The organism is Pseudomonas sp. FG98, from assembly GCF_057808595.1.
This window is the reverse complement of the sequence record NZ_JBMDIJ010000051.1, coordinates 1-46733: the sequence shown is the minus strand read 5'-3', so window position 1 is coordinate 46733 and position 46733 is coordinate 1. Positions and strand designations below refer to the sequence as shown.

Sequence of the window (46733 nt, the reverse complement as noted above, 5' to 3'; positions counted from 1 at the left end):
AGGCAGATGGCCTGACCTCACACATTGAGGTGTCCGGAAAAAGTTGACCGCCACAACCAACGCAATCGCGGGTGAACCCGCTCCCACAACGGCCTGGTCAAGCCTTCGGGATCAGCGCAACTGGATCCAGGTGGTCTTCAACTGGGTGTACTTGTCGAAGGCATGCAGCGACAGGTCGCGGCCAAAGCCCGATTGCTTGTAGCCACCGAACGGCGTTGCCACATCCAATGCATCGACGGTGTTCACCGAGACAGTACCCACCTTGAGCTGCCGGGCAACCCGGTACACGCGGTTGAGGTCGTCGCTCCAGATCGATGCCGCCAGCCCGTAGGGGCTGTCGTTGGCCAGGCGCACTGCCTCGTCCTCAGTGTCGAAGGCAGTCACCGCCAGCACCGGGCCGAAGATTTCTTCACGGGACAACGATGACCCAGGGCTGACATTGGTGAAGATGGTCGGCTCGATGAAGTTGCTGGAGCCATTCAACGTCAGTTGTCGGCCGCCGGTCACCAGCAAGGCGCCCTCTTCCCGGCCACGGGCAATTGCAGCGATAATCCGCGCAGTCTGCTGCGCATCGACGATGGCACCGGCACGACTGGCCGGGTCCAGCGGATCACGCGGCTGCCAGTCCCTGGCCTTGGCGATCAGGCGCTCGACGAACTCATCGTGGATCGAGCGCTGCACATACAACCGCGAGTTGGCCGAACAGACTTCACCCTGGTTGAAGAAAATCCCGAACGCCGCCTTTTCCGCAGCCAGCTCGAGGTCCTGGCAGTCGTCGAACACCAGGTTCGGGCTCTTGCCACCGCACTCCAGCCAGACCTGCTTGAGGTTCGATTGCGCCGAGTACTGCATGAAGTACTTGCCGACCTGGGTGGAGCCGGTGAATACCAGGCAATCGACATCAGGATGCAGCCCCAGCGCCTTGCCGGCGATTTCGCCGAGGCCGGGCACGACGTTGAACACGCCGGGCGGGATCCCGGCCTCAAGGGCCAGCTCGGCCAGGCGCAGGGCCGACAGCGGCGATTGCTCGGCTGGCTTGAGCACCACGCTGTTGCCCGCCGCCAGCGCCGGGGCCAGCTTCCAGGCGGCCATGTCGAGGGGGAAGTTCCACGGCACCACGGCGGCGACCACGCCGATCGGCTCGCGGGTGATGGTTGCCACGGCATTGCGCGCGGTAGGCGCGACCTCGTCGTAGAGCTTGTCGAGGGCTTCGCCGTACCAGGCGAACACATGGGCTGCGCCGGGCACGTCGATATTGAAGGCGTCCATGACCGGCTTGCCCATGTTCAGGGATTCCAGCAATGCCAGCTCCTCCCGGTGCGCCAGCATCAGCTCGGACAGGCGCAGCATCACCCGCTTGCGCTCCACTGGCGCCATGCGCGCCCAAGGGCCCTGCTCGAAAGCCTGGCGGGCGCTGGCCACGGCGCGCTGGATATCTTCGTCGGCGCAGGCGGCAACCTGCGCCAGCACCTGGTTGGTGGCCGGGTTGAGGGTTTCGAAGGTGGCACCGCCGACGGCGGCGACCCATTGGCCGTCGATCATGGCCTTGTCGAGAAAGGTCTGCGTCGCAGCTTTCTGCCGCCAGAAGTTTGAGTCGTACATGGAGGCTCCAGACGACCGCCGTGCGGTCGTCGTTGGTTGAAGGTCGGTGCCGGGTTCAGAGCTTGCCAAGGGCGCGGGCGGTGCGGTCCACGGCCTTGCGGGTCTTGTCCACCAGTTCGTCCAGCTCGGCGCGATTGGCCACCAGTGCCGGGGCCATGATCATCCGCCCCAGAGTCGAGCGGATGATCACGCCCTCCTCGAAACCGTAGGTGCGGCATTGCCAGGCCAGGTCGTTTTCATTGGCGTAGCGCTTGCGCGTGGCCTTGTCCTCGGCGAACTGCAAGGCCGCCACCAGGCCGGTGCCCTGGACCTGGCCGATCAGCGGGTGGTCGGTGAACACCTCGCGCAGGATGCGTTGCAGGTAGGGGCCGGTGTCGTCCTTGACCTGGCGCACGATGCCTTCGTCGCGCAGGGCCTTGAGGTTGGCGATGGCCACCGCCGCCGCCACCGGGTGCCCGGAGTAGGTCAGGCCGTGGGCGAACACGCCGCCGCGCTCGACCAGCGCCTCGGCGATGCGCTTGCTCAGCACCAGGCCGCCCATGGGCACGTAGCCGGAGGTCAGGCCCTTGGCGATCGACAGGGTGTCAGGCTGGAAGCCAAAGTATTCGTGGGCGAACCATTCACCAGTGCGGCCAAAGCCGCCGATCACTTCGTCGGCGCACAGCAGCACGTCGTACTGGCGACAGATGCGCTGGATTTCCGGCCAGTAGCTTTCCGGCGGGAAGATCATCCCGCCCGCGCCCTGGAACGGTTCGGCGATAAAGCCGGCGACGTTCTCGGCGCCCAGTTCGAGGATCTTCTCTTCCAGTTGCAGGGCGCAGCGGCGGCCGAATTCGGCCGGGCTCAGCTCGCCACCAGCGGCGTACCAGTAGGGCTCATCGATATGCGCCACGTCCGGGATCATCCCGCCCATCTCGTGCATGAACTGCATGCCACCCAACGCCGTGGCCGCCAGGGTCGAGCCGTGGTAGCCGTTCCAGCGGCCGATCATGATCTTCTTGCTCGGCTGGCCGACCACCTGCCAGTAGCGACGCACGGTGCGGATCAGCACCTCGTTGGCCTCGGAGCCGGAGTTGGTGTAGATGGCGTGGCTGTAGTGGCCCGGCAGCAGGCTAAACAGCAGCTCGGAGAGCTCGATCACCGCCGGGTGGGTGGTGTGGAAGAACATGTTGTAGTAGGCCAACTGGTCCATCTGCGCGGCGGCGGCAACGGTCAGGTCCTTGCGCCCGTAACCGAGCTGGGTGCACCACAGGCCGGACATGCCGTCCAGGTAGCGCTTGCCTTCGCTGTCCCACAGATGCAGCCGCTCGCCGCCGACGATCACCCGCGGGCCTTCGGCGTTGAGCGCCTTCTGGTCGAGGAAGGCATGGATATGGTGGGCGGCATCGGCGGCCTGGTAATCACGGGTCTGGCGTTGCGGGGCGAAAGGCGCGTTCATCGGGATTTTCCTTGTTGGTGTAAAGACGCCCAATGAGCTTGACGCAGTGCAGCCCTTGCCGAAATCACCCTTCGGGGTGATGCCCGGGGCTCACCCCAAGGGGTGATTTCGAACGCCGATCGGGCTGTGGGAGCATCCGTACAGGCCCGCAACGGGGCCTTGTCCTTCGTGCCCGATCAATAACGAGAACAACGTCATGAAGCAGTCGTCCTTGCGTTCCCCTTAGCGCCTCGATCCAGCGCCCTCCTCCATAAAGAACCTTCACAGGGACCGGGGTAAACCCGCTCCCACAGGGTCCGTGTCGCGCCTTGAAACTGTTTCCAGGAGTCAGCAATGCATACAACAACTACAGCCGCTGCGCATTCCACCTCACGTTTCCGCAAATCCATGGGCATGACCGCCCTGGTGCTCTTCGGCCTCGCCTACATGGTTCCGCTGGCAGTGTTCTCCGCCTACGGCCTGGTCGCCCAGACCACCAAGGGCCACCTGCCCACCGCCTATCTGCTGACCCTGTGCGCCATGCTGTTCACCGCCTACAGCTACGGGCGCATGGTCCAGGCCCACCCCTACTCCGGCTCGGTGTACACCTACACGCGCAAGGCCTTCGGCGCCAATGCCGGGTTCATGGCCGGCTGGACACTGCTGCTCGACTACATCTTCCTGCCACTGCTCAGCTACCTGCTGATCGGCATCTATATGTCCGAGTACTTTCCGGACATCCACGCCTGGGTCTGGGTGCTCGGTTCCATCGCCATCGTGACCTTCCTCAACCTGATCGGCATCGAGTCGGTGACCCGGGTCAACTGGATCCTGGTGGTCGCGCAACTGGTGTTCATCGTGGTGTTCGTCGCTTTGTCGATCAAAGCCGTAGCCGCCCAGGCGCAGCCGGTATCGCTGACGTCACCCTTCTACCATGAGGGCTTCAGCGCCTCGGCGATCATGGCCGGGGCTGCGGTGCTGTGCCTGTCGTTCGTCGGCTTCGACGCGGTATCGACCATGGCCGAGGAAACCAACGACCCGACCCGGCGCATCCCGCGGGCGATCATGGCGGTATCGCTGAGCGGCGGCCTGCTGTTCCTGCTGGTGTCCTACTTCGCCCAACTGGTGCACCCGGACTGGAGCAACTTCGCCGACCCGGATTCGGCCCCGGTCGACGTGATGAACAGCGCCGGCGGGCAGTTGCTGGCCAACGCCTTTATCGCCACCTATGTCGCCGGCTGCTTCGCCTCGGCCATGGTGTCCCAGGCCAGCGTGTCGCGGGTGCTGTTCGCCATGGGCCGCGATGGCGCCCTGCCCCGGGTGTTCGGCCAGCTGGTGACGAAAAAGCGCGTACCGGCCTTCGCCATCATGGTGGTTGGGCTGGTTTCGCTGAGCGCGCTGGTGATCAGCCTGGATACGGTCGCCAACATGATCAGCTTCGGCGCCCTGTTCGCCTTCTCGGCGGTCAATCTGGCGGTGGTCAAGCATTACCTGGCCGACCAGAAACTGCGCGGTACCGCCAATTGCCTGCGCTACGGGCTGGTGCCGGGGCTGGGCTTCCTCAGCACGCTGTGGTTGTGGACCAGCCTGTCGAGCATGTCCTTCACCATCGGCCTGTGCTGGATGGGATTGGGCGTGGTGTTTCTGCTGGGGTTGACCAAGGCGTTCCGGGTCAAGCTGCCCGAGTTGCAGATGGCCGACTGACTGCTCTTCTTCAGCGCGGCTTGCCCATGTAGCTTTCCAGCGGGTCGCGCTCCAGTACGCCCTGGGCATTGGCCAGGGCGTCGATAAACAGGGAGAACAGCTCGGACTGGGTGCCGATATCGAGTTTCGCGTAGACGTGTTTGCGGTGCGACTTGATGGTGTCTTCCGAAACCCCGAGGCGCTCGGCCAGGGAGCGGGTCGAATGGCCGCGCAGGATCAACTGGGCGATGCGGCACTCGCGCTCGGTCAGCAGGGACGAGCCGAAATTGCGCAAGGCCGCATGCACCCGCTGCTCCCAGACCTTCTCGACCCGCCCGCCGATGCCCTGGTAGCCATCGAAATGCTTGGCCAGCACGGCCAGGACCCAGGGGGCGATGCACTTGAAGCGCGACTTGGCGGCGGCGTCCAGCTCGTCGGTAAAGGCCAGGGACACCGAAAGGCTCAGGCCTTCATGCAACTGCAGGATGTAATTGATCTCGTCGGCGAGATGGGAGTGCCGGTAGAACGCCAGGTAATACTCGCTGCGCTTGAAATGATCGGGCGCCACATCGCCCAGGGCATAGCAGCCCGATTGCACGTTCTCGATGCAGGCCTCGTAGAACGGATCGAGCAGGTAGAAGCCCGACAGGTACTGGCGGACATTGCCGGCTGGCAGCCAGGGACCGGGGCCGTCGCACTCGGACCAGGCCGAGGGCAGCCCTTCGCGAGGGTAGAGATAGACCGTGGACGCCTTGACCGGACCGACCTGGCCAAGGGCATCGAACAGCGCCGTGGCGAACCCGGACGCGCCAATGGCCGTGGTGACCTTGGCCATGGTTTCGAACCACTGGGGTGAGGAGAGTTGGGCGATGTGCACGGGAGGACCTTCCGACCTGGGCGACTGGCGGGGGTGCCAGGGTTATTGTTCCACTCGGGGGATGGTGCCATGGGTGATGGGGGTGGGGAATCACCCGTTGGGGTGAGGTCGACAGCCGTTGCTGTTGCGTCGGCGCTCCACGGCGCGACGCAGACCGGGCACGGTTAATGGCATTTGGATGGCACGGCTGATACCCTCCCTTTCATCTGCGACACCCACGTTTCACTTGGCAGGGAGCCCCCATGCGCAAGCTCTTCCGAGGATTGACGTCGTACCTGAGCACAGCCTCGGACGATGCCTACTGGAATGAAAAAGCCACCGAAGTCACTTACTTCCAGGCCCTGCATCAGGGCAGTGCGCCTACCTTGACCGGTGCCGAGGCCCTGACGTTGTCCGAGCGGGCAGCCCGCGCTGTCGGCCGGGTATCCTTCGATGACCTGCTGGGCGAGCTCGATATCGATCCGTCCTACCCGGCGTTGAGCAAAACACAGATGGGCAGCGCGGTCGCCATGGGCATCATGGGCGTACTGCTGGCCCACTTCACCAACAGCAAGGGCGAGACGCTCGAAGCGTTTTTCAAGAAACTGCACGAGCGCTACAAGGTCGAAGCCGGCGCCAGTCCCATCGATTACCGAATCGGCGCAAAGCATCGCTATATCTTCGGTCATGACTTCAATCTCTGGCAGAAATTGCCCGACGACTACACGTTCGGCGGTAAAGCGGTGGGGGGCAGAACGCTCTACAGCCTGATACTGGAACAGATGCAGGGTAGCTTTCCCAATGCCGGCTTCATCGGCATCCACCTCAAGGCGATCCTGCATATCCTCACCCATTACCTGAGCGACCTGCCGACAACGGATGGCCTGCCCCTGCCCTTCAGTTCACTGTTCACCCAATGGGTGAAGGATGAAACCAAAGTATTCGGCTACCGCGCCGAAAACTCGCTGATGAATGCGCTGGGCAAGGAGTTCGGCACCATCAACGCAGCAGACATCGCCTCCTATGCCCTGATCAAGGTGCTGCTCACCGGGCACCACGGGGTCATCTTCTACAACTCCAGCGCGAGCAAGGACGAGAAGGCCCTGCACCTCGCGCAGATGAGCACCATCGCTTACGGCACGGCCGTGGTCATCCAGATGATGCTGCTGGTTTCCGGCACTGCGGGGCGTACCGGGAAACTCAATTACCTTATCGCCGGCCCCTTCCTGTGGAATGCCGGCAAGACCGTACTGATCTGCAACAGGCAGCACCGTCAGATCCTCCAGGAGTACGACCGGTCGCTTGCACTGCTTGAGAACGAATCGACAACCTTCGACGACTGGGTGAAATGCCAATGCGCCTGACCGACCATGCCGATGCCCCCGATGACGAGTATCACTTCGAGAGTTCCGACGAGTACTGCGCACCCGGGATTGTCGACCGGGCAGCTGCAGCCGTTGCGGCAAGCTTGACCCTCGACGATGCGGACCAGGCCCAGTTGCAGGCCATCGTCAGCCTGGAAAAGCTGCGTCACGCCTTCGCTACCAGTGAGCAAGACCTCAAAGCGCACGGCAAGCAGGTACAGGAGATCCGCAACGCTCTGATCCGGTCCCATGGACGAGAGCCGTTCGATAACGGGGATGTCGAAAAAGCGTTCTACAAGAGACTCAACCGGGAGTATGGCTATGTCGGCTGACAAGGTCGTCAAGGTCATCGCCCTGGCTGCCGGCGCCATCGCCGTGTCACTCGGTGGCACCTTCGCGGGCAAGTTCGCCTCCGACCGGCAGGAACGCAAACGACAAAAAAAGCTGGATGAGGAGCATGCAATGCTTGAGAAAAAACTTAAGGAATACAAAAAATAATGGCGATCGTGATTGGTTTTTTCGTTTTGCTCATCCTGTTTTTCGTGGGGTCGTTCAGCGTGTATGAAAGCCGACGCGCGGCCAGGCACCGAAAAATGCAGCAAGCCAAGGCCAAGATGTTCAAGAAGGGGCGCTGATCCAGGATTGGGTGTCGAAGCAGCTCAACCCACCGGCTTCGGATTGAGCACCTCGACCTTCACCCGCATTCCTGCCGGGTGCAGCTCCAGGAATCGCTTGAGAAAAAGCCCTCCGGCCGGCTTGCCATTGCGGGTCAACTGCACGGAAAGCCAGCCTACATGAGGATCGAAACCAGGCTGGCAGCGAATTACCAGTTGACCGTCCTGGTGGCTATCGATGTCGCCCACTATCCACCCCCTCACGGCCTCGCCTTCCCACTTTTTGTCATAGGAATGCGCTTGGCCAGGGGCCGGTTCGATATCCACCAGGGTTTCGTAGCTCATCACGATATCGTAAGAGAACCGCCGCTCCTGGGCGGCTTTCTGGCGCAGGCGCTGCATCAATTGCTGCGCTTGCCTTGCCGCCTCGGAATCATCCGGCATGCCCTGCACCACCAGGTCGTAGATGATCGGCAGGTGGTCGCTGACGTACTTGTGGTAGATGTAGAACGCCCGGTTCTTGGCTGGCAGGCTATCGAAGCCGTCCGGCGGCGCATGCTCCGGGCCAAGCTTGAAATCGCCGATGTTGGCCTCGATCCATGAAATGACATCGATGACCCCGGCATTGGCCGTCTGCTCGTGCAACGCCTTGCCCTTGAGGAACATGTTGTCGTAGGCGCTGCTGGTGAAGTTCGCCGTGTCGCCAGAGTTATAGGTTTTCCAGGCCTGCTTTTTGTCGAAGATGCTTTTCAGCGACGTGGCGGTGCCCTGGTCCACCAGCGGGACGAAGCCCTGGTCATTGAAGCGCTTGTACAGTTGCCTGGCCACGTCTTCCTTCTGGCCCTTGACCTTGGCGTCCTGCCAGTCCAGGTTGAAGTCCCCCATCACCAGCGCATGGTCGGTGTCCTGCAGGGCGAATCCGCTACCCATGTCGGCCTTCATCAACTCATCCATCGACGCCGCCCGGGCCTTCACCCCTTGAACCGAGTTGTCCCCGTAGGGACCGTGGAATGCAATCAGGGCCAGGCGGATCTTCTCCTGCCCGTCGTACAGCCACAGGTCCAGGGGCGCCTTGTACGGGCAGCGCCCATAGAACTTGGTGCTGCCCTGATAGCCCAGCAAGTGCCCGGTCTTGTTGGCGCCGGAATCCGCCTTCGAGGCCGGTGCGTACATCAGCAGGCCGGACTGGAACCAGGACATCTGCACGCGCTTGCCGTTCAGCCAGACGCCATCCTGGGAAGGCGCGGAAAGCGTCGTACTTTGACGCACGAGCAGCGAATAGCTTTCCTGGACGCAACCACGATAGAAGGTGATCTCGTTGATACAGCCGCGCAGATTGCCCAGGCTCGTGCTGAGGGCGCCCATGGCCTGGCAGGTCAGCGTGTCATGGATGACCTGGTCGCAGGCGCCGGTCCCCAGGCTTTTGTCGCAGCCCGGGCAGCGCCTGATCCGCAGTACATAGCGCCAGCTGTCCTGGGTCGGCAGTTGTTTCACATCGTCCCAATTGGCCAGCTGCGCTTCCTTGAAATCATCCTTGACGTAGAACGGCTCGTAGTAGAGACGCACCGGCAGGCACTCCGGCGAAAGCAGCACCTGTTTCCACAGATCGATCGGCCCCGTGGAATCCACGGCCCAGCGCTTGAGCCAGACCGGATGTCGCGAATAGGACTCGCAGAAGGTCTTTTCCGCCGCGCTGGCCGCCTTGACCGGGTCGAAGCGTGTGGGGTCTTCCCGGTACGCCGCATACAGGCGCAGCAACGCACCGGCGTTTTTCTCCGAGAATTTTTTTCGGCCCTTGTACTTGCCTTGATTGTCTTTCACGGAGTCGATGATGAGTTTCTTGCCTTCACGCCGCGTATCGGCCTTGGCCGCCCTCTTCAGCCAGATCTCGACCCTTTGTTCCGAGCGGCCGGTGACCTCGCGGAGCTTGTCCCTGAGCAGTTCGAAGGTGACCAACTGGCTGCCCAGCTTGGCCCGTTCGACCCAGTGCGGGTGATAGACGTAGAGGGTCGATGGCGGCACCCAGCGCTTGCCGGTCATTTCACTGACCATCTGCGCGTAGCGCAACGGATCGCCACCGTCCACCGCAGCCAGGTAGTCATCCGGGCTGGTGCAGGCGTCGTCCACGTCAGTGGAGTCAACCGAGTCGGACACCTCCATGTGGGTGTCGTCGCTCTGGTCGACGGCATCCTGGACGGTGTCGTCCATGTCCTCTTCTTCGAAATCCGACTCCCCCCGGACTCGTCATCGTCTTCCAGATCGGCCTCCTCGCTGACCGCTTTCCAGTTGCCCTGGCCGATCTCGCCGGTCTCGATGGCATTCATGTTGACGTAGGAGTCGGCGCGGGTTTCCAGCAGCACGCAGACATCCACCGCCAGGTCTTCGAGGATGCGGTTGATCACCAGGTTGGCGAAGGGGCTGGACAGGCTCTTGCCCGCCTCGAAGGTCTGCACGTTCCACGACACCACACTGAGGATGGCCGGCTCCGGGGGCGTGTTGACCGTCACCGTATGCGCGTCGTCGTCCGACATCGAGCCCTGCACCGAAGAGGATGCGTTACTGGCCTGCTTGAGCTTGATCGCCTCAAGCTTCTCCTTGCGCTTCTGCTGCAACTGCTCGACGGTCAACAGCCCTGCCATCAGGAACTCCCTTGGACCGGCTTGTCTTGTGCAGAAGCAGGCAACTGCCGGCCATCATGCACGATGCGGATTTTTTCGACGGTCGCCTCGTCGGCGTCGCCAGTGACCGGCAGTCCCCAGGACTGCTGGAAACGCCGGATCGCCTGCTGGTCGGCCGCCGACAGCGGCTGCTGGTCCTCGGCGTCACAGGCAAAGCCCAGGTTGAGCAGGCGCTGGCGCCATCCTCCGGCAGTGCCCCCGGGCAGCAACGCGCCAAGGCTGATGTCCAGTTCACGCAGGGCGCCATTGGACAGATAGGACAGCACCGCCGAGGACGCGCTGGCACCGATCCACGCTTGCACCACGCCCTCGGCATCGGTCTGGCCCTGCTGCGTGGCCTCGCCTGGCACGCGTAGTGTCCAATCGATGTTGGCCAGCGGCTTGAAGGAATCGAGCAGGCGCAGACGCAGGCGGGATGGCACACCGCGCCGCTTGATGACGTAGCGCAGCTTCGTTTGCACCGCGATGGTCTGCTGGCGGATCGCCGGGATGAACAGCAGATCATCCGGCGCCAGCACGTTGCGGCTGTGCCGGGTGCTGCGCAAGGTATCGTTGCGCGGGTGCTGCCAAAGGGTTTCGGGAAACAGGCCGTTGGCCAGGGCCAGTCGATCCACCGAGTCCTCTGCCGCTACCCTGTGCTCGACACCCTCGGGCGCAGCGGCCTGGTCCACGGCGGACCAATCGGCCTTGACCTGGCTGCCGGCCTGCTCGAGTGCTTCTTGTCCGGTCAAGGTCCAGGCCTCGGCATCGAGTTCAGTGGGGCACAACTGATATTCGGCGGCATCGAGCCCTTCGAATCGGGCAAGCCCTTGGGCGCTGGTGCGGGTGCGCAGGCAGTCACTACCCTTGCGCAACTCCAGGGCCACGCCCGCTACCGGCTGGCCATCCTCGCCCAGCACCAGGGCTTCCAGGGCGAATCTGTTCGGACAGGCAATTACCGGAGAGTCGATGGGGGGTTGTGCGGACGCCGCCGCCTCGGCAGCGTCGCTCATTGCAGCCATTCCGGCGGGGCCAGGCGTGCGTTGTGCGCTTGCACCCGGGCCTGATGCAGCCTCTGGGAAACCAGCAAGTCAAGACGCTGCGAGGGGCTGGAGACCGACGGGTCGAGGAGCATGGTGCGCATCCAGGCGTTCTGCGGCTTCAGGTCGAAGTCGATGCCTTCATCGGCACACAGGTTGACGAAACGGTGCAGGTCACGCTGGTTGTACAAGTCGTACGAGGCGGCCTTGGTCCGTGCCGCCGACACCAGGGTCGCAGACTCTTGCGCCGTCAAAGGGAAAAAGCGCTGCACATGGGCTTGCAGGGTCTGTTCCAGACCGGCACTCCAGACCTGCGTCAGCGCCTGCATCTGCGCATTGCTAATAGTCAGCATGGGACGTTTTCTTGCACGAGAAACGGCAGAGACTATCAGCCAATCATCGCACTTGGCCATTACCGTGCAGGCGCAACCGCAACGGCCTTTGCGACGCGTTCAGTTGGCCCGATCGAGGCCCTGCCAGGAGGCCAGGGTTTGCGTACGGCGCTGCGCGGGGGCCTTGTGCTTGACCGATTGCTGCCAGGCCAGTTTCGCCTGCACTTCCACCGCCGCATCCAGTACCTTCTGCGCCCAGCCCTTGTCCTTCGGACAGATCACCACCACGCGGAAGCCATGATCATCGCCTTCGATGCGCACGCCGTCGGAGTCGTCCACATGCAGGTCGATATCGAACGCCGGCGGAAACTTCGAGGGCATCTTCTCGAAGGCGTGCTCGGTCAGGGCATGGTTGTGCCGGTCACTGTTGACCACGCCATCGACGCGGATGCCGTAGAGCATCAGCCAGCGGCGGATATAGGACGGGGTACGACCGGACGAGGTGTAGATCCAGATGCTGCACCCCTGGCGACGCAGGTCGCGAATCAGCGAGCGGGTGCCGCTGCGCAGGGGTTCGCCGAGCCAGCGGTGGATGAACTCGGGCAGTCTGCTGTCTTCGGCGGGGCTGTGATGGGGCAGGCAGGCGAGCGTGTCGTCAATATCGAAGGAGATGCGGATGCGCGGCCGGACCAAGGCGTGTCCGATGGCCTGCCAGGCGCGGCGGCCGCTGGCCTGCGTTCGTTCGAGCATTCGGTACCGTGCCATCATTGGTTCTCCTGATAAATCGGCATGCGGGGAACACTCAGGAAGAACTTCCCGGGATCCGGTGCCTGCGCCTCAAGAAATGCTGCGTATTTCTTCTTGATCTTGGGCAGTTCGTACAGTGCCTTGACGCCATGCTTGGCAGAATTGCGTATCACCGAGGACGGGTTGAAATAGCCCTCGGCGTTGTCCAGGGTGAGCACGAACGGCGGTAGTCCGGCGCGCATCAACAGGTAGCTGACAATCAGCGATCCCGTGCGGTTGTTGCCTTCGATGAACAGTTGCGGCTTGCTGAGGATCCGTACGTAGACACCGGCAGCGCGCTTCCACACCGAGTCACTGCGGTACGAGCAGTACCAGTTGTACAGGTCCTTGATGCCACCTTCGACGTTGTTGAAGAAGTGCTCCTCGGTCGCTTCGAGATGCTGGGCAAACTCCCTGCGACGTACAGGATCGCTGCCGCACAGCACGGTCGCATTGATCTCGAGCATCAGGTTCAACTGGCGCAGTTCGAACAGGTCGATACCCCGCGCGACATAGTCGTCAATCAGCGCATAGCCTTCAAGCACATTTTGCAGAACCTCGTCGGTGAACGGATCGCGGGGCTCGGTGAAGTGCCGGCTCAGCTCGCAAAAGCGGCCCTGCACTTCACGCAGTGCTTGTTCTACCGCTGACAGGTTCAGGCGACGGGTCTCACGCATGGACGATTCCGCTAAAGGCTGGACAGACGATAAAGCGACCCGCCGCCGACAGACCTTTCGGTCGTCGGCGGCAGGTCGCCCTTGAAGTACGGATCGACTCAGCTGAACTTGCCGCTGATGTAGTCATCCGTCAGTTGCTCGCGCGGATTCTGGAAGATCTGGGTGGTCGGCCCCATCTCCACCAGGTAGCCGGTGCGCGTGCCCTGGGAGATGTCCACCGAGAAGAACGCCGTGGTGTCGGCCACACGGATCGCCTGCTGCATGTTGTGGGTCACCAGGGCGATGGTGTAGTCCTTCTTCAGTTCGACCATCAGCTCTTCGACCCGGCGGGTAGCGATCGGGTCGAGCGCCGAGCAAGGCTCGTCGAGCAGCAGCACTTCCGGCTCGGTAGCAATGGCCCGGGCAATGCACAGGCGCTGTTGCTGGCCACCGGACAGCGACAGGCCGCTGACCTTGAGCTTGTCCTTGACCTCATCCCACAGCGCAGCGCCCTGCAGGGCGTGCTTGACGCGGTCGCCGATGTCGCCTTTGTAGCGGTTCAGGCGCAGGCCGAAGGCAACGTTGTCGAAAATGCTCATGGAGAACGGGTTCGGCTGCTGGAACACCATGCCGATGTAGCGGCGCACCACGACCGGGTCGACGCCCTTGCCGTAGACGTCCTGGCCGAGGAAGTGCACATGGCCCTCGAAGCGGAAGCCCTTCACCAGGTCATTCATCCGGTTCAGGCTGCGCAGCACGGTACTCTTGCCGCACCCGGACGGGCCGATGAAGCCGGTGATCTTGTTCTTCTCGATCGGTACATGGCTGTCGCGGACCGCCATGAAGTTGCCGTAGAAGATCTTGTCCAGCTTGCAGTCCATTACCACTGGAGCCTGGGTGGCCACGGGAGCGGCTTTTTGCGCGGTGGATACGTTCAAGTTAGATGCTCCCTTGCTTAATACTTGGGCTTGCCGAAAATTCGGCTCACGATGTTTACCAGCAGCACGATCATCACCAGGACCAGCGAGGCCGCCCAGGCGAGCTCCAGCTGGTTGTCGAACGGCATGCCGGAGAAGTTGTAGATCAGCACGGCCAGCGAAGCGGTCGGGTTCATGACCTCCAGGCTGCCCTCGTGGTAGATCCAGTAGTTGCTGAACAGCGCGGTGAACAGCAGCGGCGCGGTCTCGCCAGCGGCGCGGGCCACGGCCAGCATGACGCCGGTGAGGATGGCCGGCATGCCGGTCGGCAGGACAATCTTCATGATCACCTGAGCACGGGTGCAGCCCATGCCGTAGGCGGCGTCCTTCATGATCTTGGGCACCATCTTCATGGCTTCCTCGGCGGTCAGCACGACGATCGGCAGCATCAGCACCGCCAGCGCCACACCACCGGCCGGTGCCGAGTAGGTGCCGGTGGTCATGACCACCAGGGCGTAGGCGAACACGCCTGCGAGGATCGATGGCAGGCCGGTGAGCATCTTCGCGGCGAAGCGCGAGGCGTTGGCCAGCTTGCTGTCCGGGCCCAGCTCGGCGAGGAACACCGCCGCCAGGATGCCGACCGGCACGGCGATGGCCGCAGCGATGCCGACCATGACAAAGGTACCGGCCATGGCGTTGCCGAAGCCGCCACCCATCTCGAAACCGGTGGGTGGCAATTCGGTGAAGACTTCCAGGTTGAGGCGCGCACCGCCCTTGGTGATCAGCATCCACAGCACGGAGATCAGCGGCACGCTGGCCAGCAAGGCGGTAACCCAGGCCAGGGTGGTCAGGATGATGCTGCGCAGGGCGCGCCCTTCGAAGCGACGCTGCAGGCTCGGCAGCGCGGTCGCGGGTTTGGACAGGTCGGTCATTATTTATTCCCCCGCTGGGCGTAGAGCATGAGCAGCGATCCGAGCACGTTCACCAGCAGGGTGATGAACATCAGGACCAGGGCGGCGTACATCAGCACTTCGACCTCGTTCGGCCCGGCTTCCGGGAAGTTCAGGGCCAGCAGCGCCGCCAGGGTGTTGGCCGGAGCGAACAGGGAAACGGTGATGGTGTTGGCGTTGCCCACCAGCATGGCCAGGGCCATGGTTTCACCCAGCGCACGACCGAGGCCGAGGACCAGCGAACCGAAGATGCCGGTCGCAGCAGAAGGCACCATCACCTTGAGGATGGCTTCCCAATGGGTAGTACCCAGGCCGTAGGCGGCCTGCTTGGTTTTCATCGGCACGCTGGTCAGGGCGTCCTGGGACACCGCGGCTACGGTCGGCAGGATCATGATCGCCAGTACCAGGGCAGCGGGCAGCAGGCCCGGGCCACTGAGGGAGGTGCCGAAGAACGGGATCCAGCCCAGCTCGCTGTTCAGCCAGGCGGTCAGCGGGCGGATCGCCGGGATCACCACGTAGATGCCCCACAGGCCGTAGACCACGCTGGGGATGGCGGCGAGCAGTTCGACGATGGTGCGGAAGACGGCGGCGAGTTTCGCCGGAAGGAAATCCTGGGTCAGGAAGATCGCCATGCTGACGCCGAAGAAACCGGCGATCACCAGTGCGATGAAAGCGCTGTAAAGCGTGCCCCAAATGGCTGGGAGAATGCCGTATTTACCCTGGTTGACGTCCCAGACAGTACCGAACAGCACGTCGAAACCGTGCTTTTCCATGCCTGGAAGTGCTTTGCGTCCTACTTCGAAAACCAGTGCGAAAACCAGCGCCAGGATCAGCGCCACACCGATGCGTGCCAGGGCACGGAAGATGCGGTCGACCATGAAGTCCTTCGCCGAAGGCGGCCGGCACGCGGAATCGGGGTTATCCGGTATGTCAAATGGGGTGTTCATCGATTAATTCCGGGACAGGGGCAAACGCTCCCGGCATGGCTACGGACCACACCGAGAGCGGGCTGGCAGTCTTACTGGATGTTGGCGGACGCTTTGCGTACCTGCTCGACAACCGACGGTGGCAGCGGGATGTAGCCCATCGAGTCAGCAATCTTCTGACCCTGGGTCAGGCTGTACTCGATCATGTCGCGCATGGCCTTGGCCTTGGCCGGGTTGCCGTTGTCCTTGCGGAAGATCATCCAGGTGTAGGAAGTGATCGGGTAGGACTTGGCGCCGTCCGGATCAGGCAGCCAGGCCACCAGGTTTTCCGGCATCTTCACCGCAGCCAGGGCTTCGGCACCGCTCTCGGCGTTCGGTACCACGTACTGGCCGGCCTTGTTCTGCAGGGCAGCGAAGTCGACCTTGGCCAGCTTGGCGAAGCCGTATTCGATGTAGCCGATGGCGCCTGGGGTCTGACGGACGGTGGCGGTGATGCCATCGTTCTTCGGCGATTTGATGAACTTGTCGGTAGCTGGCCAGTTGACCGTGTTGCCCTCGCCCAGCGCTTCCTTGAAGGCAGGGTTGATGGCCGACAGGTGCTTGGTGAACACGGCGGTGGTACCGCTGGAGTCAGCACGCACGACCACGGTGATCGGGGTGGCTGGCAGTTTCAGGTCCGGGTTGGCGGCGACGATCTTCGGATCGTTCCATTGGGTGATCTTGCCCAGGAAGATGTCGGAGTAGACATCACGCGGCAGTTTCAGGCCCTTCGGGTTGCCTGGCAGGTTGTAGGCCAGGACGATCTCGCCGGCGGTCATCGGCAGCAGTTGAACGCCTTCGCCGACCTTGGCGATTTCTTCGTCTTTCATCGCCGAGTCGCTGGCGGCGAAGTCGACGGTCTTGTTCAAGAAGTCCTGAACACCGGCACCGCTGCCTTTCGATTGGTAATCAACAGTCACACCGGCGGTGTTCTTGCTGAAGTCCTTGAACCAGGTCAGGTAGATCGGCGCAGGGAAACTGGCACCGGAACCGGTCAGGCGGATGTTCTCTGCGGCAAATGCCGACGTGGCAAAAAGGGAAACCGAAACGGCGAGTGCAGCAGACTTCATCAGGCGTTTCATCTAGAAAGTGCTCCATGTGATGGCCGAGGCACTTTGCCGAAACTTTATGACAGTAATGTGAACATTCAGAGGCGAAGAATTGATATCGGATCGCTATCAGTCGCGCCCGGGCTTCATGCCAAAAGCCACTATCAATAACAATTATCATTTACATAGATGGCAAAACGCTTATTCTAGACCCGCCGCCCTTCAGGCACCGCTGCCTGGAGCCCGTATCCACCGGCTTCCGGGAGAGATGCCGTGTCATCCCCAACCGCAGCGCTGCCCAGCGACCACGACCCCGCCTACCAGCGTTTCGCCCTGCCCGAACACCACGGCCACGGCTGGACCGACCTGCACCGCATCGCCCATGGCATCACCCTCGCCCGCGGCCAATACGACTTCAACGGCACCTTCGAAGATCACTACGTCCAGCAACCCGGCTGCCTGACCATCAAGATCATGCTCGCCGGCGAGTTGCACCTGCACGAACCTGAACGACGCCGGCCGCAGCGCTATCGCGGTGCCGGAGTGATGCTGCGCCATGCCAGCGAAGAACAGACCTTCAACCGGGAAATGACCGGGCATTTCAGTGGTGTCTCCATCGAAGTGCCGACCCCGTTGCTGGAGCAGCTGTTCGAAGACCAGGCCGAAACCATCGGCGGCCCGGACGGCACCGAGTTACTGCTCGACAACGAACACCTGTGCCACGGCGTCGGCATGAACACCGCACGCACCTTGCTGGGCAGCCCCATGCACACCAGCATCGGCCGCCTGCATGCCGAAGCGGCGGCGCTGCAGATGCTGGCGCAACTGGTCGACCACAAGCCCTGGCGCCACGCCGGACGCCTGCCTCTGCGCCAACGGGTCGCGGTGCAGGATGCGCGGGACATCCTCCACGGCGAGTTCGCCGCCAGCCACTCCATCGCTTCGTTGGCCCGACGCGTGGGCATCAATGAGTGCTACCTGAAAGCGGCCTTCAAGACCGCCACCGGCCGCACCATCGCCCAATACCTGCGCGAAGTGCGCATGGGGCAGGCCCGCAGCCTGCTCGAAGCAGGTCAATGCAGCGTGCTGCAGGCCTGCGAGTTCGTCGGCTATTCCAACCCCGGACAGTTCGCCGCCGCCTTCCGGCGCATCCACGGGGTCGCCCCGGCCAGCCTCAAGGGGCTGAAGTTTTCCTGAACAGGACGGTAAATTCCCGAACGGGGTGGATCGCCAGCAGACAGATAGTAATCATTCTTATTATCGAAAACTGACGATCTGCCAACCATGAAAAACACCGCGCTCCCCCTTTCCCTGCTCGCCCTGGCCCTGGCAACTCCAGTACAGGCCGACGAAAGCGCTGCACTCGAACTGCCCGCCGTCACGGTCAAGGCCACCAAGCGCGAGCAGAACCTGCAGGACATCCCCGGCGGCGCCGACGTTGCCAGTGCCGAGGAGATTCTGCCGCGCGGGCTGCGCCGGGTCGACCAGCTCGACCGGGTGTTCACCGACGTGCATATCCGCCAGCGCTCGTCCCGCGCCTTCGACAACTTCACCATTCGCGGCCAGTCCTCGGCGGACTTCTACAACCCGGCCGCCCAACTGTTAATCGATGGCCTGCCGCAGGACCAGGCCCTGCTCTCGCAACTGCTGCCCCAGGGCCTGGAGCAGGTGGAGATCCTCTACGGCCCGCAGGGCACCCTGTATGGCCGCGGAGCCGTGGGCGGCGTGATCAACGTGGTCACCCGCAAGCCCGACGAGCAGACCCGCTTCGACGCCAGCCTCGATGCCAACCAGCGCGGCCAGGGCGTGCAGTTGATGGCTGCCGGTGCGCTGGTGCCCGGCGCCCTGTTCGGCGATATCGCCGTCGGCACCCAGGACAAGCGTGGCGAGCTGAAGGACATGTACAGCGGTGCGCGTCTGGGCGACAACGATGACAGCAATGGCCGCGTGCGCCTGCGCTATGCCCCGGACGGCAGCCCGCTGGACGTGATGCTCAGCGCCGCACGGGATGTCAGCCACTCCGACGAGGAATACTTCATCATCAACGGCGACAAGGACTCGCGCCGGGTCCTGCCGGTGACCTCGCACTACCGCCTGGCCACCAACCGCTACGGCCTGCACGCCGACTACGACCTGGGCTCGATGATGTTCAGCGCCCTCACCGGCTACCAGACCCGCGACAACGACCGCACCGTGTTCGGCAGCTACACCCCCGAGCAACAGCGCACCGTCTCCCAGGAACTGCGCCTCGCCTCGCGCCAGGAGCCGGGCAAGGCCCTGGACTTCGTCACCGGCCTGTACGCCGAGGACCTCGACTTCAAGCGGCAGATCCCGCTGTACGCGCTGGACTCGCACCAGGACATCCGCTCCTACGCCGCCTATGGCGAACTCACCTGGCACGCCAGCGAACGCCTGGACATCACCCCCGGCATCCGCTTCGAACAGCAACGCAGCGATGTCGACACCCGCTTTGCTGCCCTGACGATGGACAACGACAAGCGCGACAACGCCACCTCGCCCAAGCTCGGCCTCAACTACCGGTTCAACGACGAGCTGTCGCTGTATGCGCTGTACAGCACCGGCTTCAAGGCCGGCGGTTTCACCCGTGCGGTCACTCCGCAGAACATCGACTTCGACTACGCGCCGCAGAAAGCGCGCAACTACGAGGTGGGCTTCAAGGCCAGCCTGTTCGACGACAGCCTGGAACTGGCCGGCGCCGCCTACCTGATGCGTATCAAGGACTACCAGCTCTCGGTCGGCCCGGTCGAAGGCCAGTACCTGCAGAACGTCGGCGATGCCCGTACCCGGGGCGCCAGCCTGACCGCCAGGTGGCAGGCCAGCGAGGCCCTGCGGGTCAAGGCCGGGGTAGCGGTGAACAAGTCGGAGTTCCGCCACTACCAGGACCCGACCGGCGCCTCCAGCAACGACCTGTCCGGCAATATCCTGCCTTATGCCCCGCGCAGCACCGCCAATCTCGCCGCCGAATACCGTTTCGAGCTGGGTAATGGCATGGCGCTGATCCCCCATGTCGGCGTGTCGTATATCGGCAAGACCTACTTCGACGAAGCCAACACCCTGGTGCAAGGCGGCTACTCGCTGCTCGATGCCGGGCTGTCGTGGCAGGTCAACCGCAACCTGTCCGCCGACTTCTACGTCGACAATCTCGCCGACAAGACCTACGCCGTGTATGCCTTCGACGCCGGGGCGCCGATCGGCACCGCCTACCAGGTGGGCGAAGGGCGACTGGCCGGCCTGCGCGTCAGCCTGAGTTTCTGACATGACCGAGCGCACTCTCGCTTTGCAGAATCACCGTGCAGCGCCTCTGCCGGGCTTGCTCGCTGCCTTTGGCGGCCTGTATGCCAGCCAGGGCCTGCTCAGTGGCCTCGCCCACGAAGGCCTGCCCGTGCTGCTGCGTGCCCAGGGCGTGGGGCTGGACAAAATCGGGTTGCTGTCGCTGCTGTTCCTGCCCACCGCGCTCAAGTTCCTCTGGGCCGCACAGACCGATCGCCTGGCCGGTAACGAAGCGGCCGGCCGCCTGCGCCTGGCCAACCGGCTGCAGGGGCTGCTGGTAGTGGGCATGGTGTTTGCCGTGGCCCTGCCTCCGGCAAATGGCCTGACGCCGCTGTTGATCCTGCTGGGCGTGCTGATGCTGATCCTGGTCACCCAGGACATCGTCACCGACGGCACGGCGGTCCTGAGCCTGGCCCCCGGGCAACGCGGGCTGGGCAATATCATGCAGATCGGCGGCAGCTACCTGGGCTACATCCTCGGTGGCGGCCTGTGGGTGGCGCTGGCCAGTCGCAGTGACTGGCCGGTGGCGGTGGGCTATCTGGTTGTGCTGCTGGCGCTGTGCGCGCTGCCGGCGCTGTTGCTGCGGCGCCGGACACTGCCCGGCACGGAGCCGCTCCCGTCGACGGAAAGGCCCAGCCTGCGCCGCGCCTGGCAGCGCCCATCGCTACGCTGGGGCATGGCCTGCGTGATCGCCTTCCAGGCACCGGTCCGCTGGTTTACCGCGATCATGCTCACCTACCTGGTGGACCGCGGTTTCGATGTGCTGCAGGTCGGCCTGCTGTCCAGCAGCGGCATCGCCCTGGCCGGCATCGCCGGGGCTTGCCTGGGCGGGTTGCTGCTGGAGCGGGTCGGGCGCCGGCGCATGGTGCTGGCCAGCCTGTCCAGCTATCTGCTGCTGCAACTGGGCTACCTGGTCGTTGAAAGCCAGGGCTGGACCGACAAGGCCCTGCTGACCGGGATATTCCTCGCGTTCTGCCTGAGCATGGCGATGGGCTTCGTGGTGCTCTACAGCCTGATGATGGACTGGGCCAGCCCCAGCCAGCCCGGCACCGACTACTCGCTGCTGCAATGCACCGACGCCCTGTGTGCCCTGGCGCTGGGCCTGGGCGCGACCCAGTTCACCCATCACTTCGGCTATGCCGCCAGCTTCGCCGTGGCCTGCGCCCTGGCGCTGCTCGGCCTGCTCCTGGCACCGGGCTTCCAGGCCCGTGCCCTTCCAATCGAACGAGACCGACCATGAACAGCAATGACTTCAAGATCCACGATATCCGCGACTTTCCCGTCTGCATCATCGAACCTGACGTGGTCGTGCCAGGTTACAGCCAGCAATGGCAGCGAGAGATCGACGCGCTGGTGAACCGGGGCGAGTCCTTCGTCCTGATCTATCGCGAACCAGGCGATGACGAGCCCCACGAGGACCGCAAGGCACGGGCGCAGTGGTTGAAACACAACAAGGGCCGGTTCGCCGGCCTGTGCCTGGGCATCATCAGCGTGCTGGCGGATGCACCACGGCGGGCGCATTTCGACGCGATGGGCAAGATGGGCGAGCAGGCGTTCGGAGTGCGCTATCGCACGGCGGCGACGCTGGAGGAAGGTGTGATGCTGGCGGGGCGGTTGCTGGAAGACTGAGCGGCAGGCAGGAGCGGCCTCATCAGTGGCCGGCTTGCCGGCAATGAGGCCCTTGCGAACGACATCCCGGGATCTGCTTTAATACGCGCTTTTTCCAAGGCCCACCGCCCATGTCCGCTTCCTCGTTGCACGTTCTGGTCATCGCCCAGGCCTGGCCCAGGCCGAACAGCCCCATGTTGCAGCGCCTGCAAGGCTTCCTCGCCCGTGGCTGGCAGGTGACCTTCGCCAGCCCGGCCGCCCCGGAACAACAGGATGCCAACCTGTCCGCCCTGCGCGCAGTCGAACTTGTCGACAGCGACTTCGATCCCTTCATCGGCGGCCTGGCCCCGGACGTTGTGCTGTTCGAGCGCTTCGAGCTGGAAGAGCGGTTCGCCTGGCGCGTCGAGCAGCATTGCCCGAAGGCCTTGCGCCTTCTCGACAGTGGCGACCTGCAAAGCCTGCGCGAAGCCCGCCATGCCCTGCTGCGTCGTCGCCTGGCCCTGGGCCTGGACCCCAACGATTTCCGCGAACTGTTCGCCACCTCCGGCTCCGATCTGTACCAGCAGATGGCCCCGGCCGAGCTGACCCGACGCGAAATCGCCGCGATCCATCGCAGCGACCTGAGCCTGGTGGTTTCCGATGTAGAGATCGACCTGCTGGTCAACGGTTTCGGCGTACCCCCGGCGCTGCTGCACTGGTGCCCGCCGATGCCGGAGGCGCCACGCACGGCGACGGTCCCTTTCGGCGAGCGTGAGCACATCATCGCCTTCGTGGATTTCCGCGACCCGGCGGACTGGGACAGCGTGCTATGGCTGAAGCACAACATCTGGCCGATGGTCCGTCGCCATCTACCCGATGCGCAGTTGCATCTGCATGGACCCTCGCCCTCGGCAAAAGCCCTCGCCCTGCATGATCCTGCCGGCGGCCTGCTGATTTTCGAGCATGACGCAGAGCCCGCAGCGCTCCTCGGCAAAGCCCGCCTGTGCCTGGCCGCGTTGCGCTTCGGCGCCGGGATCAAGGGCGTGCTGCTCGACGCCATGCTCGCCGGCACCCCCAGCATCACCACGCCAATCGGCAGCGAAGCCATGCATGGCACCCAGCCTTGGCCCGGCCAGGTGTCGGCGACGGCGGAAGGCCTGGCCAAAGCGGTGATCGCCCTGTATGCCGACGAAGACCGCTGGAACCAGGCACAACGCAATGCCGCACCACTGCTCGACACCCACTTCAACCGGCGCTGGCACGGCGCCGCGCTGGCCGAACGCATCGAGCAGACCCTGATGGAGCTGGCAGACCAGCGCCTGTACAACTTCACCGGGGCCATGCTGCGCCAGCAGCAACGCTCGCTCAGGGACGCCGGCGCAGCAGATAGGTGTCCATGATCCAGCCCTTGCGCGCCCGCGCCTGTTCGCGGGCCGCGAGGATCCGCGCCCTGACCTGCAACAGCGGCCCGCTGACAAGGATTTCGTCCGCCGTCCCCAGGTAGGCCCCCCAGTAGATATGCAGCTCGGGGTCATCGATCGCCGCGAAGGCACACTTGCCATCGAGCATCACCACCAGGTTATCGATCCGCTGCACCTCGCCCAGGCGCCGCCCGGGGAGGATCTGCAGCGGTTCGCCGATGCGGTTGAGTGGAATGCAGTGCCGCGCGGCCAGGGCCTGCACGCTGCTGATGCCGGGGATCACTTCGAGGCTGAACGCCTGCGGCTCGACCAGTTCGAGAATGCGCAGGGTGCTGTCGTACAGACCCGGCTCGCCCAAGAGGAGAAAGGCCCCGCACTCGCCTTCCGCCAGCTCGTCGGCGATCAGCCGGCCATAGAGCGCAGCGCGCTGGCGGTGCCAGTCCTGCACCGCGCCCACATAGTCGGCCGCCTCGCCGTCACGCTGCGGATCGTCCACCTGCACCAGGCGATGCGGGCGGATGGCCCAGCGCGCCAGCAGCTCCTTGCGCAGGCGCAACATGTCGTCGTCGCGCTGGTGCTTGTCGAGGACGAAGAACACATCGGCGCGCTTCAGCGCATCGATGGCCTCCAGGGTGATCTGCCGCGGATTGCCCGGGCCGATGCCGATCAACAACAGGTGCTTCATGGGGGGATTCCCGAGGGTTACCAGATCGACAAGTTGTAGCTGACGATCACCCGGGTTTCATCCATGTCGCGGGCGAACTTTTCATAGTTGCTGCGATAGGTGGAATTGCGCAGGCGCAGGCTGAGGTCCTTGAAGGTGCCGCCCTGTACCTGGTACTTCAGCTCGCTGTCGCGCTCCCATTCCTTGCCCTCGGCGAGGCTGCCAGGAACCTGGACATGATCGCCATTGATATAGCGGGTGAAGAAGCTCAGGCCATTGATGCCCAGGGCCTTGAAGTCGTAGTCGTAGCGCAGTTGCCAGGAGCGCTCCCGGGCCGCGGCGAAGTCGTTGACCTGGGCGTAGTTGACCAGGTACGGGTTGCTGCCATCCAGGTACGGCATGGCGCTGTCGCCGAACATGCGCTGCCAGCCGGCACTGACCTTGTGCCCGCCCAGGCTGTAGCCGAGCATGCCGCTGAAGGCGCGGTGATCGATTTCGCCAGCACGGGCCCGACCGATGTCGTCGCTCTTGATCAGCCGCAGGTCGGCGGCCAGGGTGCCGGCACCCAGCGGCTGGCTGGCGACCAGGCCGAGAAAATGCTGGCGATAGATGTTCTCCAGCTTCGCCACCTGGTACTGCACGCCGAGGCGCTCGTTGAAACGGTAATCGACGCCGGCCATGTCGAAGTGGTCGGCCGTGATGTCGCAGGCATAGCGCTTGTTCTTGCAATGCACGCGGATGTCCTGGGCGTCGGTAGAATCGCGGGCGGTGTACTTGTCCAGGCGAGTCAGGTTGAAACGCAGGTCACGCAGCTCTTCAGAGGTCAAGGAAAGGCCGTGGAACATGGTCGGCAACAGGCGGCCATCGTTGTATTTGAGCAGAGGCATGTCCGGCAGCATCGCCCCGTACTTCAAGACCGAATGCGAATAACGAACTTTGCCGGTGATACCCAGCTTGGCGTATTGATCCTGCGAATGCCGTGGATCACGGCCGCTGGACGGCAACAATCCACTGTTGCTGTCGGCGGCACTCGAGTCCAGTTTGATGCCGTACATGCCCAGCGCATCGACACCGAAACCCAGGGTGCCTTCGGTATAACCGGACTGAATATTCAGAATGAAACCCTGGGCCCATTCTTCGCGTTTCGAAGCGCCTTGCGCGCTACTGCTGTGTCCATCACGAAAATCGCGATTGAAGTAAACATTGCGTGCCTCAAGCCGCGCACTGCTGTCTTCGATAAAACCGCCAGCATGCGCCGAAACAACGGCGAACAATCCCGCCAGGCCACTGAAAACACGCCCGGAAGAGCAGGAAAAAGGGACAACCATGAGCACAACGAATCCAAATTAGAAGCCAGCGCAGAGGCCTGTTTGCACGGCCCGCTACAAGGATCGCCATGCCTTCCGGCACGACGCCGGATAATTATCCGCGAGGGCTCTGCCCCGGCCCATTGGACCATGGTCGCAGGCCTCGGAATAACGAAGGTGTTAATACTTCGCCGGTGCGAACATCTACAACTTGTAAAGTTCCGGCCGACGTCGCATAAAAGTTTGCTGTTAGTCCATGGCCAATTGACTACACTGTCCAACATGCTGTTAGTTACAGCCACCCGTGGGTCGCCACTTCTTCTTGCTCGCGCCGCGTGCCCACCTCGATAAAGGAGTGATTACCGTGTCCAGACTTGCAGAGTTTCGTGCTGCCGAAAAAGCCCTCCAGGAACAGCTTGCGCAACTGGAGGCAATGAAAAAGGACGCCGGCCTTAAACGTGAAATCGAGTTCGAGCAGAAACTTGTCGCCTTGATGAAAACCTACGACAAGGGCCTGCGTGACATCATCGCCATTCTTGATCCGGCGGTAGTGGGCAAGTCCGTTACCCGCACGCCGAAAACCCGGCGCGCCCGCGTAGTCAAAACTTATGAAAACCCGCACACCGGCGAGTTGATCGAAACCAAGGGCGGCAACCACCGCGGCCTGAAAGCCTGGAAAGAACAGTACGGAGCGGCAGAGGTCGACAGCTGGTTGCGCAAATGAATTTTGCTTCACATATTTTTCACAAGTGTTGGATCAGGATGAAGGCTGCTAAAGGATTAGCGCCCCATGCGCCCGCTTCGGCGGGCTTCTAATTCCAACGCCCCGTGGTCTCGGCCACGGGGCGTTGTCATTTGCGCAATGGATTCAGTTCCGTATCATGGCCGTCTGACTTACCGCCGGTGCCAACGCGCCGGCCTCTGATGCGGAGTGCCCATGAGCCTGCAAGACCTCGATAACCTCCCTGGCGTCACCGCGCAACCCGATGCCGCCACCCGTAACTTCGTCTTCAACCACACCATGCTGCGGGTCAAGGACGTCGCCAAGTCCCTGGACTTCTACACCCGCGTGCTGGGCTTCAGCCTGGTCGAGAAACGCGACTTCCCGGAAGCCGAGTTCAGCCTGTACTTCCTGGCCCTGGTGGACAAGGCGCAGATCCCGGCCGACGCGGCCAAGCGCACCGAGTGGATGAAGTCGATCCCCGGCATCCTCGAACTGACCCACAACCACGGCACCGAAAACGACGCCGACTTCGCCTACCACAACGGCAACACCGACCCGCGCGGTTTCGGCCATATCTGCATTGCCGTGCCGGATATCCGCGCCGCCTGCGAGCGTTTCGAGGAACTGGGCGTGACCTTCCAGAAACGCCTGAGCGACGGGCGCATGAAGCACCTGGCGTTCATCAAGGACCCGGACGACTACTGGGTCGAGATCATCCAGCCGACCGAGTTCTGATTCGAACCGGAAATAAAAATGCCGCGAATGATCGCGGCATTTTTGTTGGTGTCTAGCTCAGGTACGCCAGGCGGCTACCAGCGCCTCCTTGCGCCCCCGGGTCGCCAGGCAGTAGTACAGCGGCACGGTCACCGCCAGCCCCACCAGCCACGACAGGTCCGCACCTTCCACCAGGTTGGCGTAGGGCCCGACATACAGCGAGGTGTTGGCGAACGGCAACTGCACCAGGATGCCGAAGGCGTAGGCGATGATCGCGTGCGGGTTGAAGCGCCCGTAGATACCGCCATCGGCAGCGAAGATCGAGGCAATGTCGTAGTGCCCGCGCTTGATCAGGTAGAAGTCGATGATGTTGATCGATGCCCAGGGCACCAGCACCAGCAGCAACGCCAGGATCAGGCCGATGAAGTGGCCGATGAAGTCGGCGCTGGCACTCAGCGCGGTCAGGCAGCAGCCCAGCAGGATCACCCCGGCCAGGACTACGCGCACCTTGATGCTCGGTGTCCAGTTGGCAGCGAAGGTCTGGATCGAGGTGACGATCGACAGCACCGCACCATACAGGTTGAGGGCGTTGTGGCTGATGATGTTGAGCAGGAACAGCACCATCAGGATCGGCCCGAGCCAGCCGGTGGCCTGTTTCACTGCATCCATCGCCTCGGTGCCTTCCGGAACCAGCAGCACGGCGATGGCACCGAAGCTGAAGCACAGGATGGTGCCCAGGGTGGCGCCGAAATAGGTGGCCCAGAACGGCTTGGCGATCCCCACTTCACGAGGCAGATAGCGCGAATAGTCCGAGGTGTAGGGCGAGAAGCTGATCTGCCAGATCACCCCCAGCGACAGCGTGGCGATCCAGCCCGACAGGTTGAAACCGCCGCGGCTGAAGAAGTCCGCCGGCAGTTCCTGGCTGAACATCATGATGAAACCGGCCAGCAGCGCCGTCCCCATCACCCAGGTACCGATGCGGTTGAGGGTATGGATGAAGTTGTAGCCGATCACGCCGATAGCGGTGGCACTCAGCGCGCCGATGATGATCGAGGCCGGCATGGGAATCGCAGGCGCAATGCCGTGGATCGACTTGCCCGCCAGGACGATGTTGGAAATAAAGAAGCCGACATAGATCAGCGCGGTAAAGAACACGATCAGCAGCGCGCCGTAGCGGCCGAACTGACCACGGCTCTGCACCATCTGCGGAATGCCCAGCTGCGGCCCCTGGGCCGAGGCCAGGGCGATGACGATACCGCCGAGCAAATGGCCAAGGACGATGGCCAGCAGCCCCCATAGCAGGTTGAGATGGAACACCTGGACCACCATGGCCCCGGTAACGATCGGCAGCGGCGCGATATTGGTGCTGAACCACAGCGTGAACAGATCCCGCGCCTTCCCATGGCGCTCTGCTGGCGGAACGTAATCCACCGTATGGTTTTCGATCAACTGGTGTTGCGAAGACGTTTGGGACATGGGCAAAAAGCTCGAAAGGTTCTGTTTTTATCTTTGTAGGAAACCACTTGCGGCACGCTGCAAGCGGCGTCGAAGCTGAAGACCATATTATGGTATTCCAAGCTTTTGACAACACTGATTCGCTGTTTTGCCGACCAACTGATCTGCTTTCCCGCCCCCTTCCCTGGCCGCCATTCAGGCCGAAAGCCCCGTATTCATTGACTATTGACCTGGGTCAACGCGTTCGTCAGGGCAAGAAAAATCCTCTTGCAAATTAGGTATTACGGTATACCATCAGACACATCAACGATAAAAACGCGGACCAACCGCTGCATCCGAGGATCACGCCATGATCGACGCAACCGTCTATAAGAACGTCCTGGGCTCCTTCCCGTCCGGCGTCACGGTCATCACCACCCTGGACGACGACGGCCAGATCGTCGGCCTCACCGCCAGCGCCTTCAGCTCCCTGTCCATGGACCCGCCGCTGGTACTGTTCTGCCCCAACTACAGCTCCGATTCCTACCCGGTGCTGATCCGCAACAAGCGCTTCGCCATCCACCTGCTCTCCGGCCAACAACAGGCCGAGGCCTATGCCTTCGCGAAAAAGGGCAAGGACAAGGCCCAGGGCATCGAGTGGACCCTCAGCGAGCTGGGCAACCCGCTGCTGGCCAATGCCACGGCGATCATCGAATGCGAACTGTGGCGCGAATATGAAGGTGGCGACCACGCCATCATGGTCGGTGCGGTGAAGAATCTGATCGTCCCCGCCGAAGCACCAAGCCCGCTGGTCTACTGCCGCGGCAAGATGGCCAGCCTGCCGGCCTTCGCCTGACCCCCTATTCTTCTAAATGCGCCCGCCTGATCCGACGGGCCACCGCTAACAAGAGCCGAGGAAACGCCTCATGAAATTTTCGTTGTTCGTGCACATGGAACGCTGGGATGAACAGGTCAGCCACCGACAGCTGTTCGAAGACCTGACCGAGCTGACCCTGATGGCCGAGAAAGGCGGCTTCAGCACCGTGTGGATCGGCGAACACCACGCCATGGAATACACCATCTCGCCAAGCCCGATGCCGCTGCTGGCCTATCTGGCCGCGCGTACCGAAACCATCCACCTCGGTGCCGGCACCATCATCGCGCCGTTCTGGAACCCGATCCGCGTCGCCGGCGAATGCGCTCTGCTCGACGTGATCAGCAATGGCCGGATGGAAGTGGGCCTGGCCCGCGGTGCCTATCAGTTCGAATTCGACCGCATGGCCAACGGCATGCCGGCCTCCGAAGGCGGCGCCGCGCTGCGCGAAATGGTCCCGGCGGTGCGCGCCCTGTGGCAGGGCGACTACGCTCACGACGGCGCGATCTGGAAATTCCCCACCTCCACCTCGGTACCCAAGCCGATCCAGCAGCCGACCCCGCCGATGTGGATCGCCGCCCGCGATCCGGACTCGCACAACTTCGCCGTGGCCAACGGCTGCAACGTGATGGTCACGCCGCTGATGAAGGGCGACGAGGAAGTGGTCGACCTGAAGAACAAGTTCGAGAACGCCCTGGCCAACAACCCCGGCGTGCCGCGCCCGCAACTGATGGTCCTGCGCCACACCCACGTCCACGCCGAAAACGACCCGGAAGGCTGGAAGGTCGGCGCCCAGGCGATCAACCGCTTCTACCGCACCTTCGACGCCTGGTTTGGCAACAAGCAGGTCCCGGACAACGGCTTCCTCGCGCCGAGCCCGGAAGAGAAGTTCGCCGGCCGTCCGGAGTTCGAACTGGAAAGCCTGCACAAGACCGCGATGATCGGTACGCCGAAGGAAGTCATCGAGCGCATCCGCTACTACCAGGAACTGGGCGTCGACGAGTTCAGCTTCTGGTGCGACAACAGCCTGCCCCATGAAGAGAAGCGCAAGTCGCTGGAGCTGTTCATCAAGGAAGTGGTGCCGGCGTTCCGCTGATCTGCAACGCTCGTCGGGCCGGGAACCCCTGGCCCGACGCTGTGGTATATCGATAGGAGACTTGCGATTTTTCCGCAGCGAGGTCAGGACGATGAAAACCCTTGAATGCGTGCACCGCAACCACATCATCACCGCCAGCGTCGAAACCCATCCCGGCATTCCCACCCCCTACGCCGGGGGCTGCCTCATCACCGATCCCCAGGGCCATACCAGCCGGCGCCTGCCGTTGCCGGTATCAATGATGTACCTCTCCGATCTGGACAATGCCCAGCATGCGTCCCTGGCCCATGGTCGATGGCTGGTGGATCAGCAACTCGACAAGCACTGATCTCTCCTCCGCCCTTTCGGGCCTTATCGCTGGCAAGCCAGCTCCCACAGTGACCGCGTGCACCTCGGGACCTGGCTTGCCAGCGATTGCAATAGTCAAGACACCCCGGCAGCAAAGCCTTCCGTATAACCACTTATCCCCTCCCCCAGAGAAATTTTCTCTCCCCTCTTGCACATCAAATATTATGGTATACCATCAGACAACAAGACCTAAACACACTCCTTAGGAGCCCGCCCCATGAGTTTCGAAATCCGCAAGATCGTCACCTACTCCGAAGAAACCCGCATCGAAGGCGGCAAGGCCACCGACAAGCCGGTGACCATGGTCGGCCTGGCCGTGGTGATCAAGAACCCATGGGCCGGTCGCGGTTTCGTCGAAGACCTGAAGCCGGAAATTCGTGCCAACTGCTCCGACCTCGGCGCGCTGATGGTCGAGCGCCTGACCGCTGCCATCGGCGGTGCCGACAAGATCGAGGCCTACGGCAAGGCCGCGGTGGTCGGCGCTGACGGCGAGATCGAACACGCCTCGGCGGTGATCCACACCCTGCGCTTCGGCAACCACTACCGCGAGGCGGTGCAGGCCAAGAGCTACCTGAGTTTCACCAACAAGCGCGGCGGCCCGGGCACCTCGATCCAGATCCCGATGATGCAGAAGGACGACGAAGGCCAGCGCTCGCACTACATCACCCTGGAAATGCAGATCGAAGACGCCCCGCGTGCCGACGAGATCGTCGTGGTCCTCGGCGCCTCCGACGGCGGCCGCCTGCACCCGCGCATCGGCAACCGCTACATCGACCTGGAAGAGCTGGCAGCAGAAAAAAACCAATAACAACAATGTCCACCGGGCCGGGGCGTGGGTCGCACCACGCCCGACTCTGAAGGAGCGCCCCACCATGATTCAGCCTGTCGCTGAACGTACACCTGCCGGCACCAGCTACCTGGACTGCGGCCAGGGCCAACCCGTGGTACTGATCCACGGCGTCGGCCTGAACAAAGAAATGTGGGGCGGACAGTTCGTCGGCCTCGCCGGCGATTACCGTGTCATCGCCTACGACATGCTCGGCCACGGCCAGAGCCCGCGACCTGCAGCCGGCACCGGCCTGCAAGGCTACGCCGAACAATTGCTGGAACTGCTCGACCACCTGCAGATCACCCAGGCCACGGTGATCGGTTTCTCCATGGGCGGCCTGGTCGCCCGCGCCTTCGCCCTGCACTTCCCGCAACGCCTGGCGGCGCTGGTGGTGCTCAACAGCGTGTTCAACCGCAGCCCCGAGCAGAGCGCCGGCGTCATCGCCCGCGCCGCCCAGGCCGCCGAACACGGCCCCGACGCCAATGCCGAAGCGGCCCTGGCGCGCTGGTTCAGCCGCGAATACCAGGCGGCCAACCCGGCCCAGGTCGCGGCCATCCGCCAGACCCTGGCCGGCAATGACCCACAGGGCTACCTGACTACCTACGAACTGTTCGCCACCCAGGACATGTACCGCGAAGGCGACCTCGGCGGCATCCAGGTACCGACCCTGATCGCCACCGGCGAGCACGACCTCGGCTCGACCCCGACCATGACCCGCGAACTGGCGGCGCGCATTCCCGGCGCCCAGAGTGTGGTCCTCGCCGAACAGCGGCATATGATGCCGGTAGAGTCGCCGCGCCTGGTCAACCAGATGCTGCTGGACTTCCTCGGGCACGCCCGAACCCTCTCCGATTCAGCCAAGGGGATCGTTGCATGACGCTCACTCGTTTTCAGATGTGCATCGATGGCCAGTGGCTCGATGCCCACAATGGCAAGACCTTCGACAGCCTCGACCCGGCCACCGCGCAAGCCTGGGCACAACTGCCCGACGCCGATGAAACCGATGTCGAACTGGCCGTGCAGGCCGCGCAGAAAGCCTTCGACAGCAAGGCCTGGCGCAGCCTCACTGCGACCGCCCGGGGCAAGCTGCTGCGCCGCCTCGGCGACCTGATTGCCGACAACAAGGAGCGCCTGGCCCAGCTGGAAAGCCGCGACAACGGCAAGCTGATCCGCGAAACCCGCGGCCAGGTCGGCTACCTGCCGGAGTTCTTCCACTACACCGCGGGCCTGGCCGACAAGCTCGAAGGCGGCACCCTGCCCCTCGACAAGCCGGACCTGTTCGCCTACACGGTGCACGAGCCGATCGGCGTGGTCGCCGCGATCATCCCGTGGAACAGCCCGCTGTACCTGACCGCGATCAAGCTGGCCCCGGCCCTGGCCGCCGGCAACACCATCGTCATCAAGCCGTCCGAGCACGCCTCGGCGACCATTCTCGAACTGGCCCGCCTGGCGCTTGAAGCCGGCTTCCCGGCAGGCGTGGTCAACGTGGTCACCGGCTACGGCCCGAGCACCGGCGCAGCGCTGACCCGCCACCCGCTGGTACGCAAGATCGCCTTCACCGGCGGCGCCGCCACCGCCCGCCACGTGGTGCGCAGCAGCGCCGAGAACTTCGCCAAGCTGTCGCTGGAACTGGGCGGCAAGTCGCCGAACATCATCTTCGCCGACGCCGACCTGGACAGCGCCATCAACGGCGCCGTGGCCGGCATCTATGCCGCTTCGGGCCAGAGCTGCGTGGCCGGTTCGCGCCTGCTGGTGCAGGACGAGATCTTCGACGAATTCGTCGAGCGCCTGATCGAACGCGCCAAGCGCATCCGCATCGGCAACCCGCAGGACGAAAGCAGCGAGATGGGCCCGATGGCCACCGCCCAGCAACTGGCCGTGGTCGAAGGCCTGGTTGCGGCGGCGAATGCCGAAGGTGCGCGTCTGCGCATGGGTGGCAAGCGCGCCGAAGTCGAGGGTGACGGCTGGTTCTACGAGCCGACCCTGTTCGAGTGCGACAGCAACTCGATGAAGATCATGCAGGAAGAGGTGTTCGGCCCGGTCGCCGCGGTGATCCGCTTCAAGACCGAGGAAGAAGCCCTAACCATCGCCAACGACTCGCAGTTCGGCCTCGCCGCCGGCATCTGGACCCGCGACCTCGGTCGTGCCCACCGCCTGGCCCGCGATGTGCGTTCGGGGATCATCTGGGTAAACACCTACCGCGCGGTATCGGCCATGGCGCCGATCGGCGGCTTCAAGAACAGTGGCTATGGCCGCGAAAGCGGCATCGACTCGGTGCTGGCCTACACGGAACTGAAAACGGTCTGGATCAACCTCTCGACCGCGCCCATGCCCGACCCCTTCGTGATGCGCTGAGAGGTGAACTGAAATGATCGAACCCGGCATCTACAAAGACGTGATGGGCTCCTTCCCGTCCGGCGTGACCATCGTCACCACGCTGGATGCCGAGGGCGGCATCGTCGGCATCACCGCCAGCGCCTTCAGCGCGCTGTCGATCGAACCGGCGCTGGTGCTGTTCTGCCCCAACTACGCCTCGGACACCTACCCGATCCTGCGCGACAGCAAACGCTTCGCCATCCACCTGCTGGCCGCCGGCCAGACCGCCGAAGCCTACGCCTTTGCCGGCAAGGGCAAGGACAAGGCCAAGGGCATCGACTGGAGCCTCAGCGAGCTGGGCAACCCGGTGCTGGCCAATGCCACGGCGGTGATCGAGTGTGAACTGTGGCGCGAATATGATGGCGGCGACCACGCCATCATCGTCGGCGAGGTGAAGAACCTGATCCTGCCCGAGCAGCCGGTGACGCCGATGATCTACCACAAGGGCAAGCTGGGCGCGCTGCCCAATCTGGGTTGACCTTGAGGGCCTATCGCTGGCAAGCCAGCTCCCACAGTGACCGCATGCACCTCGGGACCTGTGGGAGCTGGCTTGCCAGCGATGAGGCCCTCAAAACCACCAAAGTTTCAGGGGCGCCGCGCGCAATCGCTCACCTTCGGTTTGCGGCGCCCCGTTTTTCTTCCCCCATGCAGGAACCCGAGCATGAGCAACGAAAAATACGAAAAAGGCCTCGCCATCCGCACCCAGGTGCTCGGCGAAGACTACGTCAATCGCTCGATCCAGAACGCCGACGACTTCACCAAACCGCTGCAGGAGCTGGTCACAGAGTACTGCTGGGGCCATGTCTGGGGCCGTGACGGTTTGTCGCTGAAAGAACGCAGCATGATAAACTTGGCAATGATTTCCGCGTTGAACCGGCCACACGAGCTCAAGCTGCACATCCGCGGCGCCTTGCGTAACGGACTGAGTCGTGAACAAATACGCGAAATCCTCCTTCAGGTCGGTATCTATTGCGGTGTACCCGCGGCCGTGGACAGCTTCCGTCTGGCCCGCGAAGCCTTCGCCGAGGCCGACTCGGAGGCAACCAGTTAAATACTGGCTGTTCTGAACCACCGCAGGGAGCACCCGGTCCGGATGCTCCGCTGTCGCTGGCGCAACAGCCAATTGCAGAGCGCAGATGATGAAACGCCAGCCACTCGACGACAGCTTCAAGGTCAACCGCAACCCCGTTACCCTGCGCGAAATCGTGCTCGACAAGCTGCGCAGCGCGATCATGAATTTCCACCTGCTGCCCGGCGACCGCCTGGTCGAGCGCGATCTGTGCGACCGCCTCGGCGTCAGCCGCACCTCCGTCCGCGAAGCCCTGCGCCACCTCGAATCTGAAGGCCTGGTGGAGTTCGCCGACGCCAAGGGGCCTCGTGTAGCTATCATCACCCTGGAAGACGCCCGCGATATCTACGAGCTGCGCTGCGTGCTCGAAGGCCTGATCGTCCAACTGTTCACCCTCAATGCCAAGGCCAAGGACATCCGTGCCCTGGAAAAGGCCCTGGAAGAAAACCGCAACGCCCTCACCGACGGCGAGCTGCAACAGGTCCTGGAATCGGTGCAAGGCTTCTACGACGTGTTGCTCGAAGGCTCCGGCAACCACGTCGCCGCCACCCAGCTGCGCCAGTTGCAGGCGCGCATCAGCTACCTGCGCGCTACCTCGGTGTCCCAGGAAAACCGTCGCGGCGCGAGCAACCGGGAAATGGAAAAGATCGTCGAGGCGATCAAGAGCGGCGATCCGCTGGCCGCCCACCAGGCCTCGGTGGATCACGTGCGCGCTGCCGCCAAGGTGGCCCTCGACTACCTGCGCTCGAAGCAGGAAGACGCCGGCAAGATCCGTGAAATCGCCACCCCCATCGCCATCAAAGAACCCCGCATAGGTCGCTGATCATGCCCGCCGTCCCGCGTTTTTGCCCGCAATGCTCCGCCGCGCTGCACCAGGGACGGCCGGACGGCGACACCCACGAACGGCTGATGTGCGCCGGTTGCGGGTACATCCACTACGTCAATCCGAAGATCATCGCCGGCTGCATCATCGAACGCGACGGCAAGTACCTGCTGTGCCAGCGCGCGATCCCGCCAAAGCCCGGTACCTGGACCCTGCCGGCGGGCTTCATGGAGGCCGGGGAAACCACCGAACAGGCGGCGCTGCGCGAAGTCTGGGAAGAAACCGGGGTACGCGCCGACATCGTCTCGCCCTACTCGATCTTCAGCGTGCCGAAGATCAGCGAGGTGTACATCATCTTCCGCGCCGTGGCCGTGGAGATCACCGGCGAATACGGCCCGGAAACCATGGACTGCCGTTTCTTCGCTCCCGACGAAATCCCCTGGGATGCCATCTACTACCCAGCGATCCGGCAGATCCTCGAACGCTACATCGAGGAACGCCAGGCCGGGGTCTATGGCATCTACATGGGTAATGACGACAGCGGCAAGGTGCACTTCATCCGCTGAGCCGCTCGCGCATGAACTCGATCAGCGCCTGCACCGGCCGCGCACTCTGCCGGTGTTGCGGATAGACCGCCGAGAGCTGCAGCGGCTCGGTGACGAACTCCTGCAGGACCGGCACCAATTGCCCCGCCGCCAGCGCGTCGCCGACGATGAAGGTCGGCAGGTAGGTAATCCCCATCCCCTTGATCGCCGCATCGCGCAACAACTCGCCGTTGTTGGCGCGCATGCGCCCGCACACCGTCACCACCCGCACCTTGCCCTGCTCGATAAAGCGCCACTGCACCTGGCGGCCATGGCCGTAGGGCAGGCAATCGTGGGCGCCGAGGTCGTCCGGGCGTGACGGCGTGCCCTTGCGCGCCAGGTAGTCGGGGCTGGCGCAGTACACCCGGTCGATCGCCGCAAGACGCCGAGCGATCAGGGTCGAGTCTTCCAGCACGCCGATACGCAGGGCCAGGTCATAACCCTCGCCGAGCAGGTCCACCGAGCGGTCGCTCAGGTCGACCTCGACGCTGACCTGCGGGTAGCGCTGGAGAAACTCCGGCAGCAGACAGCCCAGGTGCGCCACGGCAAACGACAGCGGCGCGCTGACACGCACGGTGCCGCGCGGCTCGCTGGTCTGCCCGGCGATACCTTGCTCGACCTGCTCGACCTCGTTGAGCAGACGCAGGGACGACTCGTAATAGCTCTGGCCCAGGGGCGTCGGGTCGAGACGCCGGGTCGAACGGTTCAGCAGACGCACGCCGAGGCGCTCTTCCAGAGCCATCAGACGACGGCTGACGAACTGCTTTGACAGGCCCAGTTTGTCGGCCGCAGCGGTGAAGCTGCCGGACTCCATGACCTGGGCAAAAATACGCATATCTTCGAAGGGGTTCATTGTCACTTTCCGGTGGACAGTAAAACGCTTTATAGCGGCTTTTTCACTTTCACGCATCTCAATAATCTAGCCACACCTTACAGCGCAGCCCAAAGCAAACCCGCGGCGCTGACGGCTTGAAACCTTGCTGCCCACACTCAAACTCGAAGAAAAGGAATCTGACCATGAACATCATCAACAAAACCCTCGGTGCCACCCTCCTCGCCCTCTCCGTCGGCAACGCCTTCGCTGCCGGCAGCCCGGGTGTCGAACACACCACCCAGGCCTTCCTCCAGGCCCTGGAACAAGGCGGCGGCAAGCCTCTCGAGCAACTGGCACCGAAGGATGCCCGGGCCATCCTGACCGGTGCCCAGGCGTCGGTGCAGGTCGACCTGTCGGGCATCGAGGTCAGCGAGAAGATCATCAGCCTCGGCCAGGACAAGGTCACCCTGAAGATCGTCCGCCCGGCCAAGGTCAAGGGCGAGTTGCCGGTGTTCATGTTCTTCCACGGCGGCGGCTGGGTGCTGGGCGACTTCCCGACCCACCAGCGGCTGATCCGCGACCTGGTGGTCGGCTCCGGCGCGGTAGCGGTCTACGTCGACTACACGCCATCGCCTGAAGCCCACTACCCGACCGCCATCGACCAGGCCTACGGTGCCACCCGCTGGGTCGCCGAGCATGGCAAGGAAATCGGTGTCGACAGCAAGCGCCTGGCGGTGGCCGGCAACAGCGTCGGCGGCAACATGGCGGCGGTGGTCGCGCTGATGGCCAAGGAACAGAAAACCCCGGCCCTGCGCTTCCAGTTGCTGCTCTGGCCGGTGACCGACGCCAGCTTCGAGACCGGCTCGTACAAGCAGTTCGCCGAGGGTCACTTCCTCACCACCGGGATGATGAAATGGTTCTGGGACAACTACACCACCGACCAGGCCCAACGCGCCTCGATCCATGCCTCGCCGCTGCGTGCCAGTGCCGAACAGCTCAAGGGCCTGCCGCCAGCGCTGGTACAGACCGCCGAGTTCGACGTGCTGCGTGACGAAGGCGAAGCCTATGCGCGCAAGCTGGACGCGGCTGGCGTGACCGTCACCGCAGTGCGCTACAACGGCATGATCCACGATTACGGCCTGCTCAACCCGCTGGCCAAGGTTCCGGCGGTACAGGCCGCGATGCGCCAGGCGGCGCTGGAACTGAAAACCCATCTGAACTGAAACAGCAGCAAGTCGAAGGGGCCGCGAATGCGGCCCCTTCTCCTTTTGTGTCGCCCTTCAGGGCCTCATCGCCGGCAACGCCGGCTCCCACAGGTGTGGCGAACGCCGCCGAACCTGTGGGAGCCGGCGTTGCCGGCGATGAGGCCATCAACAGCCCAGAAAGCCTGCTTACTTCAACGCCGCATAACTGTTCATCAAATTGCGGTAGTTCGGAATCCGCTGCGACAGCAGGTTACCCAAGCCTTCGATATCGTTGCGCCAGTCACGGTGCAGCTCACAGGCCACCGAGAACCAGTTCATCAGTTGCGCACCGGCCGCGCTCATGCGTGCCCAGGCCGCTTGCTGCACGGTGTCGTTGAAGGTGCCGGAAGCGTCGGTGACGACGAACACTTCATAACCCTCGGCCAGCGCCGACAAGGTCGGGAACGCCACGCAGACATCGGTCACCACGCCAGCGATGATCAATTGCTTGCGTCCGGTGTTCTTGATCGCCTGGACGAAGTCGGCGTTGTCCCAGGCGTTGATCTGGCCAGGACGGGCAATGTACGGCGCGTCCGGGAACAGCTCTTTCAACTCCGGAACCAGCGGGCCGTTGGGGCCTTGTTCGAAGCTGGTGGTGAGAATGGTCGGCAGGCCGAAAAATTTGGCCAGGTCGCCCAGGGCCAGCACGTTGTTCTTGAACTCGTTCGGCGAGAAGTCCTGTACCAGCGAGATCAGGCCGGTCTGGTGATCCACCAGCAACACCACCGCATCGTCTTTGTTCAGGCGTTTGTAGTCGTTGCTCATCTCATGACTCCTATTGGCTGAAAGAGGCGCGGGCCAGTGCCCGCGCCGGGGTGGAACTCAGAAGGCGAAACAGGAGCAGCCAAACGCGCCCCAGAAACCCTGGAAGTCGCTGACCGGTACATTGGACAGGCGCGCACGCTCGTGGCTGTGCGAGTGCACTCCGCACGGACCGCTGCACTGGTGCACCTGGGCCTGCAACGGCGAGGTCGGACGCCAGTGGCCCGGGACCTTGACCACCGGCGACCAGTCCGGCAGCACCGGGATGTCCAGCGGGCCGTGATTGCGGAAATCGCCCGCGCCGTAGACCACCTTGCCGCCGACCACGGTCAGCACCGATTCGATCCACTTGATGGCTTCTTCCTCGACGCTGAAGAAGTCGGCGCTGAGCACCGCCACGTCGGCCAATTGGCCAACCTTGATCTGGCCCTTCTTGCCCTGCTCGGAGGAGAACCAGGCGCTGCCATGGGTAAACAGCTCCAGCGCGGTCGAGCGCGGCAGGCCTTCCTGGTGCAGGGCCAGGCCGCCGACGGTGCGGCCGCTGACCATCCAGTACAACGAAGTCCACGGGTTGTAGCTGGAGACGCGGGTGGCGTCGGTACCGGCGCCCACCGGCACACCTTCGGCGAGCATGCGCTTGAGCGGCGGAGTGGCTTCGGCGGCCTTGGCGCCGTAGCGGTCGACGAAGTATTCGCCCTGGAAGGCCATGCGGTCCTGGATCGCGATACCGCCGCCAAGAGCACGGACCCGCTCGATATTGCGCGGGGTGATGGTCTCGGCGTGGTCGAAGAACCACGGCAGACCGTTGAACGGAATGTCGCGGTTCACTTTCTCGAACACATCGAGCATGCGGCTGATGGATTCGTCATAGGTGGCGTGCAGGCGGAACGGCCAGCGCTGCTCGACCAGGTGACGCACCACCGGTTCCAGGTCCTGCTCCATCGACGGCGCCAGGTCCGGACGCGGTTCGAGGAAGTCCTCGAAGTCGGCGGCGGAGAACACCAGCATTTCGCCGGCGCCGTTGTGCCGCAGCATGTCGTCGCCCTGGTGCAACTTGACGCTGCCGGTCCAGTTCTTGAAGTCGGCCAGCTCTTCCTTGGGCTTCTGGGTGAACAGGTTGTAGGCGATGCGCACGGTCAACTGGTCTTCCTTGGCCAGGTGCTCGATCACCTCGTAGTCGTCCGGGTAGTTCTGGAAACCGCCGCCGGCGTCGATGGCGCTGGTCAGGCCAAGCCGGTTGAGCTCGCGCATGAACTGGCGGGTCGAGTTGATCTGGTATTCCAGCGGCAGCTTCGGCCCCTTGGCCAGGGTCGAGTAGAGGATCATCGCGTTGGGCCGCGCCACCAGCATGCCGGTCGGCTCGCCACGGGAGTCACGGACGATCTCGCCACCCGGCGGGTTCGGCGTGTCCTTGGTGTAGCCGGCCACGCGCAGGGCGGCGCGGTTGAGCAAGGCACGGTCGTACAGGTGAAGGATGAACACCGGGGTGTCCGGTGCCGCCTGGTTGATTTCTTCCAGGGTCGGCATGCGCTTTTCGGCGAACTGGAATTCGTTCCAGCCACCGACCACCCGCACCCATTGCGGGCTCGGCGTGCGCTCGGCCTGGTCCTTGAGCATGCGCAGGGCATCGGCCAGCGACGGCACGCCCTCCCAGCGCAGTTCCAGGTTGTAGTTCAGGCCACCGCGGATCAGGTGCAGGTGCGAGTCGTTGAGGCCGGGAATGGCACAGCGTCCCTTGAGGTCGATGACCTGGGTGCCGGTGCTGCGTGCGGCCATGACCTGGCTGTCGCTGCCCACGGCGATGAAACGCCCGTCCTTGATCGCCACCGCGGTGGCTTCGGGGTTCTCGCGGTCCACGGTGTGGAAGCGGCCATTGAACAGAATCAGATCGGCATTCATTGCAGGTCCTTGGTCTGGAGTGAGTGAGGCGAAGGACAACCGCGGCAGCAGGGTCGCCGCCGCAGTCAGGAGGGACCCGGCAGCCAGCAGGCGGCGGCGGGTCGGGTCGTTGCGGTCATCCTGGTCGGTCATGACGGACTTCCCGATGGTTTTTCGGTGATTCTTGTGGGCGGGCAGGTCAAGCACGAGTTAATCGTTGTTAATTATCCCCACAGCGGCTGCAAGGTCTTTTTCGGTTGAGGCGAAGGCCTCTAGCCGGGGGCTTTGCCAGCGAGGCGGGGTAAGCGTAGACGGAGCAAAAAGCCATCAAGGCCCAAGGAAGCATTGCCTTGCCGGGCAAACCTGCCCAACATGCTCGAAAACCACAGGCCAGAGCCCTTTCAGGGAACTTGCCGATAGTCGGAACAGGGTCAGGAGTTAGAAGTGAGCCGTCACCGTGAACAGGCCGTGCAGTTCGGCCCCTATCGGGTCTTCCCCGGCCAGCGCCTGATCGCTGAAAACGACCGCCCGCTGCGCCTGGGGCGGCGCGCCATGGATATTCTCCTGGCGCTGCTGGAACGTCCCGGCGAAGTGCTGGGCAAGGCCGAGCTGATGAGCCGGGTATGGCCGGACACCGTGGTCGAGGACATCAGCCTGCGGGTGCATATCGCCGCCCTGCGCAAGGCCCTCGGCGATGGCCAGGGCGGCCAGCGCTATATCGTCACCGTGGCCCAGCGCGGCTACAGTTTCGTCGCGCCGCTGCGCGAACAAGCCGACGAGCCCCTGGCCCCGGCCCAGGCACCGCACAACCTGCCATTGCGCCGCACGCGCCTGATCGGTCGGCAGATGCTGGTCAATCAACTACTCGGCCAACTGACCCGTCAGCGCCTGCTGACCCTGGCCGGTCCCGGCGGCATCGGCAAGACCACCGTGGCCCTGCGGGTCGCCGAGCAACTGATCGGGCACTACCGCGACGGCATCCGCCTGCTCGACCTGAGTACCCTCAACACACCGTCCACCATCGTCAGCAACCTGGCCGGCGTGCTCGGCCTCGCCCTGCCCGACCAGGCACCACTGGACGCCCTGTGCGAGCACCTGCGTGAGCGCCATCTGCTACTGCTGATCGACAACGCCGAGCATCTGGTGGATTCGGTGGCCAGCCTCTGCGAGCACTTGCTGCGTTGTGCCCCCGAATTGCAGATCCTGGTCACCAGCCGCGAAAGCCTGCGCGCCGAAGGCGAGACCGTGCAGCGCCTGGATGCCCTCGAATGCCCGCCGCCCGAGTCCGCGTCCGACCCGGCCATGGCCCTGAACTACGGTGCGGTGCAGCTGTTCGTCGAGCGCGCCATCGCCAACCAGGAACAGTTCGAGCTCACCCCCGATAACCTCGCCACCGTGGTCGCCATCTGCCAGCAACTGGACGGCATTCCCCTGGCCCTGGAGCTTGCCGCTGCGCAACTGGCCAGTCTCGGCCCGCAGGCCCTGCTCGCCGACCTGCGCCGCCATCTGCTCCCGGCCCCGGGTGAAGAGCGTCGCCAGCACCTGCTCGGCGCCACCCTGGACTGGAGCTTCCAGTTGCTGGCCGACAGCGAACGCACCTGCCTGCGCCGCCTCAGCGTGTTCCGCGGCGGCTTCACCCTGAATTCGGCAATGACCCTGGCGGCGGGCGAACGCCTGTCGCCGGACCAGGTGCGTGATGCGGTCAGCCAGTTGGTCACCCAGTCCCTGCTCAACGTCGATGTCGGCGACGAAGACGTGTTCTACCGCATGCTCGACACCACCCGCTGCTATGCCCTGGACAAGCTGCAACAGGCCGGCGAACTGCCCGAGGCGCTCAAGCGCCATGCCGAGCGCTGCCTGGCGATCATGCAGCAGGCCGAGCGGGAATGGGCGCAGACCAGCGCACCGCGCTGGCTGGAACGCTATTCGCGCTGCCTCGACGATCTGCGTGGTGCACTGGAATGGGGTTTCGCCAATGCCGAAGCGGGTCTGCTGGGCGCACGCCTGACCGCTGCCTCGGCGCCCCTCTGGCAAGAATTGTCACTGCTCTCGGAACATGGCCGGTACATCCGCAAGGCCCTGCACCGCCTGGACGCCGAAGGCCATCCGGGGGGCAGCCTGGCAATCAACCTGCGGCTGGCCATGGGCACCTTCAGCTACCACGACCACGGCGGCATCCCCGCCACCCTCGAAGCCTTCGCCAGCGCCCGGCAGCTGGCCGAGCAGCACAGCGACCTGCCCGGCCAGCTACGGGCAATCTCCGGCAACATGGCCGTGCACCTGAGCCGTGGCGAGTACCAGCAGGCCCTGCAACTGAGCCGCGACTTCGACCAGCGCGGCCTCAGCCAGGACCCGCTGCTGGCCCTCAGCGCCCAGCGCCTGCGTGGCCTCGGCCTGCATTTCAGTGGCGATCAGGGCGCGGCTCGCCGCGAAGCCGATGACGCCTTGCAGCGCATGGCCCACAGCGGCCGGCTCAACCGCTTTACCCACGGTTTCGGCGTGCAGTACGACCAGAGCGTCGCCGCCCTCACCCTGCAGGCACGGATCCTCTGGCTGCAAGGCCTGCCGGAACAAGCCGCGGCGACCGCCAACCAGGCCCTGGACCTGGCATTGCAGATCAACCACGGCACCACCCTGTGCTACACCCTGGCGCTCAGTGGTTGCGTGATTCCCTGGTACAACGGCGAGCATGACCTGGCCCGCGACCGCGTCGGACTGCTGCGCGAGCAATCGATCCGCCACTCGGTGGGCCTGTTCCGCGATTGGGCCGAGCACTATGCCCGGACCTTCGACACGCCCGAGCAACCTGTCGCCGCGGCCAACGGCCTGATCGGCGACCTGCTGGCGACCCTGGTTCCGGGCCGGGTGGACGCGGCCCTGCTGCAACGAGCACAGAGCGGCGCTGCCGGCTGGGCCAGCGCCGCCCTGCTCTGCGCGGCTGCCGAGCAACGACTGGCCGACGGCGCTGACACCCGCCAGGAAGCCGAAGGCCTGCTGCTCAAGGCCCTGGGCCTGGCACGCAAGCAGCAGGCACTGGCCTGGGAACTGCGCAGCGCCACGGCCCTGGCCCGACTCTGGCTGGAAGAGCAGCGGCCCTTGCCGGCGCGCCAGTTGCTGGCGCCGGTCCATGCCCGCTTCAAGGAAGGCTTCGCTACCACCGAGCTGTTGCGCGCCCGGCATCTGCTGGAGCAACTACCGCTGCGCGAGGGCGACGCCAGCCGCTACCAGGATAATCAGGCCGGCTGAGGTGTCGCCGCCGGTTGCCCGAGGTACCAGCGGGTACTGTCGAGCACCCGGTAGGCGGAGCGGCCATGCTCTACCGTCAACAGCGACTTGGCCGCCAGTTGCTCCACTGCCCGCACCGTCAGCAGCGGACCGAGACCGGCAGCGGCGCCATGGGCAACCGCCTGCTCCAGGCTGAAACCGCGACCGAGACCAGCCAGGCAGCGCAACACCTGTTGTTCGGGGTCGGACAAGCGCTGGAAACTCCAGTCCAGTGCCGCCTTCAGCGACTGGTGGCGGGCTTCGGCAGTACGCCGGCCGCGGTTGAGCACCTGCAAGCCCTGGTTCAACTGCGCGCGCAGGCCGACCAGGGCGAACACATCGATCTGCGCTGCCGCCAGCTCCAGGGCCAGGGGCAGGCCATCCAGGCGTCGACAGATTTCCCAGACCGCCGGCAGATCCTGCTCACGCAGGCAAAAGTCAGGCTGCCGCGCCTGGGCACGACTGACGAACAGGCGCACCGCGGCATAACTCATGAACTGCTCGACACTATGCGCCTCACTCGCGGGAGGCACCGCCAGGGGCGACACCGGCAGCAGGGTCTCGCCACGCACCCGCAACGGTTCGCGGCACACCGCAAGGATGCTCACCCCCGGCGCCAACGCCAGCAGCGCCTCGGCCAGGCGCCGGCTGGTGCCTGGTTGGGCCTCGCAATGATCCAGCACCAGCAACAAGCGGCGTTGCAGCAGATGGGTGGGCAGGCCGCCGAGGGGACAGTCAGGGATAAATGCCAGGCCCTGGTCTCGCAACAAGTTGGCCAGGGCCTCCTGCGCACTGGATGCCTGGGCGAAATCCAGCCGCCAGGTGCCGTCTGGCCAGCGCCCGGCCTGATCCTCGGCCGCGACCAGGGCCAGACTGCTCTTGCCCACGCCGACCGGTCCGGTCAGGGTCACCAAACGGCGCTGCCCCAGCAGCAAGGCCAGGGCAGCCAGTTCGTCGTCGCGACCGATCAGACGCCCCAGGCGGGTCGGCAGATTGCTTGCGACAAAATTGGCATCACCGTCACGCTGTAATGGCGCGACAAAGCTATAGCCCTGGCCCGGCAGATTGACGATGACGCCCTCGCCCAGAGCCCGGCGCAGCGCGGCGATATGCACGCGCAGGTTGATCTCCTCGACCACGCTGTCGGGCCAGACCCGCGCCAGCAGGGTGCGCTTGTCCACCACCGCGCCGGCGTGCTCCAGCAGCACCAGAAGGATATCCAGGGCCCGCCCGCCCAGGCGCAGCGGCTGGCCGTCGGCGAGCAGCAGGCGCTGCCCGGTATGCACGGTGAAATGATCGAAGCGCAGCGCTTCATCCTGAGTGGAAAGCCTGGCCAGCGTACCCAACGGCACCCACCTCCTGCGGCAAACGTGATTTTCCATTATCTTCGCAGGGGAGCGGCGCAGGACAACCAACACGGGGTGCAGGATCCGGACAAGACGGGGGCGGGAACGGCCAGCCGGGGCAAAACGCCGCGGATGACAAAACGCGCGGGGTGCTCTGAAAAAACGTTTCAACAGCTTACAATCCCGTCCCATTCGTATTTAACAAGAAAGGCCCGTCATTCGATGACGCTCGACCCTCCTACCCTGTTGGTCCTCACCGTCGTGCTCGCCGCGACCGCCGCGCTCTATCTGGCGATCGAGTGGGGCAGTGTCCGTGAATCCTCGCTGCTGTTCTGGAGCGCCGGGTTCGCCACCATCACCATCGGTTCGACCCTGGCCCTGATGCGCATGAACGGCCTGCTGGTGCTCGGCATCTGGTTTGCCAATGGCCTGCTGGTGACCGCCCATTGGCTGTTCCTGCTGGGCGTGGCGCGTTTTACCGAAACCCGCCTGTCGCGAGCCTGGTACTTGATCTTCGTGGTCTGGAGCGCGCTGCTGTTGCTGCCCGAGGATCCGTGGTGGTCCAAGGTCATGACCTTCTTCAACTCCGGCCTGGTGGGCATCCTGGCCCTGCGCGCCAGCCTGCTGCTGCGCCCCCATGGCAAGTCGCTCAGCGTCGGCGCCGTGCAATTGCGCTTCGTCCTGCTCGGCCACGGCCTGTTCTACCTGCTCAAGGCCGGCCTGGCCATGGTCCCCGGGACTTTCCTCGACCTGGCCTCGTTCCGTGGCGAAATCATCCAGGTCTCGCTGGTGGAAGGTGCCGTGGCGCTGATGCTGATCGCCCTGTCGATGACCGGCAGCGAGCGCTACCGCCGCGAAAAACGCATCGCCCGCCTGGCCGCCCGCGACCCGCTTACCACCCTGTACAACCGTCGCGCCCTCGAAGTACGGGCCCCGCGTCTGCTGGAAGGCGTCTCGGTGCAGCATCCAGGCGCCCTGCTGCTGATCGATATCGACAACTTCAAGCTGGTCAACGACCTCTATGGCCACGCGGCAGGCGACCGACTGCTGGTCAGCCTGAGCCAGATGATCCTCGCCGAACTGCGGGAAGACGCCCTGGCCGCACGCCTGGGCGGCGACGAGTTCGTCATCCTGATGGGCGATGCCTCCAGCGAGCGCATCGTCGATCTGGGCAGTGCCTTGCGCGAGCGCTTCCAGCGCGAAGCCGCGGCCTTTGCCACGCCGCAAGCGGTGACCCTGAGCATCGGCGCCAACCTGTTCGACTACCCGCCCAGCAGCCTGGCGGCCCTGATCGAGCGCAGCGACGCGGCCCTGTACGAGTCCAAGCGTGGCGGGCGGGACAGCATGCGCCTGGTCGAACGCAACCTGACAGCGGAGTGAGCGCGTGCCCGAGGGC

Annotated in this window: 44 protein-coding genes; 25 read left to right on the top strand and 19 right to left on the bottom strand. The window is 64.0% G+C overall.

What is annotated here, in order from left to right; all coding sequences use genetic code 11:
* Nucleotides 1–111: 111 nt before the first annotated feature.
* Nucleotides 112–1602 carry an aldehyde dehydrogenase gene (locus tag ACODSK_RS23395; protein WP_489019464.1) on the bottom strand — a complete coding sequence of 497 codons (1491 nt, stop codon included), beginning with the start codon at nt 1600–1602 and terminating at the stop codon, nt 112–114.
* Nucleotides 1603–1657: 55 nt separating this feature from the next.
* Entirely contained in the window at nt 1658–3040 is a 1383-nt protein-coding gene (locus tag ACODSK_RS23390) for an aspartate aminotransferase family protein (protein WP_489019463.1), read from the bottom strand.
* Nucleotides 3041–3373: 333 nt separating this feature from the next.
* On the opposite strand from ACODSK_RS23390, the gene ACODSK_RS23385 reads away from it, so the two are divergent.
* The gene (locus ACODSK_RS23385) at nt 3374–4723 is read left to right on the top strand and encodes an APC family permease (RefSeq protein WP_489019462.1); all 1350 of its coding nucleotides are present in this window, start codon (nt 3374–3376) and stop codon (nt 4721–4723) included.
* 10 nt (nt 4724–4733) lie between these two features.
* Here ACODSK_RS23385 and ACODSK_RS23380 read toward each other — a convergent pair whose 3' ends face one another.
* Nucleotides 4734–5537 carry a helix-turn-helix domain-containing protein gene (locus tag ACODSK_RS23380; RefSeq protein WP_489019466.1) on the bottom strand — a complete coding sequence of 268 codons (804 nt, stop codon included), beginning with the start codon at nt 5535–5537 and terminating at the stop codon, nt 4734–4736.
* Nucleotides 5538–5821: 284 nt separating this feature from the next.
* Between ACODSK_RS23380 and ACODSK_RS23375 the strand changes: the two genes are divergently transcribed.
* The 4 genes from ACODSK_RS23375 to ACODSK_RS23360 are packed head-to-tail and all read left to right on the top strand — an operon-like array spanning nt 5822 to nt 7557.
* A complete protein-coding gene (locus ACODSK_RS23375) occupies nt 5822–6922 on the top strand; it encodes a hypothetical protein (RefSeq protein WP_489019461.1) in 1101 nt (366 codons plus the stop codon).
* Complete coding sequence (locus tag ACODSK_RS23370; protein ID WP_489019460.1) at nt 6913–7254, top strand: hypothetical protein; 342 nt, start codon at nt 6913–6915, stop codon at nt 7252–7254. Before ACODSK_RS23375 ends, ACODSK_RS23370 begins: the two co-directional genes overlap by 10 nt.
* Nucleotides 7244–7420 (top strand): hypothetical protein, encoded by a 177-nt coding sequence (locus ACODSK_RS23365; protein WP_489019459.1) that lies wholly within the window; start codon nt 7244–7246, stop codon nt 7418–7420. Before ACODSK_RS23370 ends, ACODSK_RS23365 begins: the two co-directional genes overlap by 11 nt.
* Nucleotides 7420–7557 (top strand): hypothetical protein, encoded by a 138-nt coding sequence (locus ACODSK_RS23360; protein ID WP_489019458.1) that lies wholly within the window; start codon nt 7420–7422, stop codon nt 7555–7557. Before ACODSK_RS23365 ends, ACODSK_RS23360 begins: the two co-directional genes overlap by 1 nt.
* Before the next feature lie 24 nt (nt 7558–7581).
* On the opposite strand, the gene ACODSK_RS23355 is transcribed toward ACODSK_RS23360, so the two are convergent.
* The 9 genes from ACODSK_RS23355 to pstS form a co-directional block, all read right to left on the bottom strand.
* Complete coding sequence (locus ACODSK_RS23355; RefSeq protein WP_489019457.1) at nt 7582–9744, bottom strand: exonuclease/endonuclease/phosphatase family protein; 2163 nt, start codon at nt 9742–9744, stop codon at nt 7582–7584.
* Between the two features lie 430 nt (nt 9745–10174).
* Nucleotides 10175–11206: a peptidoglycan-binding protein gene (locus ACODSK_RS23350; protein WP_489019456.1), complete on the bottom strand. Its 1032-nt coding sequence runs from the start codon at nt 11204–11206 to the stop codon at nt 10175–10177.
* A complete protein-coding gene (locus ACODSK_RS23345; RefSeq protein WP_489019455.1) occupies nt 11203–11586 on the bottom strand; it encodes a hypothetical protein in 384 nt (127 codons plus the stop codon). Before ACODSK_RS23345 ends, ACODSK_RS23350 begins: the two co-directional genes overlap by 4 nt.
* A 99-nt stretch (nt 11587–11685) precedes the next feature.
* The gene (locus ACODSK_RS23340; protein ID WP_489019454.1) at nt 11686–12330 is read right to left on the bottom strand and encodes a hypothetical protein; all 645 of its coding nucleotides are present in this window, start codon (nt 12328–12330) and stop codon (nt 11686–11688) included.
* Nucleotides 12330–13028: a hypothetical protein gene (locus ACODSK_RS23335; protein WP_489019453.1), complete on the bottom strand. Its 699-nt coding sequence runs from the start codon at nt 13026–13028 to the stop codon at nt 12330–12332. Before ACODSK_RS23335 ends, ACODSK_RS23340 begins: the two co-directional genes overlap by 1 nt.
* Before the next feature lie 98 nt (nt 13029–13126).
* Entirely contained in the window at nt 13127–13888 is a 762-nt protein-coding gene (gene pstB / locus ACODSK_RS23330) for a phosphate ABC transporter ATP-binding protein PstB (RefSeq protein WP_218641232.1), read from the bottom strand.
* A gap of 74 nt (nt 13889–13962) precedes the next feature.
* Nucleotides 13963–14856 (bottom strand): phosphate ABC transporter permease PstA, encoded by an 894-nt coding sequence (gene pstA / locus ACODSK_RS23325; RefSeq protein ID WP_489019452.1) that lies wholly within the window; start codon nt 14854–14856, stop codon nt 13963–13965.
* Nucleotides 14856–15821, bottom strand: coding sequence for a phosphate ABC transporter permease subunit PstC (pstC, locus tag ACODSK_RS23320; protein ID WP_489019451.1), 966 nt, complete (start codon nt 15819–15821; stop codon nt 14856–14858). The genes pstA and pstC overlap by 1 nt, the downstream gene beginning before the upstream one ends.
* Nucleotides 15822–15892: 71 nt before the next feature.
* On the bottom strand, nt 15893–16921 hold the full coding sequence (pstS, locus tag ACODSK_RS23315) for a phosphate ABC transporter substrate-binding protein PstS (protein ID WP_489019450.1): 1029 nt from the start codon (nt 16919–16921) through the stop codon (nt 15893–15895).
* Nucleotides 16922–17161: 240 nt separating this feature from the next.
* On the opposite strand from pstS, the gene ACODSK_RS23310 reads away from it, so the two are divergent.
* The 5 genes from ACODSK_RS23310 (at nt 17162) to ACODSK_RS23290 (ending at nt 23166) form a co-directional block, all read left to right on the top strand.
* The gene (locus tag ACODSK_RS23310; protein WP_489019449.1) at nt 17162–18085 is read left to right on the top strand and encodes a helix-turn-helix transcriptional regulator; all 924 of its coding nucleotides are present in this window, start codon (nt 17162–17164) and stop codon (nt 18083–18085) included.
* 87 nt (nt 18086–18172) lie between these two features.
* Nucleotides 18173–20164 carry a TonB-dependent receptor gene (locus tag ACODSK_RS23305; RefSeq protein WP_489019448.1) on the top strand — a complete coding sequence of 664 codons (1992 nt, stop codon included), beginning with the start codon at nt 18173–18175 and terminating at the stop codon, nt 20162–20164.
* A gap of 1 nt (nt 20165) precedes the next feature.
* Nucleotides 20166–21419 (top strand): MFS transporter, encoded by a 1254-nt coding sequence (locus ACODSK_RS23300; protein WP_489019447.1) that lies wholly within the window; start codon nt 20166–20168, stop codon nt 21417–21419.
* Complete coding sequence (locus tag ACODSK_RS23295) at nt 21416–21808, top strand: hypothetical protein (protein ID WP_489019446.1); 393 nt, start codon at nt 21416–21418, stop codon at nt 21806–21808. The genes ACODSK_RS23300 and ACODSK_RS23295 overlap by 4 nt, the downstream gene beginning before the upstream one ends.
* A gap of 110 nt (nt 21809–21918) precedes the next feature.
* Nucleotides 21919–23166: a glycosyltransferase family 4 protein gene (locus ACODSK_RS23290; protein WP_489019445.1), complete on the top strand. Its 1248-nt coding sequence runs from the start codon at nt 21919–21921 to the stop codon at nt 23164–23166.
* On the opposite strand, the gene cobF is transcribed toward ACODSK_RS23290, so the two are convergent.
* Nucleotides 23132–23872, bottom strand: a complete 741-nt coding sequence (cobF, locus tag ACODSK_RS23285) for a precorrin-6A synthase (deacetylating) (protein ID WP_489019444.1) — start codon at nt 23870–23872, stop codon at nt 23132–23134. The genes ACODSK_RS23290 and cobF overlap by 35 nt on opposite strands.
* 17 nt (nt 23873–23889) lie before the next feature.
* Nucleotides 23890–25179 (bottom strand): OprD family porin, encoded by a 1290-nt coding sequence (locus ACODSK_RS23280; protein ID WP_489019443.1) that lies wholly within the window; start codon nt 25177–25179, stop codon nt 23890–23892.
* A gap of 343 nt (nt 25180–25522) precedes the next feature.
* Here ACODSK_RS23280 and ACODSK_RS23275 point away from each other — a divergent pair, with 343 nt between their 5' ends.
* Both ACODSK_RS23275 and gloA read left to right on the top strand, forming a co-directional pair.
* Nucleotides 25523–25882, top strand: a complete 360-nt coding sequence (locus tag ACODSK_RS23275; RefSeq protein WP_489019442.1) for a histone-like nucleoid-structuring protein, MvaT/MvaU family — start codon at nt 25523–25525, stop codon at nt 25880–25882.
* Nucleotides 25883–26095: 213 nt separating this feature from the next.
* Nucleotides 26096–26617, top strand: a complete 522-nt coding sequence (gloA, locus tag ACODSK_RS23270; protein WP_489019441.1) for a lactoylglutathione lyase — start codon at nt 26096–26098, stop codon at nt 26615–26617.
* 57 nt (nt 26618–26674) lie between these two features.
* Here gloA and ACODSK_RS23265 read toward each other — a convergent pair whose 3' ends face one another.
* Nucleotides 26675–28072, bottom strand: coding sequence for a purine-cytosine permease family protein (locus ACODSK_RS23265; RefSeq protein WP_489019440.1), 1398 nt, complete (start codon nt 28070–28072; stop codon nt 26675–26677).
* A 328-nt stretch (nt 28073–28400) separates the two neighbouring features.
* On the opposite strand from ACODSK_RS23265, the gene ACODSK_RS23260 reads away from it, so the two are divergent.
* The 10 genes from ACODSK_RS23260 to ACODSK_RS23215 all read left to right on the top strand — a co-directional run bounded on the left by ACODSK_RS23260 (nt 28401) and on the right by ACODSK_RS23215 (nt 36011).
* Nucleotides 28401–28886, top strand: a complete 486-nt coding sequence (locus tag ACODSK_RS23260; protein ID WP_489019439.1) for a flavin reductase family protein — start codon at nt 28401–28403, stop codon at nt 28884–28886.
* Nucleotides 28887–28956: 70 nt separating this feature from the next.
* Nucleotides 28957–30000: an LLM class flavin-dependent oxidoreductase gene (locus tag ACODSK_RS23255; protein WP_489019438.1), complete on the top strand. Its 1044-nt coding sequence runs from the start codon at nt 28957–28959 to the stop codon at nt 29998–30000.
* Nucleotides 30001–30091: 91 nt separating this feature from the next.
* A complete protein-coding gene (locus ACODSK_RS23250; RefSeq protein ID WP_489019437.1) occupies nt 30092–30328 on the top strand; it encodes a hypothetical protein in 237 nt (78 codons plus the stop codon).
* A gap of 237 nt (nt 30329–30565) precedes the next feature.
* Nucleotides 30566–31156, top strand: coding sequence for an amino acid synthesis family protein (locus ACODSK_RS23245; RefSeq protein WP_489019436.1), 591 nt, complete (start codon nt 30566–30568; stop codon nt 31154–31156).
* 64 nt (nt 31157–31220) lie between these two features.
* Nucleotides 31221–32054 carry an alpha/beta fold hydrolase gene (locus ACODSK_RS23240; RefSeq protein ID WP_489019435.1) on the top strand — a complete coding sequence of 278 codons (834 nt, stop codon included), beginning with the start codon at nt 31221–31223 and terminating at the stop codon, nt 32052–32054.
* Entirely contained in the window at nt 32051–33532 is a 1482-nt protein-coding gene (locus ACODSK_RS23235; protein WP_489019434.1) for an aldehyde dehydrogenase, read from the top strand. Before ACODSK_RS23240 ends, ACODSK_RS23235 begins: the two co-directional genes overlap by 4 nt.
* 13 nt (nt 33533–33545) lie before the next feature.
* A complete protein-coding gene (locus ACODSK_RS23230; protein ID WP_489019433.1) occupies nt 33546–34031 on the top strand; it encodes a flavin reductase family protein in 486 nt (161 codons plus the stop codon).
* A 183-nt stretch (nt 34032–34214) separates the two neighbouring features.
* Nucleotides 34215–34604, top strand: coding sequence for a carboxymuconolactone decarboxylase family protein (locus tag ACODSK_RS23225; protein ID WP_489019432.1), 390 nt, complete (start codon nt 34215–34217; stop codon nt 34602–34604).
* 88 nt (nt 34605–34692) lie between these two features.
* The gene (locus ACODSK_RS23220) at nt 34693–35445 is read left to right on the top strand and encodes a GntR family transcriptional regulator (RefSeq protein ID WP_330075589.1); all 753 of its coding nucleotides are present in this window, start codon (nt 34693–34695) and stop codon (nt 35443–35445) included.
* 2 nt (nt 35446–35447) lie between these two features.
* On the top strand, nt 35448–36011 hold the full coding sequence (locus tag ACODSK_RS23215; protein ID WP_489019431.1) for an NUDIX hydrolase: 564 nt from the start codon (nt 35448–35450) through the stop codon (nt 36009–36011).
* On the opposite strand, the gene ACODSK_RS23210 is transcribed toward ACODSK_RS23215, so the two are convergent.
* Nucleotides 36001–36882 carry a LysR family transcriptional regulator gene (locus tag ACODSK_RS23210; RefSeq protein WP_489019430.1) on the bottom strand — a complete coding sequence of 294 codons (882 nt, stop codon included), beginning with the start codon at nt 36880–36882 and terminating at the stop codon, nt 36001–36003. The genes ACODSK_RS23215 and ACODSK_RS23210 overlap by 11 nt on opposite strands.
* Nucleotides 36883–37046: 164 nt before the next feature.
* On the opposite strand from ACODSK_RS23210, the gene ACODSK_RS23205 reads away from it, so the two are divergent.
* Nucleotides 37047–38066: an alpha/beta hydrolase gene (locus tag ACODSK_RS23205; protein ID WP_489019429.1), complete on the top strand. Its 1020-nt coding sequence runs from the start codon at nt 37047–37049 to the stop codon at nt 38064–38066.
* A gap of 168 nt (nt 38067–38234) precedes the next feature.
* Here the strand turns inward: ACODSK_RS23205 and ycaC are convergent, their stop codons facing one another.
* Together ycaC and ACODSK_RS23195 are read right to left on the bottom strand one after the other, a co-directional pair.
* On the bottom strand, nt 38235–38852 hold the full coding sequence (gene ycaC / locus ACODSK_RS23200; RefSeq protein WP_075804597.1) for an isochorismate family cysteine hydrolase YcaC: 618 nt from the start codon (nt 38850–38852) through the stop codon (nt 38235–38237).
* A gap of 57 nt (nt 38853–38909) precedes the next feature.
* The gene (locus tag ACODSK_RS23195) at nt 38910–40748 is read right to left on the bottom strand and encodes an amidohydrolase (protein WP_489019465.1); all 1839 of its coding nucleotides are present in this window, start codon (nt 40746–40748) and stop codon (nt 38910–38912) included.
* A 423-nt stretch (nt 40749–41171) separates the two neighbouring features.
* Here ACODSK_RS23195 and ACODSK_RS23190 point away from each other — a divergent pair, with 423 nt between their 5' ends.
* The gene (locus ACODSK_RS23190) at nt 41172–43973 is read left to right on the top strand and encodes an ATP-binding protein (protein WP_489019428.1); all 2802 of its coding nucleotides are present in this window, start codon (nt 41172–41174) and stop codon (nt 43971–43973) included.
* Here the strand turns inward: ACODSK_RS23190 and ACODSK_RS23185 are convergent.
* Nucleotides 43961–45343: an ATP-binding protein gene (locus ACODSK_RS23185; protein ID WP_489019427.1), complete on the bottom strand. Its 1383-nt coding sequence runs from the start codon at nt 45341–45343 to the stop codon at nt 43961–43963. The genes ACODSK_RS23190 and ACODSK_RS23185 overlap by 13 nt on opposite strands.
* A gap of 216 nt (nt 45344–45559) precedes the next feature.
* On the opposite strand from ACODSK_RS23185, the gene ACODSK_RS23180 reads away from it, so the two are divergent.
* Nucleotides 45560–46717 carry a GGDEF domain-containing protein gene (locus ACODSK_RS23180; RefSeq protein ID WP_489019426.1) on the top strand — a complete coding sequence of 386 codons (1158 nt, stop codon included), beginning with the start codon at nt 45560–45562 and terminating at the stop codon, nt 46715–46717.
* Nucleotides 46718–46733: the final 16 nt, after the last annotated feature.

Coding starts and splice junctions, on each gene's coding strand:
- ACODSK_RS23395 (WP_489019464.1), bottom strand. CDS start 1,602: ATGTACGACTCAAACTTCTGGCGGCAGAAAGCTGCGACGCAGACCTTT.
- ACODSK_RS23390 (WP_489019463.1), bottom strand. CDS start 3,040: ATGAACGCGCCTTTCGCCCCGCAACGCCAGACCCGTGATTACCAGGCC.
- ACODSK_RS23385 (WP_489019462.1), top strand. CDS start 3,374: ATGCATACAACAACTACAGCCGCTGCGCATTCCACCTCACGTTTCCGC.
- ACODSK_RS23380 (WP_489019466.1), bottom strand. CDS start 5,537: ATGGCCAAGGTCACCACGGCCATTGGCGCGTCCGGGTTCGCCACGGCG.
- ACODSK_RS23375 (WP_489019461.1), top strand. CDS start 5,822: ATGCGCAAGCTCTTCCGAGGATTGACGTCGTACCTGAGCACAGCCTCG.
- ACODSK_RS23370 (WP_489019460.1), top strand. CDS start 6,913: ATGCGCCTGACCGACCATGCCGATGCCCCCGATGACGAGTATCACTTC.
- ACODSK_RS23365 (WP_489019459.1), top strand. CDS start 7,244: ATGTCGGCTGACAAGGTCGTCAAGGTCATCGCCCTGGCTGCCGGCGCC.
- ACODSK_RS23360 (WP_489019458.1), top strand. CDS start 7,420: ATGGCGATCGTGATTGGTTTTTTCGTTTTGCTCATCCTGTTTTTCGTG.
- ACODSK_RS23355 (WP_489019457.1), bottom strand. CDS start 9,744: ATGGACGACACCGTCCAGGATGCCGTCGACCAGAGCGACGACACCCAC.
- ACODSK_RS23350 (WP_489019456.1), bottom strand. CDS start 11,206: ATGAGCGACGCTGCCGAGGCGGCGGCGTCCGCACAACCCCCCATCGAC.
- ACODSK_RS23345 (WP_489019455.1), bottom strand. CDS start 11,586: ATGCTGACTATTAGCAATGCGCAGATGCAGGCGCTGACGCAGGTCTGG.
- ACODSK_RS23340 (WP_489019454.1), bottom strand. CDS start 12,330: ATGGCACGGTACCGAATGCTCGAACGAACGCAGGCCAGCGGCCGCCGC.
- ACODSK_RS23335 (WP_489019453.1), bottom strand. CDS start 13,028: ATGCGTGAGACCCGTCGCCTGAACCTGTCAGCGGTAGAACAAGCACTG.
- pstB (WP_218641232.1), bottom strand. CDS start 13,888: ATGGACTGCAAGCTGGACAAGATCTTCTACGGCAACTTCATGGCGGTC.
- pstA (WP_489019452.1), bottom strand. CDS start 14,856: ATGACCGACCTGTCCAAACCCGCGACCGCGCTGCCGAGCCTGCAGCGT.
- pstC (WP_489019451.1), bottom strand. CDS start 15,821: ATGAACACCCCATTTGACATACCGGATAACCCCGATTCCGCGTGCCGG.
- pstS (WP_489019450.1), bottom strand. CDS start 16,921: ATGAAACGCCTGATGAAGTCTGCTGCACTCGCCGTTTCGGTTTCCCTT.
- ACODSK_RS23305 (WP_489019448.1), top strand. CDS start 18,173: ATGAAAAACACCGCGCTCCCCCTTTCCCTGCTCGCCCTGGCCCTGGCA.
- ACODSK_RS23300 (WP_489019447.1), top strand. CDS start 20,166: ATGACCGAGCGCACTCTCGCTTTGCAGAATCACCGTGCAGCGCCTCTG.
- ACODSK_RS23295 (WP_489019446.1), top strand. CDS start 21,416: ATGAACAGCAATGACTTCAAGATCCACGATATCCGCGACTTTCCCGTC.
- ACODSK_RS23290 (WP_489019445.1), top strand. CDS start 21,919: ATGTCCGCTTCCTCGTTGCACGTTCTGGTCATCGCCCAGGCCTGGCCC.
- cobF (WP_489019444.1), bottom strand. CDS start 23,872: ATGAAGCACCTGTTGTTGATCGGCATCGGCCCGGGCAATCCGCGGCAG.
- ACODSK_RS23280 (WP_489019443.1), bottom strand. CDS start 25,179: ATGGTTGTCCCTTTTTCCTGCTCTTCCGGGCGTGTTTTCAGTGGCCTG.
- gloA (WP_489019441.1), top strand. CDS start 26,096: ATGAGCCTGCAAGACCTCGATAACCTCCCTGGCGTCACCGCGCAACCC.
- ACODSK_RS23265 (WP_489019440.1), bottom strand. CDS start 28,072: ATGTCCCAAACGTCTTCGCAACACCAGTTGATCGAAAACCATACGGTG.
- ACODSK_RS23260 (WP_489019439.1), top strand. CDS start 28,401: ATGATCGACGCAACCGTCTATAAGAACGTCCTGGGCTCCTTCCCGTCC.
- ACODSK_RS23255 (WP_489019438.1), top strand. CDS start 28,957: ATGAAATTTTCGTTGTTCGTGCACATGGAACGCTGGGATGAACAGGTC.
- ACODSK_RS23250 (WP_489019437.1), top strand. CDS start 30,092: ATGAAAACCCTTGAATGCGTGCACCGCAACCACATCATCACCGCCAGC.
- ACODSK_RS23245 (WP_489019436.1), top strand. CDS start 30,566: ATGAGTTTCGAAATCCGCAAGATCGTCACCTACTCCGAAGAAACCCGC.
- ACODSK_RS23240 (WP_489019435.1), top strand. CDS start 31,221: ATGATTCAGCCTGTCGCTGAACGTACACCTGCCGGCACCAGCTACCTG.
- ACODSK_RS23235 (WP_489019434.1), top strand. CDS start 32,051: ATGACGCTCACTCGTTTTCAGATGTGCATCGATGGCCAGTGGCTCGAT.
- ACODSK_RS23230 (WP_489019433.1), top strand. CDS start 33,546: ATGATCGAACCCGGCATCTACAAAGACGTGATGGGCTCCTTCCCGTCC.
- ACODSK_RS23225 (WP_489019432.1), top strand. CDS start 34,215: ATGAGCAACGAAAAATACGAAAAAGGCCTCGCCATCCGCACCCAGGTG.
- ACODSK_RS23220 (WP_330075589.1), top strand. CDS start 34,693: ATGAAACGCCAGCCACTCGACGACAGCTTCAAGGTCAACCGCAACCCC.
- ACODSK_RS23215 (WP_489019431.1), top strand. CDS start 35,448: ATGCCCGCCGTCCCGCGTTTTTGCCCGCAATGCTCCGCCGCGCTGCAC.
- ACODSK_RS23210 (WP_489019430.1), bottom strand. CDS start 36,882: ATGAACCCCTTCGAAGATATGCGTATTTTTGCCCAGGTCATGGAGTCC.
- ACODSK_RS23205 (WP_489019429.1), top strand. CDS start 37,047: ATGAACATCATCAACAAAACCCTCGGTGCCACCCTCCTCGCCCTCTCC.
- ycaC (WP_075804597.1), bottom strand. CDS start 38,852: ATGAGCAACGACTACAAACGCCTGAACAAAGACGATGCGGTGGTGTTG.
- ACODSK_RS23195 (WP_489019465.1), bottom strand. CDS start 40,748: ATGAATGCCGATCTGATTCTGTTCAATGGCCGCTTCCACACCGTGGAC.
- ACODSK_RS23180 (WP_489019426.1), top strand. CDS start 45,560: ATGACGCTCGACCCTCCTACCCTGTTGGTCCTCACCGTCGTGCTCGCC.